Source organism: Flavimobilis soli (assembly GCF_002564025.1).
In the GTDB taxonomy this organism is placed as follows: domain Bacteria; phylum Actinomycetota; class Actinomycetes; order Actinomycetales; family Cellulomonadaceae; genus Flavimobilis; species Flavimobilis soli.
Genome location: NZ_PDJH01000001.1, coordinates 2,740,560 through 2,797,411, shown reverse-complemented (window position 1 = coordinate 2,797,411; position 56,852 = coordinate 2,740,560). Strand labels below are relative to the sequence as shown.

Here is a 56,852-nt window from a genome sequence, read left to right as displayed (position 1 = left end):
AGTCAGCCGCGACGAGACCGGCCGCGTGCAGGTACGGCACGAGGCGGGCACGGAAGTCGTCGGGCGCAAGCATGCGCAGGTGCGTCGCGTTGATCGCCTCGGCCTTCTTGAGGTCGAAGCGCGCCGGGTTCGGGTTCACGTCGGCGATGTCGAACGCCGCGACGAGCTCGTCGACCGAGAAGATGTCGCGGTCGGCGGCGATCGACCAGCCGAGCAGCGCCAGGTAGTTGAGCAGGCCCTCGGGCGTGAAGCCGCGCTCGCGGTGCAGGAAGAGGTTGGACTCCGGGTCGCGCTTCGAGAGCTTCTTGTTGCCCTCGCCCATGACGTACGGCAGGTGGCCGAACTGCGGCATGACCTTCGCGACGCCGAGCTCGAGCAGCGCGCGGTACAGGACCGCCTGGCGCGGCGTCGACGAGAGCAGGTCCTCGCCGCGCAGCACGTGCGTGATGTCCATGAGCGCGTCGTCGACCGGGTTGACGAGCGTGTAGAGCGGCTGGCCGTTGGCCCGCACGATCACGTAGTCCGGGACCGAGCCCGCCTTGAACGTGACCTCGCCGCGGACGAGGTCCGTGAACGACACGTCCTCGTCGGGCATGCGCAGGCGCAGCACAGGCTCGCGACCCTCCGCGCGGTACGCGGCCTTCTGCTCCTCCGTCAGGTCGCGGTCGAAGCCGTCGTAGCCCATCGCCTCGGGGCGCCCGGCCGCGAGGTTGCGCTCCTTGATCTCCTCGGGAGTCGAGAACGACTCGTACGCGTAGCCACCCTCGAGCAGCTTCTGCGCGACGTCGCGGTACAGGTCGCCACGCTGCGACTGGCGGTACGGCTCGTGCGGCCCGCCCACCTCGACACCTTCGTCCCAGTCGAGGCCGAGCCAGCGCAGGGCCTCGAGGACCTGCTGGTAGCTCTCCTCGGAGTCGCGCGCAGCGTCGGTGTCCTCGATGCGGAACACGAACGTGCCGCCGACGTGTCGGGCGTACGCCCAGTTGAACAGCGCGGTACGGATCAGGCCCACGTGCGGCGTCCCGGTCGGGGACGGGCAGAAGCGGACGCGGATGTCCGAGCCGGACGGGATCGGCGAGACGGTGTCAGTGGTCAAGACGCACCTGGGTTTCGGGTCGTTCGGGTGGGGTTCGGCTGGTGGGGCCGGCTCAGTCGCGGCGGATGACGGGGTTGCGCAGGACGCCGACCCCTTCGACCTCGCACTCGACGATGTCCGCGTGGACGATCTCGCCGACGCCGGCAGGCGTGCCGGTGAGGATCACGTCGCCCGGCAGGAGGGTGAACGCCTCCGAGATGTAGGAGATCAGGTAGGCGGTGTCGAAGATCATCTGCGACGTCCGGCCGTCCTGGCGGGTCTCGCCGTTGACGCGCGAGGAGACGGCGAGGTCCTCGGGGTCGAGCCCGGTCGTGATCCACGGGCCGATCGGGCACGAGGAGTCGAAGCCCTTGGCACGTGCCCACTGGTCCTCGGCCCGCTGCACGTCGCGCGCGGTGACATCGTTGGCGACCGTGTAGCCGAAGACCTTGCCGAGCGCCTGCTCGGGGCTGACGTTGCGCGTCACCTTGCCGATGACGACGGCGAGCTCGGCCTCGTAGGACACCTCGTTCGAGAACGACGGCAGGACGATCGGGTCGTCCGGGCCGATGACGGCCGTGTTCGGCTTGAAGAAGAGCAGCGGGGTCGTGGGCAGGTCGTTGCCCATCTCCTTGACGTGGTCCGCGTAGTTGCGGCCGACCGCCACGATCTTCGAGCGCGGGATCACCGGCGCGAGCAGCCGGACATCGTCCGTGATCGGGACGACCTCGCCGGTCTCCTGGACCGGCATGTAGATCGGGTCGCCCGTGATGACACGGAGCACCTCGTGGCCCGGCTCGCCGTCGACGACGGCATAGCGAGGATCGTTGCCCTGGGAGAATCTCGCGATACGCACGAGTCCCAGCCTACTTCCGCGCGAGGACCTCGCCGTGCGTGATGGCGAACCAGCCGTCGGGCTCACGGGCCCAGTCGCGCCAGCCGGCGGCGATCTCCTCGAGCGCGACGTCGTCGGCGAGACCCGTCGAGCGGGCCTGGATGCCGAACTGCGAGGAGAGGCAGCGGTCTGCCCAGAGGTTGCCCCACCAGGTGCGGTCGGCCTCGGTCGCGTAGCACCACACGCCGGCGGACGGCGTGATGCCCTCGGCCGGGAAGCCCGCCTCGCGGACCCACGAGAGCAGGCGACGCCCGGCGTCCGCCTGCGCCCCGTTCGCGGTCGTGACCTCGTGGTAGAGCGCGTTCCACTCGGTGAGCGCTTCGTTTTCCGGGTACCACGCCATCGCCGCGTAGTCGGCGTCGCGGACGGCGACGATGCCGCCGGGCTTCGTCACGCGCTTGATCTCGCGCAGCGCCGAGACCGGGTCGCTGAGGTGCTGGAGCACCTGGTGCGCGTGCACGATGTCGAACGCGTCGTCCTCGAAGGGGAGCTCGTAGACGTCGGCCTCGACGAACGTCACGTTGCGCACGCCCTGGTCGGCGGCGAACTGCGTCGCCTGCTCGAGCACCTTGGCAGAGGTGTCGATCCCCGTCACCACGCCCGGCGCGACGGTCCGAGCGAGGTCGACCGTGATCGTGCCGGGGCCGCAACCCACGTCGAGGACGCTCAGGCCGCTCGCGAGGTGCGGCAGGAGGTAGGCGGCGGAGTTCTCGGCGGTGCGCCAGCGGTGCGAGCGCAGGACCGAGTCGTGGTGCCCGTGGGTGTAGGCGTCACGCGGGTGCGTCGTCGCCTCTGCGACGTCGTCGGTGCTCGAGGTCATGGGCCAGGATGCTAGCCGCGGCGCGCCCCGCGCACCCTTGTCGACCACATGGTGGGCCCGCACGGCCGTACCCTCGAGCCATGACTCTCAGCGCTCCCCCGGCCGACGCCGCCGACGATCCCCGCAGCGAGCACGACAAGATGGTCGCGGGCGACTGGTACCGCTACCGCCTCGACCCGGCGCTCGCGGAGATGACGACATCGACCCAGCGCACGTGCCGCAGCATCACCGAGCTGTACGACACGGACCGCCCTGCCGCCGAGCAGATGTTCCGCGACATGCTCGGCTCGGTCGGCGAGGGTGTCGACTTCCGCCCCCCGCTGTACCTCGACTACGGCACGCGCCTGCACGTCGGCGACGGTACCTTCATCAACGCGGACTTCCTGGCGCTCGGCGGCGGCCGCGTGACGATCGGCCGCAACGTGCTGATCGGTCCGTCCGCGCGCATCTACACGCCCCAGCACGCGATGGACGTCGAGGCGCGGCGCGCCGGGTGGGAGCGCGTCGAGCCCGTGACGATCGAGGACGACGTGTGGCTCGGCGGGAACGTCGTCGTGCTTCCGGGCGTGACGATCGGCGCGCGGAGCGTCGTCGGTGCCGGGTCGGTCGTCGTGCGCGACGTCCCGAGCGACGTCGTCGTCGTGGGCAACCCCGCGCGGGTGGTGCGCTCGCTCGCCTGAGCCCGGCGCGGTTACCTTGGCCCCATGACGACGCCGCAGACCGCCTCCGCGACCACGCCCGCCACCGAGTCCTCGCCCGAGGTGAGGCCGGGGCTGCGGCGTCTGGGCCGCTCGGGTCTCGTCGTGTCCGTCGTCGGACTGGGCTGCAACAACCTGGGGCGTGCGGGCACGGTGACGCGCGACGCCGACGGCGCGAACGCCGTCGTGCGCGCGGCGCTCGACGCGGGGATCACGTTCTTCGACACCGCGGACTGCTACGGCGCCGAGCCGGGCCTGAGCGAGACGCTGCTGGGCGCGGCGCTCGGCCGCGAGCGTGACGACGTCGTCGTCGCGACGAAGTTCGGCATGGACGTCGGCGGCCTCAACGGGCCGGACAGGGGTGCCCGCGGGTCGCGTCGTTACATCGTGCGCGCGGTCGAGGGGTCCCTGCGTCGGCTCGGGACCGACCGGATCGACCTGCTGCAGCTGCACACTCCCGACCTGGGCACGCCGATCGAGGAGACGCTGCGGGCGCTCGACGACCTCGTGCACGCGGGCAAGGTCCTCTACATCGGGCACTCGAACCGCGCGGGCTGGCAGATCGCCGACGCCGAGCACGTGGCTCGGGCGATCGGCACCGAGCGGTTCGTGTCGGCGCAGAACCACCTGAACCTGCTCGACCGACGTGCCGAGCTCGAGGTCCTTCCGGCCGCCGAGGAGTACGGCCTCGGGGTCCTCCCGTACTTCCCGCTCGCGAACGGCCTGCTCAGCGGCAAGTACCGCAGGGGCGAGGCCCCTGCGGGCTCGCGCCTGACCCACTCGCGGCGCTACCTGCTCGAGACGGCCGACTGGGACCAGCTCGAGAGGTTCGCCGCGTTCGCGTCGGAGCGCGGGATGACCGAGATCGAGGTGGCGTTCTCGTGGCTCGCGTCGCACCCTCAGGTGTCGTCGGTCATCGCTGGGGCGACGCGCCCGGAGCAGGTCGCGCAGAACGCGCGTGCCGTGCGCCGTCTCTCCTCCGAGGATCTCGCGGCGCTCGACGAGATCTTCCCCCCGGCGCCGAAGGTGGCGCTCTTCTAGCCCCGCGCCGTCGACCCGGCGGACGGTCCCACGGGGAGGGCTCGGCGCCCGGAACTGCCCGCGCCAACGGCCAGAGGCACGGCCGTCTTGCGGCGCTGTGCCCTAGCCTGGACGGATGAGCATGACCGCCCCGGACCGCACCACCGCGCGCCGCCGCCCCCTCGAGGCCGCGCAGTGGCGCGAGGCCCTGGCGACGCACGCCGGACGCGCCGACCAGCTCACCGCCGTCTTCCGGGAGCGCCGCGAGCACGGCGAGAAGCACGCGGTCGAGGACTTCCTGTTCACGTACTACGCAGCACGACCGGCGCGCCTTCGCCGCTGGCACCCAGGCGTCGGCGAGACGCTACTGCCGGGCTCGGCAGCCGACGACGTCACAGAGGTCCGCGAGCGCCTCACCTGGCGCTGGCACGCGCCCGACGGCGACGGCGTGACGCTCGACGTCGCGGCGTTCCTCGCCGATCGCGGCGACACGGTGCGCTACGTGCGCAACCTGCTCGCCCGCACCTCGAGCCGCCCCGCGAACGTCGGCTGCTTCGGCCTGCACGAGTGGGCGATGGTCTACCGCCAGGGTGACGCGACCCGGCACCCCCTCCCCCTGCGCCTCGGCGCCCGCGGCACCGACGAGGTCGTCGAGACCCACCCCGTGCGGTGCTCGCACTTCGACGCGTTCCGCTTCTTCACGCCCGAGGCAGCGCCGCTCAACCGGCTGCAGCCGACGCGTGAGAACCAGCCCGAGCTCGAGCAGCCCGGCTGCCTGCACGCCAACATGGACCTGTTCAAGTGGGCCGAGAAGCTCGGCCCCGCCGTACCGGGCACGCTCCTGCTCGACTGCTTCGAGCTGGCACGGGACGTGCGCTACCTCGACATGCAGGCCTCCCCGTACGACGTCTCGTCGTACGGCCTGCCTGCCGTCGCCATCGAGACGCCCGAGGGCAAGGCCGAGTACTCCGACCGCCAGCGCGGCTTCGCGGACCGCGCGAGCGCGCTGCGCGAACGTCTCGTCGCAGTGTGCAACGACGTGCTCAGCACCATCCGGTAGGCCGCCGCGCCCACCAGGTCAGCGCACGTCCACGCCGTCGGCTGCCGAGCGCTCGACGGCGAGCGCAGGCACCGTGTCGAACGTCAGACCGACCGCGTCGCCAGGGCGCAGCGAGGCGGCGTCGTCGACCCGGAGCTGCGCGACGACGTCGAGCCGCCCTGGGAGCGCGACCCGCACCTGGGCGTGCGTGCCCAGGAAGGTCACGTCCGCGACGCGCGCATCTCGGGAGTCCGCGGCACCGACACGCACGTGCTCAGGGCGCACGAGGAGCGTCACCTCGCCCTGTGCCGAGCCAGGCAGGAGCGGCACGGGCCCCCACCCTTCGACGAGCGCGATCCCGTCCGACGCGAGGGCACGCACGCGGTTCGTCGCGCCGATGAACGTCGCGACGAACTCGTCGCGCGGCCGCTGGTAGAGCCCTCGCGGCGTGTCGACCTGCACGACCGCGCCTGCGCGCATCACCGCGACCTGGTCGGCGACGACGAGAGCCTCCTCCTGGTCGTGCGTCACGAACAGCGTCGTGATGCCGGTCTGCGACTGGATGCGCCGGATCTCGTCACGCAGCGACACACGCACCTTGGCGTCGAGAGCGGACAACGGCTCGTCGAGCAGGAGCACAGAAGGCCGCACCGCGAGCGCGCGTGCCAGGGCGACGCGCTGCTGCTGCCCTCCCGAGAGCTGGTGGGCGTACCGGTCGCGGTGCGAGCCCAGCCCGACGAGCTCGAGGTGCTCGTCGACGATCGCGGCCCGCGCCCGGCGCGGGACGCCGCGCAGCTCGAGCGCGAAGGCGACGTTCTCGCCTGCCGTCATGTGCGGCATGAGGGAGAACGCCTGGAAGACCATCGCGTTGTCACGACGGTGCGCCGGGACGTGGGAGACGTCCCTGCCCGCGACCCGGACCGCGCCGGCGTCGAGGTCCTCGAGCCCGGCGAGCACGCGCAGGGCCGTCGTCTTGCCGCAGCCGCTCGGGCCGAGCAGCGCGACGAGCGTCCCGGCCGGGACCGTCAGGCTCATGCCGGCGAGAGCCTGGACGTCGCCGAGACGACGCCACAGGCCGTCGAGCACGACGTCGGACGCGTCGCCGTCACCTGCACGACGCCGAGCGGTAGCTGCGTCCAGCGCCTCGGGCCGAGGATCGGCGTCGGCGGAGGTGCGCATGGTCGGGGCGGGCTGGGTGATCATCGACGGGCTCCTCGAGGTTCGCGCCCGACGCCGGGCCGAGACGGCTCGGCGCTGCGCGGACGGGCGGTGCGGGCGGTGCGTGTGGCGAGCAGCTCGAGCGTGACGAGCAGCGCCGTCGTGCCGGTCAGGAGCACGAACGCCATCGCGGCGGCGACCTGGCTGTCGGACAGGTTCACCTGGAACAGGGCGGTCTGGAGGTTCTCGCGCGCGAGCAGCCGAGCGACCGTGAACTCCCCGAGCACGACGGCGACCGTCACGAACGACGAGGACACGATCGCCGGGCGGAGGTTCGGCACGACGACCCGCAGCAGGATCCGGGACCAGCCGCCGCCGAGCGTGCGGGCGGCCTCCGCGAGCGTGACGAGGTCGATCGCCCGCAGGCCCGCGTCGAGCGCCCGGAATGCGAACGGCAGGACGAGGATCACGTAGGCGAACGACAGCCAGACGGTAGACGAGCCGAGCGGCGTCCCTGCGATGAAGCGGTACACGGGCGCGAGGCCGACGACGAGCACGACGGCGGGGATGGACAGCGGCAGCAGGCACACGAGCTCGAGCGTGCGAGCCGCCCGGGGCGCACGCAGCCGCACCCACACCATGGTCGGCAGCAGTAGGCCGAGCATGATCGCGACCGTCAGCGCGCACATGACCAGCGAGCTCGTCAGGCCGGACCACAGCGGCGCAAGCGACTGGTACTCGGTCGTGCGGCCCGCGACGATCTTCCGCCATGCCGAGAGGTCGACGGCTCCTGTGAGCGGGAACCGCACGGAGTACTCGAGCAGCGCGACGACCGGGACGAGCATCGCGACCGTCCCGACGCTGAGGACGGTGCGGCGCAGCACGGCCTGACGTCGCCTGGCACGGCCAGCGTGCGAGGTGCCACCTGTGAGCGTGGGGGCGGTCATCGTGCGTCTTTCGTCCAGCGGGCGGCTCGGCGCAGCAGGAGGGCGTGCGCGCCCATGACCAGGGCGACGACCACGACCATGCCGAGCGCGAGCACCTGGGCGTACGAGTCCATGCCCGTGTTGTTCTCGTTGCGGATCGCCGACTCGATCGCCATCGGCACGAGGACCGTCTGCTGCGAGATCAGGGCAGCCGCGGTCGCGAACGCCGAGAACGCGTTAGCGAACAGCAGCAGGAACGCCCCGAGGACCTGGGGCAGGAGGATCGGCCCGGCGACGCGGCGCCAGAACTGCGCGGTGGTCCCGCCCATGACGGCGGTCGCCTCGCGCCACTGCGGGCGCAGCCGGTCGAGCGCCGGCAGGAAGACGATGATCATGAGCGGCACCTGGAAGTAGGCGTACACGACGACGAGGCCTGTCATGCTCGACAGCAGGTCGGGCGGGACCTGTAGTCCGAGCTGCTCGTACACGAGCCGCGTCACCATGCCGTTGGTGCCGAGCGTCGCGATGAACGCGAACGCGAGCATCACCCCGCCGAACTGCGCGAGGACCGAGGAGAAGCCCGTGAGCACCTTCCGCGGGACGCTCGTGACCGGCGCCGTGGACAGCGCGTAGGCGAGCACCCCGCCGACGACGGTACCGATCGCCGCCGTGACGGCGGACAGCCACGTGGAGGTCCAGAACACCTGCGCGGTGCGGGCCGTCGCAGCGTCCCGCAGCCCGTCGAGCGTGAGCGCGCCGTCGGCTCCTCGGAAGGCGCCGTCGACCACGATGAGCGTCGGCAGCAGCAGGAACACGGCCGTGTACCCGAAGAAGGGGGCGAGGCCCGCTCCCGCTCGCAGCCGGGCGACGGCCCGGCCGCGAGCGGGAGCTGCGGGGCGCGCGGTGTGCGCGCGCCCGACGGGCACGGTGGCAGTCACCATCAGGAGACCGTGGATTCCCAGCTCTGCGCGAGGACGGCGTTGGCCTTCTCGGCCTGCTCGATCGTCGGCGTCTGCGGAGTACCGGACACCTCGGGGAGCGAGCCGGCCGCGGCCGCGTCGAGAGTTCCGTCAGCCTCGAGCGCGTCGAACAGCACGGGGCGGGCGCCCCCGGCGAGCCACAGGTTCTGGGCCTCAGGCGAGAACAGGTACTCCTGCCACAGGCGTGCGGCCGCCGGGTGCGGCGCGTCCTTGTTGATGGCCTGGTTGTAGAACGATGCGATCTCGCCGCCCTCGGGGACGAACACCTTCCACTCGACGCCCTTCTCGGCGAGGCGCGCCTGCGTCGAGAGCTGGTTGTAGGACCAATCCATGACGACGCCGTGCTCGCCTGCGTCGACGGTGCCGGCCGTCACGTCCTTGACGTTGAGCGTGCCCGCCTCGGCGAGGCTCGCGAAGAAGTCGAGCCCCGGCTGCAGGTCGTCGAACGTGCCGCCCTTCGCAGCATTGGCCATGAGGAAGCCGTTGAACGCGGCCCCCGCCTCTGCAGGCTTGCCGTTGAGCGCGACCGCTCCGCGGAACTTCTCGTCGGTCAGCTGGTCGAGCGAGGTGATCTCGCCGTACTTCGTCGCGTTGTAGCCGACGCTCATGATGCCGGTGTAGTCGTTGACCCACAGGCCCGAGGCGTCCTTGTTCTCGGCGGGGATCTTCTCCCACGCCTCGACCTTGTAGGGCGCGAAGTAGGCGGTCGACTCGAGTGCGACGTTCGTACCCAAGTCGAAGACGTCAGGCGCCTGGTCGGTGCCCTTGTTCGCCTCGGCAGCCGCGATCTCCTCCTTTGAGGAGGCGTCCGGGAGGATCGAGTTGACCGTGATCCCGTACTTCTTCTGGAAGCCGGCCTTGACGGCGCCGTAGTTGGCCCAGTCGTCCGGGAGCGCGATCACGTTGATCTGCCCCTCGGCCTTCGCTGCCGCGACGAGTGCGTCGAGGCCGCCGAGGTCGGCGGCGGTCTGGGCGGTCGCGGCCTTCGACGCGCCACCTGACGCGGACGTGGCAGGGCTGTCTGCAGCGGCGCCGGTGCCGCACGCGGCGAGGGCGAGAGTCATCGTGGCGGCGAGAGCGGTGGCCGTCCAGCGGCTGTGCACTGACATGGGATCGTCGTCCTTCAAGGCTCGGGAGGGGTCCGTCCGGACCGTCACCGAGACCTTGACCTGGGCAGATGTCTGCAGATCGTCTGCGGGGCGTCCCCCGGATGAACCGGTCGGGACATCCTGGCTCCGCTCAGGCAGGCCCGTCCCAGACGACCCCGCCGCGGTCGAGCCGTGCGCCTTCCGCAGGGACGTGGTCGACGAGGCGGCCGTCGTGCATCAGGTGGCGCACCTCCACCCCGCGGGCGAGCACGGCGACGTCCGAGATGACGCGCCGGTGGCAGCGCCACCAGACCGACTCGCTGCACATGATCACGACCGTGCGCGCGGCCGCGTCGTCAAGCAGCTCGGTGAGCGCCTCGCCGAACTCGGGAGTGCGCGTCCAGGCGGAGTAGGCGCGGAACGCCTCGACACGCCACCACGTGTCGCGCCGCTCCTCCCCCGGCGGGATGCGGCGGCGACCGCCGAGGCGCTCGTCCCACCGATACGACACCCCTTCGTCGGGAAGCCACGCCGGCAGCACGTCCCGCGCCACGTCGAGGCTGCGTCGCGAACCCGGGAAGCGCCGGACGTCGACGAGCCCGGCCACACCGGCCGCACGAAGCAGCTCGCCGAGCCCCGCCCGGTCGAGCGTGCCGTGGCCGACCGTCAAGAGCTGCACCATGCGTCCTTGCTAGCACCGTCCGGCAGGCCCCGCGACCTGGTGGTCTGCTCAGGCATGATGGTGCCTTCGTCCCGACCCCGGAGGACAGATGAGCACTCACGCCACCACCCGTTCCCCGTCCGACGACGACGCCCGGATCCCTGATCACTCGACGATCGAGCTGCGCGTGCGGCCACGTCCTGACGGCCCGGTGCGCATCGACGAGGTCGTCGACGTCCTGCGCGGGGGACGTGTCGTCGCGGCCGTCGTCGACGGCTCCGCCAGCGGGGACGGCTGCGTGGTCGCGGTGCTCGCCGCCGGGGAGGACGAGCGAGTCCTGATCAGCTCGGCTGGGGACCTGCAGCCGGGCCCGGCGTTCGAGGACGTCGCGCGCCAGGTCCGGTGGTATGACCGTCGGCGCCTCGCCCCGGTCACTGGCCAGGTGGGCGTGGGCCCGCGCACGACGTCGGTCCTCGACGATCCCGCGGGCACGCCCGCGTCACGTCTCGCCGCCGAGCTGGGCAGCACCGGGTACCGGGACGTCCCCGAGACGGGACGCGTCGATGCTGCCAGCCGCGCGGCGCTCGAGAGCCTGCCGCTCGTCCCCGAGACTCTCCTCGCCGACGCCGCTGCCGCCCTCGGTATTCCGGCGGGGCTCGCCGAGCTGGTCGAGGACGTGGACCAGGAGCCGTCTGCGGCGCCGGGCCGCTGGCTCACCGCGCCGGGTGCGGAGCAGGTCGAGCCCGAGAGCAGCGCGGGCGGTGCGATCTCGCGCGGCATCTACGCGATCCTGACCGAGGAACCGCAGGGCGACGGCAGGTACGCGCGCTACCGCAGGTGGCTGTGGCACCGTCCGGGTGTGCTCGTCGCCGTTTCCGCGGCGGAGGCTGCGGTCGGCGCCGCGCTGTGCGTCGCGGCAGCGTCCGGCGTCTCGATCGGCGGCGTCGTGTGGCCGCTGTGGGCGGCCGGCGCGCTCGTGCTGCTCGACGCCGTCCCCGACCTCGCCAACGGCGTCCTCCTGCTGCGTCTGCGGGCGAAGGCGCGTCCGCGCCCGGCGGCCTGACCGGGGACCCGTGAGCGCGAGGGTGCTCATGCCTGAGACGATGGAGCCACGATGAGCATCCACACCGCGAGCCTGACCGCTGCCCTCCCCGACTCGACCGACGCTGACGACCTGTTCGAGGCGTTCGAGGAGTGGACGGCCGGACGAGGGCTCGCGCTGTACCCGGCGCAGTCCGAGGCGCTCATGGAGCTTGTCTCGGGATCGCACGTGATCCTGTCGACGCCGACCGGGTCGGGCAAGTCGCTCGTCGCGATGGGCGCGCACTTCGCGGCCCTCGCCGCGTTCCGCGCGGGCACGGGCGGGCGGACCTACTACACGGCGCCGCTCAAGGCGCTCGTGAGCGAGAAGTTCTTCGCGCTCGTCGACGTGTTCGGCTCCGAGAACGTCGGCATGATGACGGGCGACTCTGCGGTGAACCCGGAGGCGCCGATCATCTGCTGCACGGCGGAGATCCTCGCGAACATCGCGCTGCGCGACGGCGGCACGCGCTCCGGCCAGGACGCGATCTCCCAGGTCGTCATGGACGAGTTCCACTTCTACGCCGACCCGCAGCGCGGCTGGGCGTGGCAGGTGCCGCTCCTCGAGCTGCCCGACACCCAGTTCCTGCTGATGAGCGCGACGCTCGGTGACACGTCGTTCTTCGTCGAGGACATCGAGAAGCGCACGCGTCGTCCGGTCGCGCTCGTCACGGGTGCCGAGCGTCCCGTGCCGCTCAGCTTCGAGTACGTCGTCGAGCCGCTCGGCGACGTCATCGAGGAGCTCGTGCAGACCCACCGCGCGCCCGTCTACATCGTGCACTTCACGCAGAAGGACGCCGTCGACCGAGCGCAGGCCCTGCTCTCCATGAATGTCGCGACGCGCGCGGAGCGCGACGCGATCGCCACGGAGCTCGGAGACTTCCGGTTCTCGTCCGGCTTCGGCCGGGTGCTCAGCAAGTTCTTGCGTGCCGGCATCGGCGTGCACCACGCGGGAATGCTGCCGAAGTACCGCCGCGTCGTCGAGCGCCTCACGCAGCAGGGCCTGCTCAAGGTCGTGTGCGGGACGGACACGCTCGGCGTCGGCATCAACGTGCCGATCCGCACCGTGCTTTTCACCTCCCTCGTGAAGTACGACGGCGAGCGCATGCGCCACCTCACGGCGCGCGAGTTCCACCAGATCGCCGGGCGTGCCGGGCGTGCCGGCTTCGACACCGTCGGCGACGTGCTGGTCATGGCGCCCGAGCACGTCATCGAGAACCGCAAGCTGCTCGCCAAGGCGGGCGACGACCCGAAGAAGCTCAAGAAGATCGTCCGCAAGAAGGCCCCGGAAGGGTCGGTCAACTGGACCGACAAGACGTTCGAGCGCTTGCGCGACGCCGATCCGGAGCCGCTCACGAGCCACTTCACGGTCAACCACGCGATGGTCCTCAACGTGCTGGCCCGCGCCGAGCGGGACGACGACGGGACCGCCGCGATCACGGCGATGCGCCACCTGCTCACCGCCAACCACGACGCGGAGGCAGCGAAGGCGCGGCACGTGCGCCAGGTGTTCCGCATCTACCGTTCCCTGCGGCAGGCGGGCATCGTCGAGAAGTCCCGCGTGACGGGGCCCGATGGCGTCACGCGCCCGACGGTGCGCCTCACGGTCGACCTGCCGCGGGACTTTGCGCTCAACCAGCCGCTGTCTCCGTTCGCGCTCGCCGCTCAGGAGCTGCTCGACGTCGACTCCCCGACTCACGCGCTCGACGTCGTCTCGATCGTCGAGGCGACGCTCTCGGACCCGCGGCAGGTACTGTACGCGCAGGAGCGGGCGGCCCGGGGCGAGGCGATCGGCGCGCTCAAGGCAGAGGGCTACGAGTACGAGGAGCGGATGGCGATGCTCGAGGAGGTCTCGTGGCCCAAGCCGCTCGAGGACCTGCTCGTGCCCGCGTTCGCGGCGTACAAGAAGGGCAACCCGTGGGTCGCGGACCAGGAGCTGAGCCCGAAGTCGGTCGTGCGGGACATGATCGAGCGGGCGCAGACGTTCTCGGAGTTCGTGTCGCGCTACCAGCTGGACCGCACCGAGGGCGTGCTCCTGCGCTACCTCGCTGACGCGTACCGCACGCTGCGGCAGACGGTCGCCGCCGAGCACCGCACCGAGGAGGTCGAGGAGCTCGTCGAGTGGCTCGGCGAGGTCGTGCACGGCACGGACTCGAGCCTGCTCGACGAGTGGGAGCGGCTCGCCAACCCGGTCGACGACGACGCGGACACGCTCACCGGCGATGGCCCCCTCTCGGGCACCGGCGCGGAGGCGCCCGCGCGTCCCGTCACGGGCAACGTCCGCTCGTTCCGCGTGCTCGTCCGCAACGCCATGTTCCGCCGCGTCGAGCTGGCGTCGCGCGAGGCGTACTCGACGCTCGGCGCGCTCGACGCCGCAGCCGGCTGGGACGCCGACGCGTGGGCGGACGCGCTCGACCCGATGTTCGAGGAGTACGGCGACGACGCGATCGGCATCACCGGCGCGGCACGGTCGCCGAAGCTCGTGGAGATCACCGAGCAGGTCGACGGAGACCCGCGCCGCTGGGCTGTCCGGCAGGTCCTCGACGACCCGGACGGCGACCGGGCGTGGCACATCCGCGCCGTCGTCGACCTCGACGCGTCGGACGAAGCCGGTGAGGTCGTGCTCCAGGTGACCGAGGTGGGCACGCTCTGACGGTGCACGCCCGCGCATGCGTCGCTGGGATCAGGCCGACTGGCCCGAGCCGTCGTCCCACGGGCCTCGTGGCCCGGCCGGGTCGTCGCGGTGCCGCGTCGCGACCCACGCGTCGGTCGTCTCGCCGCGGTGGTCGAGCCATGCGTGCATCGTGCCGCCGAACGTGAAGCCGCTCTTCCAGGCGACACGGCGCGAGCCGACGTTGCCGACGTTCGCGTACCAGACGAGGACACGCAGGCCGAGCGTGTCGAACGCGTAGCGCATCAGCAGGTCGACGGCGGTCGTCATGACACCGCGCCCGCGGACGTCGGGGTGCGCGCCGAACGCGATCTCGCCGCGCCCCGGGCCGGCGTCGCGCAGCGAGACCGTGCCGGAGAAGCGGCGCACGCCGTCGGGGTGCGTCGTCTCGATCGCGAACGCGTGCTCGCTCCCCGACTCCCAACCGCCCGGGACGACCTGCCCGAGCCAGCCCTTCGCCATCTCGAGGTCGTACGGGTGCGGCACGGTGGTCCACCGGACCGAGACGGGGTCCGTGCACTGCACGACGGCGTCCGGTGCGTCCTCCGCGCGGTGCACGCGGAGCGTCACGTCCCCGGCGGTGAGGGTCGGGACGTCGTCGGGGAATCGGGGGGTTCCAGGCAGCGGCATCTCGCCATGAAACCACGTCCGGCACCGGAGCCTCGAACGGTTATCGTCGGCCGCATGGCGAAGAAGTCGGCCGCGGCGCGCGGCGGGACCCCGGCGATCGCGGCCCTCGAGGCGGCGGGGATCGCGCACACGGTGCACGTCTACGAGCACGACCCGCGCAGCGACCTCGGCTACGGGCTCGAGGCGGCGAACGCGATCGGCGTCGACCCTGCGCGGGTCTTCAAGACGCTCCTCGCGGTGGCCGACGGCGCGCTCGTCGTCGGCGTCGTCCCCGTCTCGGGGCAGCTCAACCTCAAGGCGCTCGCGCACGCGGTCGGCGCGAAGAAGGCCGTCATGGCTGAACCCGCTGCGGCAGAGCGCGCGACGGGCTACGTCGTCGGCGGGATCTCCCCGCTCGGGCAGCGGCAGAAGCTGCGCACGGTCGTCGACGAGAGCGCGCTGGAGCACGAGACGGTGCTCGTCTCGGGCGGCCGACGCGGGCTCGACCTCAGCCTCGCGCCCGGCGACCTCGTCACGCTGACGGGCGCCGCCGTGGCGCCGATAGGCCAGGAGGCGCGCCGTTAGGCCTGCCGCGCCAGCTCAGAACCCGGCGCGGCCCGTCGGCACGATGTCCTTGCCGAGCGGGACGAGCGACACGGGGATCAGCTTGAAGCAGGCGATGCCCATCGGGATGCCGATGATCGTCAGGCACAGCGTGATGCCGGTGACGAGATGCTCGAGCGCGAGCCACCACCCGGCGACGACGAACCAGATCACGTTCCCGATCGTCGCGCCCACACGTACGCCCGGCTTGGGCACGACCGTCCGGCCGAACGGCCACAGGACATAGGTGGCGATACGGAACGAGGCGATGCCGAACGGGATCGTGACGATCAGCAGGCAGCAGATCACCCCGGCGACGAGGTAGCCGACCGCGAGCCAGAAGCCCGCGAAGACGAGCCAGACGACATTGAGGATCGTGCGCACGAGTGTCCTCTCGATGGGAACGGGAGCTAGGAGGTGCGGCGGGCGACGAGGTAGCCACCGTCGTCGAACACCGTCTCGTACGTGTGGCCCGGATACAGCAGCTCGGCGTACGCGGCCGCGTCGGTCGGCGCGTCCGCGCCCCAACCGTAGTCGGTGCGGATCGCGACGTAGTCGGTCGCGGGGTTGCCCTCCGTGCCCACCCAGTACGCCCGGTGCTCGGTCGCGAGCCGCACGATCAGGCCGAGGTCCGTCGTCACGGACGCGCCCGCCGGGATCGAGTCGAGGGCTGCCTGGCCGGCGGCCGCGTGCTCCGGCACCTCGTAGGTCTTCGGGTCCGCGAGGTCGCCGAACGGGAAGGAGGGCACGAGCGCGGCGCTCACGAGCACCATGACCGCCGGCGCGGCGCGGCCGTACCCGCGCAGGGCGCGGGACCGCGACGCGCGCAACCGCTCGCAGCCGTCGATCGCCGCGACGAACACGATCGGCATGAGGATGAGCGAGTAGTGCCAGGTCGGGCCCCAGTAGAACTCGGTCGAGCCGGCGTACCGCCACACCATCGTGGGCACGATCATCAGCAGGAGCGGCGAGCGCAGCGCGACGAGTCCCGAGATCGCGACGATCAGCAGGAGCGTCGTGATCTTCTGCCCCGGCACGAAGAAGTGCGTGGCGATCCGCCACATGCCCGCGAGGAGCGAGCCCGCCGTCGCGGCCGTCTCGCCGCCGTCCTCGCCGAGCTTGCCCCAGTAGTCGTAGCGGTGGTGGGGGTTGAACAGCGGGATGACCACGCCGAGGACGAGCGCCATGCCGCCGAGCCCGATCGCGACCATCTGCCACGCGCGCCGCCGCTCGCCCCAGAGCCACAGCACCGCCCCGAAGCCGGCGACCGTCAGGCCCATGTCCTCCTTGACGAGCAGCAGCAGGCCGATCCAGACGCACGCGGGCGTCCACCGCTTCTCGAGCGCGGCCTTGAGGCCGAACGCGAGGATCGGCGCGGCGAACGCGTACTCGTGGAACTGCACGTCGATCGCGGACTGCACGCCCCACGAGGACGCGTAGGCGGCACCGAGGGCCAGCCCGGGCACGGCCCCGAGCCGACGGCGCGCGAGCACCGTCACCGGCACGACCGAGATCGCGACGAGCACGCACTGGGCGACGAGCAGCGTCACAGGCGACGGGAACACCCGGTAGAACGGCGCGACGAGCGCGATGATCGGCGAGAAGTGGTCGCCGAGCTGGTTGAACTCGTGGCCCTTGATGTCGACGATCGGCCAACCCGGACGGGACCACCCGCGGATGCCCTGCTCGAAGATCGCGTTGTCCCAGCTCGGGGTGTCCCAGCGGAACCACCGCGCGAGGCTGAGCGTCAGGTAGGCGCCGAGCGCGACGACCGCGAGCGCGACCGCTGGCCACGCGGCGGGGCGCGCGGACGGTTCATCGACGCCCTCGGTGCCCTGGGCGCGCGCTGCCGTCTGTGTCATGGGCCCCATCATGGCGCATGCGCCCGCGCGACTATCATGGAGCATCATGAGCACCGAAGCGATCTCCGCCGCGATCGCGCAGGTCACGGCCCGCATCGAGGCAGCGTGCACGGCCGCTGGGCGCGACCCGCAGGAGGTCACCCTCGTCGTCGCGACGAAGACGGTGCCGCTCGACCGGACGATCGACGCGGTCCGCGCCGGCGCCGTGCTCCTGGGCGAGAGCCGGGTCCAGGACATCGCCGCCAAGGCCGGGACGCTCACTGCCCTTCCCGAGCGGCCGCGCGTGCACATGATCGGTCGGCTGCAGTCCAACAAGATCAACGCCCTGCTGCGCGCGGGCGACGTCGTCACGTGCGTCGAGACCGTCGACTCCCACGCGCTCGCGGAGGCGCTCGGGTCCCGCGCCGCGGCGGCAGGGCGCACGATCGACGTCCTCGTGCAGGTCAACGTCTCCGGCGAGGAGACCAAGGCCGGCGCGGCACCCGACGACGCGGTCGCGCTCGCGACGGCCGTCGCCGTCGTGCCGGGGCTACGCCTGCGCGGCCTCATGACGATCGGCCTCAACTCCCCCGACGCAGACCGTGTCCGCGCGGGCTACGCGCTGCTGCGCGAGCTGCGCGACGCCCTGCTCGCGTCCCGCGCCCCCGGCACCTCGCAGGCGACGGAGCTGAGCATGGGCATGAGCGGCGACCTCGAGCTCGCGATCGCCGAGGGCGCGACGATCGTGCGCGTCGGGACGGCGATCCTCGGGGCTCGGCCGGCTGGGGGCTGACACCTCGGCCCGCGAGGCCAGCGCAGCCGACCCCCTCCTGCCTGGGTCCGTGCAGCACATCGTGTCAAGGATGCTTGACAAGCCCCGCAACGTCAAGCATCCTTGACACATCAAGCGTCCTTGACACCGGAGGTCCCCGATGAACCGCAAGCACCTCGCCCTCGCTGCGCCCCTGCTCTTCGGGGCGCTGTGCCTCGTCCGCCAGATCGAGGCCGGCACCCTGCTGACCGCCCCCACCATCGCGGGCATCGTCACGGGCGTCACGGCCGGCATCGTCGCCCTCCTCCTGGGCCGTCGCCGCGAGGCGCGCACCCAGCCCGTGGCAAGGGCTACCGAGGGCGCCTGATGCGCAACGACGTCCGCGCGCTCCGCGAGGCAGAAGGGCTCTCCCAAGCAGCCCTCGGCGCCGAGCTCGGCGTCTCCCGGCAGACCGTCAACTCGATCGAGACCGGGAAGTACGACCCCTCACTCCCCCTCGCCTTCGCCATCGCCCGTCGCTTCGGCACCACCATCGAGGAGATCTTCCATGTCGACTGACAAGCGCAACCTCGTCCTGAAGGCGAGCGCCGGCCTGATCTCGGGCGCCGCCGTCCTCGTCCCGCTCGTGATCGTCCTGAACCGGTACGGCCCCGGCGACATGGGCCGCGGTGCCGCCGTCGGTGGCGGCCTCGCGCTCGCCGGCTTCGCCGTCGCGGCGTGGCGCGCCATGCGCCGCCCCGGGTCGACGACGTCGCTCGACCGCGCCTTCACCCGCACGGGCGACGAGCGTGACGACGCCGTCCTCACGGCTGCGCTCGCCGTCGTCGGCATGGTGTCGCTGCCCGCTGCCGCCATCGCGACGGCCACCGTCGCCGTCGGCGCCCCCGCGCTCCCGACGCTCGTGATCCTGCTCTACGCGCTCCTCGCCGTCGCGATCGTCTCGTACGTCGTCCAGTCCCGACGACACTGACTCCGTCGATCAGACGACGAAGCGGCGGTCGCGCGCACCGCGCACGCCCGCCGCTTCGTCAGTCGCCGCGAGAGCGCGTCACGGAACGCGCGCGGTCCACTCCTGGGTCGCGAACTTCGTCTCGACGAGCTCCTCGGCGCGGGCGCGCTCAGCGTCCGTCACCGTTCCGTCGACCGCGTCGTAGCGCGACCGGAAGTGCGCCTTGAACGCCTCGATCACGTCGGCGCGCGACATACCTGACTGCGAGCGCAGCGGGTCGACCCGCTTGTTCGCGCTCTTCGTGCCCTTGTCGCTCATCTTCTCGCGGCCGATGCGCAGCACCTCGAGCATCTTGTCCGCGTCGATGTCATAGGCCATCGTCACGTGGTGCAGCACGGCACCGCCGACGAGGCGCTTCTGCGCCGCGCCCGCGATCTTGCCTGCGGGCGACGCGATGTCGTTGAGCGGCTGGTACGTCGCCTTGATACCGAGCTCGCCGAGCGCTCCGAGCACCCAGTCGTCCAGGAACGCGTACGACTGCTCGAAGCTCAGGCCCTCGACGAGAGAGCCCGGGACGGTGAGCGAGTACGTGATCGTGTTGCCGGGCTCGATGAACATCGCGCCACCGCCCGAGATCCGGCGGACGACCGTGATGCCGTGCTTCTCCGCGCCCTCCGGGTCGACCTCGTTCTTGAGGGACTGGAACGAGCCGATCACGACGGCCGGGGCGCCCCACTCCCAGATGCGCAGCGTGGGCCGACGCTCGCCGGCGTCGACCGCCTCCGCGAGAGCCTGGTCGAGCGCCATGTGCATCGCGGGCGACTGCGCGGGCTCGTGCACGATCTCGAACGTGTGGTCGTGCCACCCGGTCGCGTGGCCCAGCGCGCGACGCACGGCGATCGCGACAGCCTCGGCGGTGAAGCCGATCATCGTCACGTCGTCACCGAGAGCGCCCTCGATCGCGCTCGCGAGCTGCGTCACGCCGGCGGTGACCGGCATCCCGAGCAGCGCGGCGTCGATGTCTTCGAGCGCCGTGTCGGGCTCGAGGAAGAAATCGCCCGAGATCGCGACGTGCGTCAGCCGCGCGGGACCTGCCTCACCTTCGCCGGTCGTCTCGACGTCGACCGCGACGAGCTTGCCACCTGGGACCTTGTATTCGCCTCTCACGGTCACCAAGCCTATGCCCGCCCAGGCGGACGGCCACCGTGTCGTCGGTCACGGGCACAAGCCCCTCAGCGCGGGCTGACGCCAGCCTTGAGCAGGCCGAAGATCGCCGAGTCCGTGAGGGCCTCCCACGACGCCTCGAGCAGGTTCGGGCCGACGCCGACGGTCGACCAGGACTGCTCCCCGTCGGTCGTCTCGATGAGGACGCGCGTGATGGCGTCGGTGCCGTGCGTCTGGTCCAGGATGCGCACCTTGAAGTCGATCAGCTCGAACTTCTCGATCTCGGGGTAGACACGACCGAGCGCCTGACGCAGCGCCTGGTCGAGCGCGTTCACCGGACCGTTTCCTTCGCCCGTCGAGACGATGCGCTCCCCTCCGGCACGGAGCTTGACGGTCGCCTCGGACGCGGTCTCGGAGCCGCGGCTGCCGGTGCGCTCGACGATCGAGCGCCACGACTCGACCGTGAAGTACGCGGGACGCTCGCCGGTGACCTCCTCGCGGAGGATGAGCTCGAACGACGCGTCCGCCGCGTCGTACGTGTAGCCGTTCGCCTCGGCGTCCTTGATGCGGTTGGTCACGCGGGACAGCACGTCGCCCTGGCCCGCGAGGTCGAAGCCGAGCTCACGCCCCTTGAGCTCGATCGACGCGCGCCCGGCCATGTCGGAGATGAGCATGCGCATGTCGTTGCCGACGGCTCGCGGGTCGATGTGCTGGTAGAGGTCCGGGTCGACCTTGATCGCGCTCGCATGCAGGCCCGCCTTGTGGGCGAAGGCGCTCGCCCCGACGTACGGCTGGCGCGCGTACGGGGAGATGTTCGTGAGCTCGGAGATCGCGTGCGCGATGCGGCTCGCCTCGGCGAGGCCGCGCCCGGCGAGCAGGGCCCGCCCGTGCTTGAGCTCGAGGTTCGCGACGACCGTGATGAGATCGGCGTTGCCCGTGCGCTCGCCGTAGCCGTTGACCGTGCCCTGGACGTGGCTCGCGCCCGCCTCGACGGCCGCGAGGGAGTTCGCGACGGCGCAGCCCGTGTCGTTGTGGGCGTGCACGCCGAGCAGCCGGTCCGGCCCGACGGCGTCTCGCACCTCCGCGACGATGTCGCCGACCCAGCCGGGGAGCATCCCGCCGTTCGTGTCGCACAGCGCGACGACCTCGGCGCCCGCGTCGAAGGCGGCCTCGACGGCTGCGAGCGACGCTGCTCGATCGAAGCGGTAGCCGTCGAAGAAGTGCTCGGCGTCGACGAAGACGCGGCGTCCCTCGCCCGCGAGGAAGCGGACCGTGTCCGCGATCATCGCGAGGTTCTCCTCGGCGGTGGTGCGCAGGGCGCGCTCCACGTGCCGGACGTCGGACTTGGCGACGAGGGTGACGACCGGGGCCTGCGAGTCGAGCAGCGCGCGGACCTGCGGATCCTCCTCGACCTTGACGCCGACCTTGCGCGTCGCGCCGAAGGCGGCGAGGACGGCGTTCTTGAGCGTGAGCTCCGAGCGCGCGCGCGCGAAGAACTCCGTGTCCTTCGGGACGGCGCCGGGCCAGCCGCCCTCGATGAAGCCGACGCCCAGCTCGTCGAGCAGGGGCGCGATCGCGAGCTTGTCCGTGACGGACAGGTTCATGCCTTCCTGCTGCGCGCCGTCGCGCAGGGTGGTGTCGTACACGTGGAAGCTCATCGGTCGCTCTCTTCACATCGAGACCGGTGCCGCGCGAGGCACCGACCGCGGTTCAACAAAAAAACCCCCCGGGGACGGAGGGTCAGCGCGTTCGGCAGAGGTGGTGCCGGACGCACTAGTCGATAATCACGGTGAGGTCGATCACACGGCCATGATGCCACACGCAGGGGCGCGTTCCACACCCCGGCCGCATCACGGACGCGCGCCGGGCGGCCGCGCAGGTCTTGAATCCTGAGACCTGAGCACGAGTTCGGAACCCGCTGCCCGTTTTGCCGGTTCTCGACGCGCGCATCGTGCCCCAGGTCACTATCTTCACCCTGGGGCAGGGGCTGCTCCTGCCACGCACGACAACGCCGCGGAGCCAGGGGCTCCGCTGAACGACAGGGACAGGATGAAGACACTCACTAGACGCGCCCTTGCGCTCGGGACCACGCTCGCGCTCGCCGCAGGCACCACCCTCGTGACCACCGCACCCGCGCAGGCAGCCTCCACCGGCACGCACGCGGTGAGGATCGCGAGCAACCCGGGCAAGGTCACGACCTCCTCGACATACGGCGGCAAGACGTTCAAGATCATCGCGACGCTGTCGGGCCCGGCGAGCGACGGCGGTTACACCGACAAGACCGGCGACGGCATCGGCCTGTGGTACTCCACGCAGTACCCGGACGTGCAGCTCGTGCACTCGCGCGAGGCCTCGCCCTCCAAGCCCTACATCGCCAACTGGGACCGGCCCTCGAGCCCCGTCCCTGGTTCGAAGCTGACCGCGACGATCCGGGTCACGGCGGCGACGTCCCCCGGCGTCTACAAGATCACGTTCCCGGTCAAGCAGTTCGCCAAGGTCGGCACCGAGTACGTGGAGTCCGTCAAGACCGCCACCGCGAAGTTCACCGTCACCGCGAACAAGAAGGTCTCCCTCTCCGAGACCGGTCTCGCGTCGTCCTCCTGGCGCGCGGGCGCGACGGCGAAGCTCACGCTCCGCGCTCCCGAGTACCAGCAGGGCGCGAAGGCGACCCTCTACGTGAAGAAGAAGGGCAAGAAGAAGTACGTCAAGCACTCGACCAAGAAGCTCCGCGAGGACGGCTACCGCTCGTCCGCGAAGTTCAAGGTCAAGAACCTGCGCAAGGGCGACAAGCTCTACTTCAAGATCGCGAAGGCGAAGTACGCCCCGGCGTACAAGTCCAAGGTCGCGAAGGTCAGATGACGATCTTCACCACGAGATGACCGAGCGCCCGGGTCCGTCCGCGCGGACGGGCCCGGGCGCGTCCGCGCGCGGGCCCACCAGACCCGTGCGATCCGCACGAACCAGGGGAACAAGAACACCATGAACCTCCGCACGAAGAGCGCCGCCGCCGTGCTGTCGGCCTGCGTCGCGCTCGGCCTCGCCACCGCCGCCCCCGCGTCGGCCGCGAGCGACAAGAGCGCCACCGGGACCGAGACGTCCGCCGAGGGCCTGCGCACGAAGGTCCGCGTCACGACGAAGGACGTCAAGATCAAGAAGGGTAAGTTCACGACCAAGGACTGGATGGTCATCGCGGTGGACGTCCCGGAGCCGTACCGCCACTCCGACGGCAGCGTCGTGGCGTCGGAGTGGACCGTGACCATCACGCCGCGCTACACGGCCACGTCGACGTGCGCGAAGGGCGGCACCCTGCCCGGCGGCCTGGAGCGTATCTCCGGGGACCTGAAGCTCACGTTGCCCGCGCTCAAGAGCCGCGGCCTCGAGAAGAAGTCCTCGCTCATGTACCTGTACCACGGCGCCGGCCGGTGCACCTTCGACATCACCGTCTACGTGACCAGGGACGGCGACTACACGCAGGGCATCCCCGCGTACTACGACACGGTCAAGGTCAGCGGCGTGACCGTCGACAACGTCGCCCCGTCGAAGTCGACGATCTCGTCGCCCACGAAGGTCAAGAAGAACAAGTCGTTCACCGTCTCCGGCAAGGCAACCTTCCAGAACCCGAAGGACCGCTTCAAGGCCGTCTCCGTGAAGAAGGGCGCCAGGGTCCAGGTCCAGTTCCGCAAGAACGGCAAGGGTCCCTGGAAGACGATCAAGACCACGAAGGTCGGCAGCAAGGGCGTGTGGAAGGCGAAGGTGAAGCTCCCCGCGAAGGGCAAGATCCGCGCCGTCGTCAGCCAGACGAAGACGAGCCAGGCGGCGACCACCAAGGCCCGCAGCATCAGCGTGACCAAGAAGTAGCCACGGCTCTCCGCCGCTGACGACAGAGCGCCCGGGTCCGTCCGTGAGGACGGGCCCGGGCGCTTCGTCTGTGCTCTGCTCGCCGGTCAGGCGAGGCGGTACATCCAGCCGTGCGTGTCGGGACGCTTGCCGTTCTGGATGTCGGTCAGCTCCCCGCGCACCGACATCGTCAGCTCGCCCGAGGCGCCGTCACCGACCGTGAGGTCGAAGCCCTCGCCCGCGAGGCGGCCGATCGGGGTCAGGACTGCCGCGGTGCCGCACGCGAACAGCTCGACGATCGAGCCGTCCTCGAGGCCCTGACGGACCTCAGCGAGCGTGATCGTGCGCTCCTGGACGTCGTAGCCGCGAGCGGTCACGAGCTCGAGGATCGAGCCGCGCGTCACCCCTTCGAGGATCGACCCCGTCAGCGCGGGCGTCGACACCGTGCGGTCTGCACCCACGACGAAGAGGTTCATGCCACCGAGCTCCTCGAACGCGGTGTTGGTTGACGCGTCGAGGAAGGCGACCTGGTCGCAGCCCTTGTCCGCCGCCTCCTGCTGCGGCAGGAGGCTCGCGGCGTAGTTGCCGCCGCACTTCGCGGCGCCCGTGCCGCCGGCACCGGCGCGGTGGAAGTCCTGGGCGACCCAGATCGAGACCGGGTTGACGCCCTTCGAGAAGTACGGGCCCGTCGGCGACGCGATCACGAGGTACTCGACCGCCTGCGAGGCGCGCACCCCGAGGAAGACCTCCGAGGCGTACATGAACGGGCGCAGGTACAGGCTCATCTCCTCACCCGACGGCACCCAGTCGAGGTCCGTGCGGACGAGCGCCTCGAGCGACCCGAGGAAGTCCTCGGTCGAGAGCTGCGGAAGAGCGAGCCGGTGAGCCGACGCGGCGAAGCGTGCAGCGTTCTTCTCCGGTCGGAACGTCCAGACCGAACCGTCTGCGTGACGGTACGCCTTGAGGCCCTCGAAGACCTCCTGGCCGTAGTGCAGGACGGCGGCCGCGGGGTCGAGCTGCAGCGGGCCGTACTTCTCGACGCGCCGGTCGCTCCACCCACCCTCGGCGGTCCACGAGATGCGGGCCATGTGGTCCGTGAAGACCGTGCCGAACTTCGGCGCGGCGAGGAGCGCCTCGCGCTGCTCGACGGGCGTCGGCGCGTCGGTGGGACGGACGTCGAATGCCGCCGCGGCGTCGGAGAGCGGTGCGGTGGTGGTGGTGCTGGTGTTGCTCATCGTTATGGCCTTTCACCCGGCGGGCACGCACGGCGCGCAGCCCGCCACAACGGACGTTACCTGGTGAAGACGGCCGAGGGCACTGCCCGAAGGGTCAGTCGGCCACGCGCTGCGCGAGGTCGGTGCCGATCTCGGCCGTCGACCGTACTCGTCCGGCCCGCTCGGCCAGGTCGGCCGCGACGGCCGCCTCGACCTTCGCCGACTCGGCGTCGTAGCCCAGGTGGGCGAGCAGCATCGCGACCGAGAGGACCGTGGCGGTCGGGTCCGCCTTGCCCTGCCCTGCGATGTCGGGCGCCGAGCCGTGGACCGGCTCGAACATGGAGGGGGCGGTGCGGTCCGGGTTGATGTTCGCGGACGCTGCGAGCCCGATGCCGCCGGTAATGGCCGCGGCCTGGTCGGTGAGGATGTCGCCGAAGAGGTTGTCCGTGACGATCACGTCGAAGCGCGACGGGTTGGTCGTCAGGAAGATGGTGGCGGCGTCGACGTGGAGGTAGTCCGTCGTGACCTCGGGGAACTCGGCGTTGACGGCCTCGACCGTGCGGCGCCACAGGTGGCCCGCGTGCACGAGGACGTTGTGCTTGTGCACGAGCGTGAGGTGCTTGCGGGGACGCGCCTGCGCCCGGGCGAAGGCGTCGCGGACGACGCGCTCGACGCCGAACGCGGTGTTCACGGAGACCTCGTTCGCGACCTCGTGCGGCGTACCGGTGCGGATCGAGCCGCCGTTGCCGACGTACGGACCCTCGGTGCCCTCGCGGACGACGACGAAGTCGATCTCGCCCGGGTTGGCGAGCGGGGACTGCACGCCCGGGTAGAGCTTGCCGGGGCGGAGGTTGACGTAGTGGTCCAGGCTGAAGCGCAGCTTGAGCAGGAGCCCGCGCTCGAGCACGCCCGACGGGACGGTCGGGTCGCCGATGGCCCCGAGCAGGATCGCGTCGTGCGTGCGGATCGCGGCGAGGTCCTCGTCGGTGAGGGTCTCCCCGGTCGCGTGCCAGCGCTTGGCACCAAGGTTGAAGGCGGTCTGGTCGACCTTCACGTCGGAGGAGGCGAGGGCCGCCTCGAGGACCTTGAGGCCCTGCTCGACGACCTCGATACCGATGCCGTCCCCAGCGACGACTGCGAGATTGATGTTGCGCGTCATGCACGCATGCTACGCCGCCGGAGTGCAACGACGGACGGCCGTCTCACCAAAATATGAGACGGATCGTCCTGAGGTCCGGATGGTCAGACGCTGACGGGCTCGAGCACGAACACAGGGATCAGCCGCTCCGTGCGCGTCGCGTAGTCGGCGTAGGGCGGGAACGCCTCGACCGCGCGCTGCCACCACAGCTCGCGCTCCTCCCCCTCGACCGCGCGCGCGACCATGTCCTGGCGGACCGGTCCGTCCCGCAGCTCCACCAAGGGGTGCGCAACGACGTTGTGGTACCAGACCGGGTGCTTGGGAGCGCCGCCGTCGGACGCCACGACGGCGTACGCGCCGTCGTGCTCGACCCGCATGAGCGGGATCTTTCGCAGCGCGCACCTGTCCGCGCAAGAACGCCACCTCTCGAGACAGAGAAGAGACATGCCCCGCTATGCTCCTCGCCCGGCCCGCCGCACGCCACGCCTCGTGCCGGCGGTCTCCCTGCTCGTGCTCCTCGGCGCCTGCGCGGACCCGTCGACGCTCCCCGGCTCGGGGCCGGGCTCGAGCTCGCCCGCACCGTCCGGCTCGGACCTCTCCGTCGCGGCCCGGCTCGTCGGCTCGTGGACCGTGCAGGACTCGACGTCGTCGCACGACGGCGCCGTCCTCCAGTTCAACGGGACGTACGGGACTGTCTGGCGTGAGTGCGGCACCGCCGACTACGCGGTCATCGTCGGCCCGAGCGGCTCCGTCCGCGCCCACCTGCAGGGCGGCGCTGGCGAGTGCGACCTCGACGAGGGGGTGCCTTGGCTCGCGGCGGCGGCGCGCGTCGTCCCCGAGGCGGACTCGATGCTCGTCGAGGACGCCGCAGGCACACGCCTCGCCACCCTCCGCCCGGGTGGGGAGCCTATGAAGCACGACGACATCGACCCGTCGCTCGCCGCAGACCCCGAGCTCACCGACGAGCTCGAGGCGATGCTCTCGGCCCGTGTCATGGACCTGCCCGACGGTCTCCGCCCCGCGACCATCTCGCAGGTGACCGCGGGACGCTGGTACCCGGACCGGCACGCACCCTCGGCTCCGGAAGGCTCGTGGCTCGAGCTCGACGCGGACGGCACCTGGTCCGGCAGCGACGGCTGCAACGGCCAGGGCAGCGTGTGGCTGCTCGAGGCGAGCGGTTGGTTCCGCACCGGCTCGTGGGCGCAGACGGCGATCGGCTGCTCCGGCGTCGACGTCGGGGGCGCGCTGTCCGAGGGGGTCGCGCTCGCCGTCGACGAGGAGGGCGCGCTCGTCGCGCTCGACGAGACGGGTACCCCCGCCGCACGCTTCGTCCGCGACCTCGCGGACTCGGTGCCCGACGCGACGCTCGAGCTCTAGCCGCCCGGGCTGCCCGCTCCGGGAACGACGACGGCCCGTCCGCACCGAGGTGCGGACGGGCCGTCGGCCGTGCAGAGGATCAGCGCGCGGCCGAGCCCTCGACGTAGTCGGCGTCCTGCTGCTTCCACGCGAAGAGCGAGCGAAGCTCACGACCGACGGTCTCGATCGGGTGCTGGGCCGCCTTCTCGCGCAGCTGCTTGAACTCGGGAGCACCCGCGTCCTGGTCGTTGATGAAGCGCTCCGCGAAGGCACCCGACTGGATGTCCGCGAGGACGGCCTTCATGTTCTCCTTCACCTCGGGGGTGATGACGCGCGGGCCGGAGACGTAGTCGCCGTACTCAGCGGTGTCGGAGACGGACCAGCGCTGCTTGGCGATGCCGCCCTCCCACATGAGGTCGACGATGAGCTTGAGCTCGTGCAGCACCTCGAAGTAGGCGATCTGCGGCTGGTAGCCGGCCTCGGTGAGAACCTCGAAGCCGTACTGGACGAGCTGCGACGTGCCACCGCACAGGACGGCCTGCTCGCCGAACAGGTCGGTCTCCGTCTCCTCGGTGAAGGTCGTCTTGATGACGCCGGCGCGCGTGCCACCGATCGCCTTCGCATAGGAGAGGGCCGTCGCCCAGGCGTTGCCCGAGGCGTCCTTCTCGACCGCGATGATGTCGGGGATGCCGCGGCCCGCGACGTACTCGCGGCGCACGGTGTGACCCGGGGCCTTCGGCGCGACGAGGATGACGTCGACGCCCTCGGGAGCGTCGATGTAGCCGAAGCGGATGTTGAAGCCGTGCGCGAAGGCCAGCGTCTTGCCCTCGGTGAGGTGCTGCTGGATCTCGTTCGCGTAGATCGAGCGCTGGTGCTGGTCCGGAGCCAGGATCATGATGAGGTCGGCCCACGCGGCGGCGTCGGACACCGTCTTGACCTCGAAGCCCTCGTCGGTCGCCTTGGCGATCGACTTCGACCCCTCCTTGAGCGCGATGACGACCTCGACGCCCGAGTCACGCAGGTTCTGCGCGTGGGCGTGACCCTGCGAGCCGTAGCCGACGATCGCGACCTTCTTGCCCTGGATGATGGACAGGTCGGCGTCGTCGTCGTAGAAAAGCTCAGCCACCGTAGTTCTCCTTGTTGTCGTGACTCGTTGTACGGGAAGTTCGTGCGTCACCGTCGGTACCAGTCTTACCGGACCGTGACCGACGGCGGGGTGATCATGCGAGGCGTGAGACGCGCTCGAGGGCCCGGTCGGTGATCGAGCGGGAGCCGCGGCCGATGCCGACGGTGCCGGACTTGACGATCTCGCGGACGCCGAACGGCTCGAGCGCCGCGAGGAGCGCCCGCAGCTTGTCGGGGTTGCCGGTCGCCTCGATCGTCACGGCGTCCGTGACGACGTCGACGACGTGCGCGCGGAACAGCTCGACGACCTGGAGCACCTGGCCGCGGGTCGCGGCGTCGGCCTTGACCTTGACGAGCAGCAGCTCGCGCTGGACGGAGGCGCCGGGGTCGAGCTCGACGATCTTGATGACGTTGATGAGCTTGTTGAGCTGCTTCGTCACCTGCTCGAGCGGGAGCTCGTCGACGTCGACGACGACCGTGATGCGCGAGATCTCCTCGTGCTCGGTCGGGCCGACGGCGAGGGAGTGGATGTTGAACGAGCGTCGCGCGAACAGGGCTGCGACGCGCGTGAGCACGCCGGGCTTGTTCTCGACGAGGACGGAGAGGGTGTGCCGGGTCATCGTGGGGTTCCCTTCTCAGTCTTCACGGTCCCACGCGGGCGAGATGCCGCGTGCGTACTGGATGTCGTCGTTGCTCACGCCCGCGGCGACCATCGGCCACACCATCGCGTCGCGCGAGACGTTGAAGTCGATGAGCACCGGCTGGTCGTCGATCTCCCGGGCGCGCTTGATCGCGGCCTCGACCTCGGAGGCGTGCTCGACACGGATGCCGACGCAGCCGTAGGCGTCGGCGAGCTTGACGAAGTCGGGCACGCGCGCGGTCCCCGACCCGGTGTGCAGGTCGGTGTTCGAGTAGCGCTTCTCGTAGAAGAGCGTCTGCCACTGGCGGACCATGCCGAGCGACGAGTTGTTGATCAGCGCCACCTTGATCGGGATCTCGTTGATCGTGCAGGTGGCCAGCTCCTGGTTGGTCATCTGGAAGCAGCCGTCGCCGTCGATGGCCCACACCTCGCGGTCGGGGTCGCCGACCTTGGCGCCCATCGCCGCAGGGATGGAGAAACCCATGGTGCCGAGGCCGCCCGAGTTGAGCCACGCGTTGGGGCGCTCGTAGCGGATGAACTGCGCGGCCCACATCTGGTGCTGACCGACGCCCGCGACGTAGACGGCCTCGGGTCCGGCCATCTCGCCGAGCTTCGTGATGACGGACTGCGGGGCGAGGGCGCCGTCGTCGGTCGGCGTGTAGCCGAGGGGGTACGTCTCGCGCCAGTCGTCGAGCTGGCGCCACCACGCCTCGAGGTCGGGCTTGCCGTGCTTCTCGTGCTCGGCGGCCAGCTCGGGGACGAGGTCCGCGATGATCTCCTTGAGGTCACCGACGATCGGGACGTCGACGGCGCGGTTCTTGCCGATCTCGGCGGGGTCGATGTCCGCGTGGATGATCTGGGCGTTCGGCGCGAAGGACGAGAGCTTGCCCGTCACGCGGTCGTCGAAGCGGGCGCCGAGCGCGACGATCAGGTCGGCGCGCTGGAGCGCGGCGACGGCGGGCACGGTGCCGTGCATGCCGGGCATGCCGAGGTGCTGCGGGTGCGAGTCGGGGACGGCCCCGCGCGCCATGAGGGTCGTGACGACGGCCGCGCCGGACAGGTCGACGAGCTTGCGCAGCTCGGCGGACGCACCCGAGCGGATCGCGCCACCGCCGACGTACAGGACGGGGCGACGCGCGGACGCGATCAGCTTCGCGGCCTCGCGGATCTGCTTCGTGTGGGGCTTCGTCACCGGGTGGTAGCCGGGAAGGGAGAGCTCGGTCGGCCACTCGAAGACGGTCCGGGACTGCATCGCGGACTTGGCGATGTCGACGAGGACGGGCCCCGGACGGCCGGTGCGCGCGATGTGGAACGCCTCGGCGATCGTGCGCGGGATGTCGTCGGGGTTGGTCACGAGGAAGTTGTGCTTCGAGACGGGCATCGTGATGCCGACGATGTCGGCCTCCTGGAACGCGTCCGTCCCGATGAAGCTCGCGCCGACCTGCCCCGTGATCGCGACGAGCGGCACGGAGTCCATGTTGGCGTCGGCGATCGGGGTGACGAGGTTGGTCGCGCCGGGGCCCGAGGTCGCCATGCAGACGCCGACCTTGCCCGAGGTGTACGCGTAGCCCTGCGCCGCGTGGCCGCCGCCCTGCTCGTGCCGCACGAGGATGTGGCGCAGCTTGGTGGAGTCCATGAGCGGGTCGTACGTCGGGAGGATGGCGCCGCCCGGGATCCCGAACACGGTGTCCGCGCCGGCGGCCTCGAGCGACCGGACGATCGCCTCGGCACCGGTCATCTCCTCGCGCGCGGGGACGCTCGTCCTCGAGCGTTCGTGCGCGCGGGCGGCCTGCGTCGGTGAGGGCGCGGGCTTCGGGACTGCTCCCGGCGTCGGCGACGTCGGGTGGGAACCCTGGACCATCGGTTACTCCCTGGCTGTGGTGCTGTGACTTTCGAGGACACCCCGGGGCCCTGCCTGGTGGGGCAGGTCGTCCGAGGCATAAAAAAGCCCCTCGTGCCCGTGTGGGGCCGATCGAGGGGTGAGCGCGCGGCTGCGACCGGTGGTGTCCGGTGTCAGGCTGCGCGCCCGGGAAGTACTACGAGGATCGTCTGCACGGTCGACACACTACGCCTCCCCCTCGCCGATGTCACACATCAGGCGGGCAGGTCTCACGCCCTAAGACGTGCTGGTCCGTCCGCCTCGGGCGCGGCACGGGGAGGATCGGATCATGACGACGACAGCCGCCGCGTCATCGCCGGCTACGAGCCGGGCGTCGTCACCGTCGGCTGACGTCAGGCGAGAACGGCCCCTGCGGACGCCGACTGCACGAGCTTCGCGTAGCGCGCGAGTACACCGCGCGTGAAGCGCGGGGGCAACGGTGCCCAGCCTTCCTTGCGTGCGGCGAGCTCGGCGTCGTCCACGAGCAGGTCGAGCCGCGCGTTCTCGACGTCGAGACGGATCCGGTCGCCGTCGCGGACGAACGCGATCGGGCCCGCGTCGACGGCCTCGGGCGCGACGTGCCCGACGCACAGACCGGTCGTGCCGCCGGAGAACCTGCCGTCGGTGAGCAGCAGGACGTCCTTGCCGAGGCCCGCCCCCTTGATCGCCCCGGTGATCGCGAGCATCTCGCGCATGCCGGGCCCGCCCTTCGGGCCCTCGTAGCGGATGACGACGACGTCGCCCGCCTGGATCGTGCCGTCCTCGAGGGCGTCGAGCGCAGCGCGCTCCCGCTCGAAGACACGGGCCGTGCCCTCGAACACGTCCGTGTCGAAGCCCGCGGACTTCACGACGGCCCCCTCCGGGGCGAGCGAGCCCTCGAGGATCGTGATGCCACCCGTGCGGTGGATCGGGTTGTCGAGCGCGCGCAGGATCTTGCCGTCCGGGTCGGGTGGCGCGACGTCGGCGAGGTTCTCCGCGACGGTGCGGCCCGTGACGGTGAGGCAGTCGCCGTGGACGAGCCCGGCGTCGAGCAGCGCCTTCATGACGACCGGCACTCCCCCGATGCGGTCGACGTCCGCCATGACGTAGCGGCCGAACGGCTTGAGGTCGCCGAGGTGCGGAACCTTCGCGGCGACGCGGCGGAAGTCGTCCAGGGTCAGGTCGACCTCGGCCTCGTGCGCGATCGCAAGCAGGTGCAGCACGGCGTTCGTCGATCCGCCGAACGCCATGACGACGGCGATCGCGTTCTCGAACGCTTCCTTCGTCATGATCTGCCGCGCGGTGATGCCGCGCCGCAGCAGCTCGACGACGGCCTCGCCGGAGCGCTGCGCGAACGAGTCGCGGCGTCGGTCCGCGGACGGCGGCGCAGCGGAGCCGGGCAGGGACATGCCCATCGCCTCGGCGACGGATGCCATCGTGTTGGCGGTGTACATGCCGCCGCACGCTCCCTCACCCGGGCAGATCGCCCGCTCGATGCGGCCGAGGTCCTCGGTGCTCATGAGGCCGCGGGCACACGCGCCGACCGCCTCGAACGCGTCGATGAGGGTCACGTCCTTCTCGGTGCCGTCCTCGAGCTTGACCCAGCCGGGTGCGATCGTGCCGGCGTAGAGGAACACGGATGCGAGGTCGAGGCGCGCTGCGGCCATGAGCATGCCGGGCAGCGACTTGTCACAGCCTGCGAGGAGGACGGAACCGTCGAGACGCTCGGCCATCATCACGGTCTCGACGGAGTCGGCGATGACGTCGCGCGAGACCAGTGAGAAGTGCATGCCCTCGTGGCCCATCGAGATGCCGTCGGAGACGGAGATCGTCCCGAACTCCAGCGGATAGCCACCGCCCGCGTGGACGCCGTTCTTCACGGCCTTCGCGAGGCGGTCGAGCGACAGGTTGCACGGCGTGATCTCGTTCCACGAGCTCGCGACGCCGATCTGGGGCTTGTCCCAGTCGTCGTCGCCCATGCCGACGGCGCGGAGCATGCCGCGCGAGGCCGTCGCCTCGATGCCGTCGGTGACCTGCCGGGACCTGGGCTTGATGTCGATCGCGTCGTCGCTCGCCATACCGCGAGTATCACCCCGGGCTGCGACGGGGGCCACAGGGGCGGCGCCGCGATCCCTGCCCGCACCGCCCGGGACGCTCGCACGCCACCGGCTCCTCACGTCAGCCGACGGGAGAGCCGCGGCCAGCCCGGGAACGCCGACGGGCCCGGACCGCCGAAGCGGACCGGGCCCGTCGAGGAGAGCGTCAGCGGCGGCGCAGCAGCGACACGTCGCGCACGGCGCCACGGTCGGCGGAGGTCGCCATCGCGGCGTACGCCTGGAGGGCCGGCGACACGTAGCGGTCGCGGTCCTTCGGCTGCCACGGGTTCTCGGACGCCTCCATCTTGGCGCGGCGCTCGGCGAGCACCTGGTCGGGGACGTTGAGACGGATGAGGCGCGTGTTCACGTCGATCTCGATCTCGTCGCCGTCCTCGACGAGGCCGATCGTGCCGCCCGCGGCAGCCTCGGGCGAGACGTGCCCGATCGAGATGCCCGACGAGCCACCGGAGAAGCGGCCGTCGGTGATCAGGGCGCACACCTTGCCCAGGCCGCGACCCTTGATGAACGACGTCGGGTAGAGCATCTCCTGCATGCCGGGGCCGCCTGCAGGGCCCTCGTAGCGCACGACGACGACGTGGCCCGGCTCGACCTGCTTGGTGAGGATCTTCTCGACGGCCTCGTCCTGCGACTCGCAGACGAGCGCACGCCCGACGAAGTGGAACACGTCCGGGTCGACGCCCGCCGTCTTGAAGACGGCGCCGTCCTCGGCGAGGTTGCCGCGCAGGACCGCGAGCCCGCCCTCGACCGTGTAGGCGTGCTCGATGTCGCGGATGCAGCCGTTCGCGGCGTCGGTGTCGAGGGACTCCCAGCGGTTCGACGTCGAGAACGCCTGCGTCGTGCGGACGCCGCCGGGGGCGGCGTGGAACAGCTCGACGGCGCGCTCGGTGGCCTTGCCGCCGCGGACGTCCCAGTCGTCGAGCCACTCGCGCAGCGTCGGCGTGTGCACGGACGTGACGTCGTGGTCGAGCAGGCCGGCGCGGTCGAGCTCGCCGAGGAGCGCGGGGATGCCACCGGCGCGGTGCACGTCCTCCATGTGGTACGCCGGGTGGTTCGGCGCGACCTTGGACAGGCACGGCACGCGGCGCGAGATGTCCTCGATGTCGGCGAGCGTGAAGTCGACCTCCGCCTCCTGGGCGGCCGCGAGGATGTGCAGGACCGTGTTGGTCGAGCCGCCCATCGCGACGTCGAGCGCCATCGCGTTCGAGAACGCCGCCTTGGTCGCGATCGAGCGCGGAGCGGCCGAGTCGTCCTCGTCGTCGTAGTACCGCTTGGCGAGGTCGACGATCGTGCGGCCGGCCTCGAGGAACAGCTCCTTGCGGGCGGCGTGCGTCGCGAGCGTCGAGCCGTTGCCCGGCAGCGAGAGGCCGAGGGCCTCGGTCAGGCAGTTCATCGAGTTGGCGGTGAACATGCCGGAGCACGAGCCGCACGTGGGGCACGCGTTCTCCTCGACCTTGGCGAGCGCCTCGTCGGAGACGTCGTCGTCGGCCGAGTAGTTGATCGCGTTGATGAGGTTGAGCGGGGTCTTCGCGACGCCGTCGGCCACGATCGCCTTGCCGGCCTCCATCGGTCCGCCGGACACGAAGATGACGGGGATGTTGAGGCGCAGCGCGGCGTTGAGCATGCCGGGCGTGATCTTGTCGCAGTTGGAGATGCAGACGAGCGCGTCGGCGCAGTGCGCGTTGACCATGTACTCGACCGAGTCGGCGATCAGGTCGCGGCTCGGCAGGGAGTAGAGCATGCCGCCGTGGCCCATCGCGATGCCGTCGTCGACGGCGATCGTGTTGAACTCCTTGGCGACGCCGCCGGCCTCCACGATCGCGCTCGCGACGAGGTCACCCATGTCCTTGAGGTGGACGTGACCGGGTACGAACTGCGTGTAGGAGTTCGCGATCGCGATGATCGGCTTGCCGAAGTCCTCCGAGCCCATGCCGGTCGCGCGCCAGAGCGCGCGGGCGCCGGACATGTTGCGGCCGTGGGTAGAGGTCCGGGAACGCAGCGGACGGCTCATGCAGGTCAGCTCCTCGTGTTGCTCGGCACTCACGTCGACATGCCGATCGGGCCAAGCCTACGGCGGCCGTGGCCCACGTGAGGTCGGCGTCCGGAGCGTGGTCCTCCGGGCCCTGCCCTGCGTCGCTGTCCTACCCCTGGTCAGCCGCCTCGCCCGCATCAGGCTTCGGCTGCCACGTGCAGAGGCACGCCTCGTTCCCCTCGGTGTCGGCGACGACCCACCACGACGGCGCGAAGCGGTCGGTCACGAGAGTTCCGCCCGCAGCGAGCGCGGCCTCGAGCCGCGCCTGCACGACGTCGTGGGGAACGTAGACGTCGAGGTGGAGCCGGTTGCGCTGCGGCCGTGGCTCATCCATCTGCTGGAACCACACGCCCGGCATCGCACCGTGCGGGTCGGCGAGGTCCTCGTCGTCGCCCTCGTACCCGAGGACGGCGCGCCAGAACGGCGCGAGGTCGCTGCTGACCATGGCGTCGATGCCGATCTCGACGACGCTCGGAACCTCGGCCGTCCCGATGCCGAGCTGCTGAGCGACCTGGGAGATCTCGAGCGCGAGGTCGACGTCGGCGGACGTGATCGCCCCGACGTCGTGCGTCGTCAGGGCGACGTCGACGTGGGTGTAGCGCAGCGCGACGTCGGGATGGTGCTGCTGCGCCTCCGCGACGGAGGTGAGGCGTTCGACGAGCTCGACGCCGCGGACGAACGTGCCGGTCGTGAACCGGGCGCGGATCGCTCCCGCGACGACGCGCCAGCCGGCGTCGTAGACGGCTTCCTGGGCATGGGCGTTGTCGAGAGGTTCCATCTCCCCAGCGTCGCACCGCACGTGCGGTCCCGACACCCGGGCAGGCCATACGACCCGAAGGACGCCGCGACCCGGTGGGTCGCGGCGTCCTTCGCGGTGCGGGGCCGACGTCAGATCGCGACGTCGTCCTGCGGGGCGGGAGGCTCGTGCTCGTCAGCGAGGATGCCCATGACCACGAGGTCGGCCCACCCGTCGCCGTCGCGCACCGCCTCGCGGAGCGTGCCCTCGACGGTGAAGCCGAGCGACTCGTAGAGCATGCGCGCCCGCGGGTTGATGCTCAGCACGCGCAACGAGACCCGGTGCAGCCCGAGACCGTCCGGGGCGAACGCGTACGTCAGGACGTGCGCGATCGCCTCGCGCCCGTAGCCCCGCCCCCGGTAGTTGGGCAGGAGGTTGAGACGCAGGTTGGCGGACGCGTTCTCGGTGTCGATCTCGTCGAGGACGATCTCGCCGAACATCTCGTCGGCGACGAACGTGCCGTCGCGCTGCACCGCCGAGGTGATCGCCCAGTCGTAGCGGCCCTCGAGGGTCGGCGCGGTGGCGAGCCACTGCTCGATCTCCTCGGGCGTGTACGTCCGGGTGGACCCGGTGAGCCGCATGGCCTCGGGGTCCTGGAGCAGCTCACCCAGGCGTTGGGCGTCTGTGGGCCGCATCGGCCGCAGACGCACCATCTCGCCGAGACGCTCGGGTCCCGCGGCCATGGCTCAGCCGATCCTCTCGAGCACAAGCTCGCGGACGCGGCCGGCGTCGGCCTGCCCGCGGGTCGCCTTCATGACCGCACCGATGACGGCGCCGACCGGGCCGAGGTTTCCGCTCTTGATCTTCTCGACGATGTCGGGCTGAGCAGCGAGGACCTCGTCGATGACCGCGAGGAGCGGGCCGTCGTCGGACACGACCTCGAGGCCGCGGTCCGCGACGATCTGCGCGGCGCTGCCCTCGCCCGCGAGGATGCCCTCGAGCACCTGGCGCGCGATCTTGTCGTTGATCTTGCCCTCGTCGACGAGCTGCTGGAGCTCGACGATCTGCTGCGGGGTGACGGGCAGCTGCTCGAGCTCGACCTCGTCGGTCTTGGCGCGTCGGGCGAGCTCGCCCATCCACCACTTGCGGGCGGCTGCGGCGCTCGTGCCGGCGGCGACGGTGGCCTCGATGAGGTCGAGGGCTCCGGCGTTGACGACGTCTCGCATCTCGGGGTCGGAGTAGCCCCACTCGGCCTGGAGCCGGTTGCGGCGCGCGACGGGCATCTCGGGGAGGCTCGCGCGGATCTCCTCGACCCACTCGCGGCTGGGCGCGACGGGCACCAGGTCAGGCTCCGGGAAGTACCGGTAGTCCTCGGCGTCGGACTTCACGCGGCCCGACGTCGTGATGCCGGTGTCCTCGTGCCAGTGCCGGGTCTCCTGGATGACCGTCTCCCCCGCGTCGAGGACCGCGGCCTGACGCGAGACCTCGTAGCGCACGGCGCGCTCGATCGAGCGGAACGAGTTGACGTTCTTGGTCTCGGTTCGCGTCCCGAGCGGCGACTGGGGCGTCGCTCGGAGCGAGAGGTTGACATCGGCGCGGACGTTGCCGCGCTCCATGCGCGCCTCGGAGACGTCGAGAGCACGGAAGATGTCGCGCAGCGTCTGGACGTAGGCGCGCGCGACCTCGGGGGCACGCTCGCCGGCGCCGACGATCGGGCGCGTCACGATCTCGACGAGCGGGATGCCTGCGCGGTTGTAGTCGACGAGCGAGTACTCGGCGCCGTGGATGCGTCCGGTGGAGCCTCCGACGTGCGTGTTCTTGCCGGCGTCCTCCTCCATGTGCGCGCGCTCGATCTCGACGCGGAACACGGAGCCGTCGTCGAGCTCGACGTCGAGGTAGCCGTCGTACGCGATGGGCTCGTCGTACTGGGACGTCTGGAAGTTCTTCGGCACGTCCGGGTAGAAGTAGTTCTTCCGCGCGAAGCGGCAGGACTCCGCGATCTCGCAGTTGAGCGCGAGGCCGATGCGGATCGCGTACTCGACCGCCGTGCGGTTGACGACCGGCAGCGCGCCCGGGAGGCCGAGCGAGACCGGCGTGGTCTGGCTGTTCGGCTCGCCGCCGAACTCGACCTCTGCGGGGCAGAACATCTTGGTGCGGGTGCCGAGCTCGACGTGCACCTCGATGCCGATGACGGGGTCGTAGCGGCGGACCGCGTCGTCGTAGGCGACGAGGTCGACGGTGGTGGCGCTCATCGTGCGGTCTCCAGTTCCGGGGCCTGCGCGAGCAGCGGCGCACCCCACGTGTTCTCGAGTGCGGCCTCGAGGGCCGCGCCGACGCGGTACAGACGGTCGTCGGCCTTCGCCGGGGCGAGGATCTGGAAGCCGACCGGCAGGCCGTCGTCGGACAGGCCGTTGGGGACGGAGATCCCGGGGATGCCCGCGAGGTTCGCGGGGATCGTCGCGACGTCGTTGAGGTACATCGCGAGCGGGTCGTCGAGCTTCTCCCCCAGCTTGAAGGCCGTGGTGGGGGCGGTCGGCGAGACGAGCACGTCGGCGGCCTCGAACGCGGCGTCGAAGTCGCGCTGGATGAGGGTGCGGACCTTCTGCGCGCTGCCGTAGTACGCGTCGTAGTAGCCGGCGGACAGTGCGTACGTGCCGAGGATGACGCGGCGCTTGACCTCGTCGCCGAAGCCGGCGCCGCGGGTGGCGGACATGACGCGCTCAGCGGTGACGGGGCCCTCGGTGGGCTCGACGCGCAGGCCGAAGCGCATGCCGTCGAACTTGGCGAGGTTGCTCGATGCCTCGGACGGCATGATCAGGTAGTACGCGGCGAGCGCGTACTCGAAGTGCGGGCAGGAGACCTCGACGACGGTCGCGCCGGCCTTCTCGAGAAGAGCGACCGACTCGTTGAACCGGGCGCTCACGCCCTCCTGGTAGCCCTCGCCCGAGAGCTCCTTGACGATGCCGATGCGCAGCCCGGTCAGGTCGCCGAGCGCGCCCTCGCGGGCGGCCTCGACGAGCCCGGGGAGCGGCTCGTCGATCGAGGTCGAGTCGCGCGGGTCGTGACCACCGATGAGCTCGTGGAGCAGGGCGGAGTCGAGGACGGTCCGTGTGACGGGGCCAGCCTGGTCGAGGGACGACGCCATGGCGATGAGGCCGTAGCGGGAGACGGAGCCGTATGTCGGCTTGACACCGACCGTGCCGGTGACGGCGCCGGGCTGACGGATCGAGCCGCCGGTGTCCGTGCCGATCGCGAGGGGCGCCTCGAAGGCGGCGACCGCGGCTGCGGAGCCACCGCCTGAGCCGCCGGGGATCCGCTCGAGGTCCCACGGGTTGTGCGTGTTGCCGTAGGCGGAGTGCTCGGTGGAGGACCCCATGGCGAACTCGTCCATGTTGGTCTTGCCGAGGATCGGGAGGCCGGCCTCCTTGATGCGCTCGATGAGCGTCGCGTCGTACGGCGGGATCCAGCCTTCGAGGATCTTCGACCCCGCCGTGGTGGGAAGGCCCTCGGTGACGACGACGTCCTTGATGGCGATGGGGACGCCCGCGAGGGGGTGGAGCTTCTCGCCCGCGGCGCGGCGTGCGTCGACGTCGGCGGCGGTCTTGAGCGCCTCGGCGTCGGAGATGTGCAGGAAGGCGTGCACCTTGTCGTCGACGGCGTCGATCCGGTCGAGGTGAGCCTGCGTGACCTCGACGGAGGTCACCGTGCCCGCGGCGAGGAGCTCGGCCAGCTTGGCTGCCGAGAGTCTGGTGAGGTCCATGGTCACTCTTCTCCGAGGATCTGGGGGACGAGGAAGCGGCCGTCCTCCTGGGCGGGCGCTCCGGAGAGCGCGGCTTCCTGGGTCAGCGGCGCGACGGGCACGTCTTCGCGGAAGACGTTCGTCAGCGGCAGCGGGTGGCTGGTCGCGGGCACGTCGGCCGTCGCGACCGTGCTGACCTTCTCGATCGCGGTCACGATGACGGCGAGCTCACCGGCCAGCTTGTCGACGTGTTCTGGGCTGAGGTCGATGCGCGCCAGCTCGGCGACGCGCGCCACCTCGTCACGGGAGAGTGAGGACATGCGACCAGTCTAGTTGGTGGCGCGGCGCCGCCCGGCACGCTGCCACGGTGGTGTGCGAGATCCGGGCGGTCTGTGGGAACGCGTGTGATCCGAGCCATCTGTGGGAGCGACTTCCGGGTACGCCAAAGGCCCACCCCGTGCGGGGTGGGCCTTTGGTGAATGGTTGTCCGGCGGCGTCCTACTCTCCCACCCCGTCTCCAGGGCAGTACCATCGGCGCTGAGAGGCTTAGCTTCCGGGTTCGGAATGGGACCGGGCGTTTCCCTCTCGCTATGACCGCCGTAACTCTATGGAGATATCCGTCGCTGGTATCTCGGGAACCGCACAGTGGACGCGTAGCACAAATTTGTTGTTATCAAGTTGTCGGCTCATTAGTACCGGTCAGCTCCATGAGTCTTTGGTCCTCACTTCCACATCCGGCCTATCAACCCAGTGGTCTACTGGGAGCCTCTCACCCGCAAGGGGCGTGGAAACCTCATCTTGAAGCGAGCTTCCCGCTTAGATGCTTTCAGCGGTTATCTCTTCCCAACGTAGCCAACCAGCCATGCTCCTGGCGGAACAACTGGCACACCAGAGGTTAGTCCGTCCCGGTCCTCTCGTACTAGGGACAGGTCTTCTCAAGTTTCCTGCGCGCGCAGCGGATAGGGACCGAACTGTCTCACGACGTTCTAAACCCAGCTCGCGTACCGCTTTAATGGGCGAACAGCCCAACCCTTGGGACCTACTCCAGCCCCAGGATGCGACGAGCCGACATCGAGGTGCCAAACCATGCCGTCGATATGGACTCTTGGGCAAGATCAGCCTGTTATCCCCGGGGTACCTTTTATCCGTTGAGCGACGGCGCTTCCACAAGCCACCGCCGGATCACTAGTTCCGACTTTCGTCCCTGCTCGACCTGTCAGTCTCACAGTCAAGCTCCCTTGTGCACTTGCACTCGACACCTGATTGCCAACCAGGCTGAGGGAACCTTTGAGCGCCTCCGTTACATTTTAGGAGGCAACCGCCCCAGTTAAACTACCCACCAGGCACTGTCCCTGGTCCGGATCACGGACCGAAGTTAGGTATCCAGAGCGACCAGAGTGGTATTTCAACGATGACTCCACCGACACTGGCGTGCCGGCTTCACAGTCTCCCACCTATCCTACACAAGCCGCACCGAACACCAATACCAAGCTATAGTAAAGGTCCCGGGGTCTTTCCGTCCTGCTGCGCGTAACGAGCATCTTTACTCGTAGTGCAATTTCGCCGAGTTCACGGTTGAGACAGCGGGGAAGTCGTTACGCCATTCGTGCAGGTCGGAACTTACCCGACAAGGAATTTCGCTACCTTAGGATGGTTATAGTTACCACCGCCGTTTACTGGGGCTTAAATTCTCAGCTTCGCTCCGAAGAGCTGACCAGTCCTCTTAACCTTCCAGCACCGGGCAGGCGTCAGTCCGTATACATCGTCTTGCGACTTCGCACGGACCTGTGTTTTTAGTAAACAGTCGCTTCCCCCTGGTCTCTGCGGCCTTCAAACGCTTCCCGGGCAAGCCGGTACACGCCTCAGGCCCCCCTTCTCCCGAAGTTACGGGGGCATTTTGCCGAGTTCCTTAACCATGATTATCTCGTCGCCTTAGTATTCTCTACCTGACCACCTGAGTCGGTTTAGGGTACGGGCGGCTAGAACCATCGCGTCGAGGTTTTTCTAGGCAGCATAGGATCACCGAATCATCCCCCATACGGGGTCACCGTCAGTTCTCAGGCTATGTGAGCAGCGGATTTGCCTACTGCTCGCCCTACAACCTTGGACGTGGTCAACCATCGCCACGCTCGGCTACCTTCCTGCGTCACCCCTGTTAATACGCTCACCTACTACCAGCTCGGGTCGCGGCCTCGCCGCACACCAAGACCCCGAAGGGTCAACAGGTGACGGTCCGGGCGCTTAGCATCACCGGGTTCGGTCTGGGCGGTTCTTCGCCGGTACGGGAATATCAACCCGTTGTCCATCGACTACGCCTGTCGGCCTCGCCTTAGGTCCCGACTTACCCAGGGCGGATTAGCCTGGCCCTGGAACCCTTGGTCATTCGGCGGACGGGTTTCTCACCCGTCATTCGCTACTCATGCCTGCATTCTCACTCGTGTAGGCTCCACCACTGGGTTACCCCGCAGCTTCACTGCCCACACGACGCTCCCCTACCCATCCACATGCCTGGACCACGAAGGCCTAGCGAAAATGTGAATGCCACAGCTTCGGCGGTGTACTTGAGCCCCGCTACATTGTCGGCGCGGAATCACTTGACCAGTGAGCTATTACGCACTCTTTCAAGGGTGGCTGCTTCTAAGCCAACCTCCTGGTTGTCTGTGCAACTCCACATCCTTTCCCACTTAGCACACGCTTAGGGGCCTTAGCTGGTGGTCTGGGCTGTTTCCCTCTCGACTACGGAGCTTATCCCCCGCAGTCTCACTGCCACGCTCTGTCTTACCGGCATTCGGAGTTTGGCTGACGTCAGTAACCTTGTAGGGCCCATCGGCCATCCAGTAGCTCTACCTCCGGCAAGAAACACGTGACGCTGCACCTAAATGCATTTCGGGGAGAACCAGCTATCACGGAGTTTGATTGGCCTTTCACCCCTACCCACAGCTCATCCCCCCAGTTTTCAACCTAGGTGGGTTCGGTCCTCCACGCGGTCTTACCCGCGCTTCAACCTGGCCATGGGTAGATCACTCCGCTTCGGGTCTAGACCCAGCGACTATGATCGCCCTGTTCGGACTCGCTTTCGCTACGGCTTCCCCACACGGGTTAACCTCGCCACTGAGCACTAACTCGCAGGCTCATTCTTCAAAAGGCACGCTGTCACCCCTGCTAAGGAGGCTCCAACGGATTGTAGGCACACGGTTTCAGGTACTATTTCACTCCCCTCCCGGGGTACTTTTCACCTTTCCCTCACGGTACTTGTCCGCTATCGGTCACTAGGTAGTATTTAGGCTTATCGAGTGGTCTCGACAGATTCACACGGGATTTCTCGGGCCCCGTGCTACTTGGGAACACTCTCGGGAGGCTACGCCATTTCGTCTACGGGGGTGTCACCCTCTGTGCCGGCCCTTCCCAAGGCCTTCGACTATGACGAAGCTTTCTGACTCCCTGACCATCCGGCAGAATGATCCAAGAGGTCCCACAACCCCGATGACGCAACCCCTGCCGGGTATCACACGCCATCGGTTTGGCCTGATCCGCTTTCGCTCGCCACTACTCACGGAATATCTCTTCCTGTCGGTACTGAGATGTTTCACTTCCCGACGTTCCCTCCACACACCCTATATATTCAGGTGCGGGTACCTGGACATGACTCCAGGTGGGTTTCCCCATTCGGACATCCTCGGATCACGGTTCGTTTGCCAACTCCCCGAGGCTTATCGCAGGCTACAACGTCCTTCTTCGGCTCCTAGTGCCAAGGCATCCACCCTGTGCCCTTAAAAACTTGACAACAGCTAAATTGCAGATACCAAAGATAAATCTTTGATGTTACAAAGATGCTCGCGTCCACTGTGCAGTTCTCAAGCTACCAACGACCCCACCCCCTACCAGCGCCGCGCCTACCGGCGACCCGAAGATCACCAGCGGTTCACCCGCCAGGGGCAGTCCGTGAAGGAAACCAGTCCACCCGACGCCGTCACCGGCACCGAGAGGCCTGTTCCCTCAGGACCCAACAGTGTGCTTGAACTCCCCCAGGCCGCCGGCACGTGGCGTTCCCACCCCACAAGGAGGCGTACTGACCGGTGCACCAGCACCCGAGCTCGCAAGAAGTCAATGTTCCACCCATGAGCGTCCCACCCCAGGCGCGTTCGGCCCGAGCGTGGCACTTGACCGACCGGCACCGCCACCCGCAAGGCAGGTGAACCAGTGGTAGATCCGATCGGTTGTGGCTCCTTAGAAAGGAGGTGATCCAGCCGCACCTTCCGGTACGGCTACCTTGTTACGACTTAGTCCCAATCGCCAATCCCACCTTCGACGGCTCCCTCCACAAGGGTTGGGCCACCGGCTTCGGGTGTTACCGACTTTCGTGACTTGACGGGCGGTGTGTACAAGGCCCGGGAACGTATTCACCGCAGCGTTGCTGATCTGCGATTACTAGCGACTCCGACTTCATGGGGTCGAGTTGCAGACCCCAATCCGAACTGAGACCGGCTTTTTGGGATTCGCTCCACCTCGCGGTATCGCAGCCCTTTGTACCGGCCATTGTAGCATGCGTGAAGCCCAAGACATAAGGGGCATGATGATTTGACGTCATCCCCACCTTCCTCCGAGTTGACCCCGGCAGTATCCTATGAGTCCCCACCCGAAGTGCTGGCAACATAGGACGAGGGTTGCGCTCGTTGCGGGACTTAACCCAACATCTCACGACACGAGCTGACGACAACCATGCACCACCTGTACACCAGTCCGAAGACGCACACATCTCTGCATGATTCCGGTGTATGTCAAGCCTTGGTAAGGTTCTTCGCGTTGCATCGAATTAATCCGCATGCTCCGCCGCTTGTGCGGGCCCCCGTCAATTCCTTTGAGTTTTAGCCTTGCGGCCGTACTCCCCAGGCGGGGCACTTAATGCGTTTGCTGCGGCACGGAACTCGTGGAATGAGCCCCACACCTAGTGCCCAACGTTTACGGCATGGACTACCAGGGTATCTAATCCTGTTCGCTCCCCATGCTTTCGCTCCTCAGCGTCAGTTGCGGCCCAGTGACCTGCCTTCGCCATCGGTGTTCCTCCTGATATCTGCGCATTCCACCGCTACACCAGGAATTCCAGTCACCCCTACCGCACTCTAGTCTGCCCGTACCCGGTGCAAGCTCAAGGTTGAGCCTTGAGTTTTCACACCAGACGCGACAAACCGCCTACGAGCTCTTTACGCCCAATAATTCCGGACAACGCTTGCGCCCTACGTATTACCGCGGCTGCTGGCACGTAGTTAGCCGGCGCTTCTTCTGCAGGTACCGTCACTTTCGCTTCTTCCCTGCTGAAAGGGGTTTACAACCCGAAGGCCTTCATCCCCCACGCGGCGTCGCTGCATCAGGCTTGCGCCCATTGTGCAATATTCCCCACTGCTGCCTCCCGTAGGAGTCTGGGCCGTATCTCAGTCCCAGTGTGGCCGGTCGCCCTCTCAGGCCGGCTACCCGTCGTCGCCTTGGTAGGCCATTACCCCACCAACAAGCTGATAGGCCGCGAGTCCATCCCCCACCGATAAATCTTTCCAGGCACACCCCATGCGAAGGTGCCTCGTATCCGGTATTAGCCACGATTTCCCGAGGTTATCCCGAAGTGAGGGGCAGGTTACTCACGTGTTACTCACCCGTTCGCCACTGATCCAGCAGAGCAAGCTCCACCTTCACCGTTCGACTTGCATGTGTTAAGCACGCCGCCAGCGTTCGTCCTGAGCCAGGATCAAACTCTCCGTAAATGTTTGACGCCAACCAGGCGAACCTGGTTAACAACCATACGAAGCAGACCACCCCGAAGGACAGCCTGAATAAAACTGGCATCAAGATCGAAAACTTGCGTTTTCAATCCATTATCCAAAGGAATCCTCTACGAGCAACCCGACCCAGCCAGGAAGGACCAGACCAAGCCACCCGACAGGGATATTTGGCATTGACTATCAAGCACACTGTTGAGTTCTCAAGGAACAGACGCGCATCCCCACCAACCCTTCCGGGCGGCTCGGAGGCAACCGTTCAAACTTACCTCAGGAAGCTCCGCAGTTCAACTCGCCTTCCGGTGAGTGGCTGCTGCCCCTGGGGCGCACCCCAGCAACCTGATCTCTCAGGTCTTCGGAGTGGGTGGCCTTCCTGGCGGGACGCCCTCTTGCGAGTCCGTCGCCCTGCCAGGCTGGCTCGAAGAACATTACACACCCTCGGCGCGCAACACCAAATCGGCAGGATCCCGCGGCTCCGGTGGCCGCGGGATCCCCGGCCGGGGAGCACATGTCCCCCACCTCGCGACGGCCCGGCCTCATTCCCGGACGCTGAACGCCGAGTCGAACGACGCCTCCGGCGCCTCGAACGCGAGCCGCCGGACGAGCTCGAGCGCCTCGGGCGCCCCCACGAGCCGGTCCATCCCGGCGTCCTCCCACTCGACCGAGATCGGGCCGCTGTACCCGATCGTGTTGAGCATCCGGAACGCGTCCTCCCACGGCACGTCTCCGTGCCCGGTCGACACGAAGTCCCACCCCCGCCGCATGTCAGCCCACGGGAGGTGCGACGAGAGCCGACCGTTGCGGCCGTTCCCCATCCTCTTCTTCGTGTCCTTGCAGTCGACGTGGTAGATCCGGTCGCGGAAGTCCCAGAGGAAGCTCACGGGGTCGATGTCCTGCCACACCATGTGGCTCGGGTCCCAGTTCAACCCGAAGGCCTCGCGATGCTCGACCGCCTCCAGCGCCGCGTGCGTCGTCCAGTAGTCGTACGCGATCTCGCTCGGGTGCACCTCGTGCGCGAAGCGCACACCCTCGGCGTCGAACACGTCGAGGATCGGGTTCCACCGATCGGCGAAGTCGCGGTAGCCAGCCTCCACGAGCCCGTCCGGGACGGGCGGGAACATCGCGACGTACTTCCAGATGGACGAGCCCGTGAAGCCGACGACCGTGTCGACCCCCAGCCGCGCGGCGAGGCGCGCCGTCAGCTTCATCTCCTCGGCGGCACGGCTCCGGACCCCTTCCGGGTCACCGTCGCCCCACACGACGTCAGGGAGCATCGCGCGGTGGCGCTCGTCGATCGGGTCGTCGCACACCGCCTGCCCCTTGAGGTGGTTCGAGATGGCCCACACCTTGAGCCCGTGCCGCTCGAGGATCTCGAGGCGCCCGTCGACGTACCCGGGCTCGTCGACGCGCCACGGGTCGAGATGGTCGCCCCAGCAGGCGATCTCCAGGCCGTCGTAGCCCCATCCGGCCGCGAGCCTCGCTACCTCCTCGAACGGGAGGTCGGCCCACTGCCCGGTGAACAACGTGATCGGTCGTGCCACGGTGCTTCTCCTCACTCGTGCGCGCCGACGGTCGCCGCCGGCGTCTCCTGGATCGGGACCCAGCGGTTCCCGGAGGTGCTCGACTCCTCGACGGCCGCCAGCACGCGCTGGACCTGCAGGCCGTCGGCGAACGTCGGACGGGGCGCCTCGCCCGAGGCGATGCCCCCGAGCAGGTCGACCACCTGGTGCGTGAACCCGTGCTCGTACCCGAGCCCGTGACCCGCGGGCCACCACGCGGCCACGAACGGGTGCTCGGGCTCGGTCACGACGATTCGCCTGAACCCGGCCGTCCGGGTGTCCTCGGTCGCGTCGAACAGGTGCAGGACGTTCATGTCCTCGAAATCGAACGCGAGCGAGCCGGCGGAGCCGTTGACCTCCACCCGGATCGCGTTCTTGCGGCCCCACGCGAAACGCGTCGCCTCGAACGTCGCGAGCCCGCCGCCGGACAGCCGCCCGTAGAAGATCGCGGCGTCGTCGACCGTCACCTGCGCCGTCCCCTGCCCCGCCGTGCCGTGGAGCCCCGAGTGCTCCGCAGCCACGGGACGCTCGTGGACGAACGTCTCGAGCATCCCGGAGACCCCGGTGAGGTTCTCCCCCGTGATGAACTGCGCCAGGTCGACGACGTGCGCCCCGATGTCACCGAGGGCGCCCGAGCCCGCGCGCGACCGGTCGAGACGCCACGACATCGGAGCCGCCGGGTCCGCGATCCAGTCCTGCAGGTACTGCGCGCGCACGTGGCGCACCTGCCCGAGCCGCCCCTCGGCCACGAGCTGCCGTGCGAGCTGGATCGCCGGGACGCGCCGGTAGGTGAAGCCCACCATCGCGACGACGCCGTGCGCGGCGGCCGCCGCCTCGGCCGCGGCGACCATCCGCTCGGCTTCTGCCACCGAGTTCGCGAGCGGCTTCTCGCACAGCACGTGCTTGCCCGCCTCGAGCGCCGCGACGGCGATCTCAGCGTGCGTGTCGCCCGGCGTGCAGACGTCGACGAGGTCGACGTCGTCCCGGGCGACGAGCGCACGCCAGTCCGTCTCGACGTCGTGCCACGCCAGCCTCGCCGCGGCGTCGCGGACACGGCCCTCGTCGCGTCCGCACAGCACCGCCATGTCCACGTCGAACGGGAGCGGGAAGAAGCGTGGCGCCGTGCGCCACGCCTGGGAGTGCGCAGCTCCCATGAACGCGTAGCCGATCATGCCCACGCCCAGGCGCGGCAAGCTCGAGCTGCTCATTCGGTCACCTCCTCGGTGTGGGTGCGGCCGGGTGAGGGCGTCCCTGACGGCCTCACCCGGCCTGGCACGGTCAGGACTCGAAGGCCGAGCCGATGAACTCGTCGACGTTGTCCTTCGTCACGACCGGCGCGTACAGCTGGATCTTGCGCGGCACCGACGTCTCGACAAGGTCGCCCATCGAGCGGCCCTGGGCGACGAGCCGCGCCAGCTTGATGCCGTCGGCAGCCTGCGTCGACGGGTAGATGACGGTCGCCTCGACGACCGAGTCACCGCTCTTGATGAGGTCCATGACGTTCTTGGAGCCCGCCCCGCCGACCATGAAGAACTCGTCGCGCCCCGCCGTCTCGATCGCAGCGAGGACACCGACGCCCTGGTCGTCGTCGTGGTTCCAGATCGCGTCGATCTTCGGCGCAGCCGAGAGGAGCTGCGCCGTCGCAGACTCGCCGCCCTGGATCGTGAAGTCGGCCGCGACCCGGTTGGAGACCGACAGGCCGCAGCCCTTGAGCGCATCCTCGAACCCGCGCGAGCGGTCCTGCGTCAGCGGGAGCGAGTCGATGCCCGCGATCTCCGCGACGACGGCGTCGGACTGCCCGCCGAGACGCTCGCAGATGTACGTGCCCGCCGAGACGCCCATGCCGTAGTTGTCACCGAGCACGGTCACGCGGGCCGCGAACGTCGAGGAGAACTCGCGGTCGACGTTGACGACCGGGATCCCCGCCTCCATCGCCTTGATCGCGACATCGGTCAGCGCGGCGCCGTCCGTCGGGAGCAGCACGATCGCGTCGACCTTGTCGTTGATGAAGGTCTCGACGTGGCTGATCTGGAGGTTGGCGTCGTTCGTGCCCTCCGAGACCTTGAGCTCGACGTCGCTGTACTTCTCCGCCTCGGCGATCGCCGCCTTGTTGATCGCGCCGAGCCAGCCGTGGTCGGCAGCCGGGCCCGAGAACCCGATGACGATCTTGTCGCCGGGCTCGTCGTTGCCACCCGCGGCAGGGGCGGGTGCCGACGCGGCGGGAGCCGTCGTCGCCGGTGGTTCCTCGTTGGACGTGCAGGCAGTCAGCCCGAGCGTGAGAGCCGCAGTCGCGCCCAGGCCCACGGCCAGTCGGCGGCGCAGCGACAGTGATGCGTGCATGACGTTCTCCTCGTGTGTGCACCCGGCGACCCGGGTCTGCGATGGACGGTGCGGTGAGCGGTGCGACGGAGGGTCGCCGGGACGCGCGCCCCGAGGGCACCCCGGCGCGGACGGTCAGGTCGAGGACCTGGAGCGCGCCGCGAGACGCTGCTGGAGCAGCACGGCGACGACGATGATGACGCCCTTGGCGACGGCCTGGGCCGACGTCGAGAGGTTGTTCTGGGTGAAGACGTTCGTGAGCGTCGTGAAGATGAGGACGCCGAGGACCGTGCCGACGATCGTGCCGCGCCCGCCCGCGAGCAGGGTCCCGCCGACGACGACGGCCGCGATCGCGTCGAGCTCGTAGAGCTGGCCGTGCGTCGAGGTACCCGCGGTCGTACGGACGAGCATCATGACGGCCCCGATACCGGCGGTGAGGCCGGCGAGACCGTAGACGAGCACCGTGTGCCGTCGGATGTTGATGCCGGCGAGGCGTGACGCCTCGGGGTTGCCGCCGACGGCGACGGTGCGCCGCCCGAAGGTGGTGCGGTTGAGCAGCACCCATCCGGCAGCCGCGACGACGAGGAACACCCAGACGAGCACGGGTACGCCGAGCAGGTCGCCGCGGAACGCGTCGAGGAACTCGTTGACGCGCACGCGTTGCGTCTGGCGGTTGGAGATCATCTCGGCGAGGCCGCGGGCGGCGGCCATCATGGCGAGCGTCGCGATGAACGCGACGACCTTGCCGTACGCGACGAGCACGCCGTTGACGAGGCCCGCGACGAGGCCGACCGCGAGCGCGACGAACACCATGAGCGACCAGTGCGTGTCCGTCGCCATGGTCTGGGTCGCGATCGTCGTCGCCCAGACCGACGCGAGGCCCATGACAGCGCCGATCGACAGGTCGATCCCCCCTGCCGTGATGACGAACGTCATGCCGATCGAGAGGACCCCGATGACGGACGCGAGGCGCAGGATCGTCATGACGTTGTCGACGTTCGCGAAGCGATCCCCGGCCGTCACCACGCCGACGACGCACAGGAGCACGAGGGCCAGCACGAGACCGGTGTTGCGCCCGGCCGTCCCGAGGACGCGGCTGCGCCGGGCGGGTGCCTTCGCCTCGGTATCGGGCGTCGCGGTGCGAGAGCTCACGCTGCACTTCCTTCCATGACGAGGTCGAGCACCCGGTGCTCGTCGATGTCTGCGGCAGGGCCGGTGTGGACGACGCGGCCGTCGGCGACGACGACGACGCGGTCCGCGAGCCCGAGGACCTCGTCGATCTCGCTCGAGACCACGAGGACGGCGGCTCCTTGCGCCGTGAGGCGCCTCACGAGCGCGTAGATCTCGGCGCGTGCGCCGACGTCGACCCCGCGCGTGGGCTCGTCGAGCAGGAGGACCTTGCAGCCGTGGACGAGCCACCGCCCGAGCAGGATCTTCTGCTGGTTGCCGCCCGAGAGCGTCCTGGTCACCCGGTCCGGGTCTGCCGGTCGGACGCCGAGGCCGTCGATCTGCGCACGTGCCTCTGCACGCTCGGCCTGCTCGTCGAGCAGCCCGGCGCGTGCGGTCCGCGCGAACGTCGAGAGCGTGATGTTGCGGTAGACCGGTTCCTCGAGGAGGAGACCCTGGGACTTGCGCTCCTCGGGGCACAGCCCGACGCCTGCGGCGACCGCGGCGCCGACCGAGCCGGCCCGCAGCGCCCGGCCGTCGACCCTGACCGTCCCTGACGTCGCGCGCCTGGCGCCGAAGATCGTCTCGAGGATCTCCGAGCGGCCCGAGCCGACCAGCCCGGCGATGCCGACGACCTCGCCGGGCCGCACCGCGAGGGTGACCGAGTCGAAGACGCCCGCGAGGCTGAGGGAGTCGACCTCGAGGACCGGTGCCGCGTCGGGCGCGACGTCGGACCGGTCGGGGAACACGTTCTCGACGGACCGCCCTGTCATGAGGCGGATGAGCTCGGCGGTCGGCGTCTGCGCGGCCGGGAGGGCGGTCGCGACCGTGCGGCCGTCCTTGAGGACGGTGATGCGGTCGCCGATCCGCCGGATCTCCTCGAGGCGGTGGGAGATGTAGATCACGGCGACGCCGGAGGCCGTGAGCTCGTGGACCACGCGGAAGAGGTTGTCGACCTCTTCGGAGTCGAGGACGGCCGACGGCTCGTCCATCACGATGACGCGCGCGCCGCGCGAGAGGGCCCTCGCCATCGAGACGATCTGCTTGCCTGCTGCGGAGAGCCGCCCGACCTCGCGGCCCGGGGGGATCTCCGCGTGGCCGAGTCGGGTGAGGGTCTCGCGCGTGCGGCGGTGCAGCTCCCCGCGTCGCGTGAGGCCCGCGCTCGCGAGCTCGTGACCGAGGAACACGTTCTCGGCGACGGTCAGGCCGTCGACCACGTCGAGCTCCTGGTACATCGTCGCGATGCCGGCCCGCAGCGCCGACACCGGGGTGGGCAGCGCGACCGGCTCGCCGTCCATCGTGATCTCGCCCGCGTCGGGCTGGTGGACCCCCGCGAGGACCTTGATGAGGGTGGACTTGCCCGCACCGTTCTGGCCGAGCAGGCAGTGCACCTCGCCTGCCCGGACGTCGAGGTCGACGCCGTCGAGCGCTCGGGCGCCTGGGAAGGTCTTGACGATGCCGCGCATCGAGAGGAACGCGGGCGGTTCGCCCGGCTTGTCAGGGTCTGCGTTGACCATGCGGCCGACACTACGCACACTTATGTCGACGGTCAATCAAAAGTTGTCGGATGTGTGACAGTGTTACGCCAACGTGACCGACGGAAGCGAGGGTGGTTCACTGTGCGCATGGCCGCTGACATCGTCAAAGCACCGTCCCGCCCCTCCGGTGCGGGTGAGATGTTCCAGCTGCTCCGGGACGGTGCGCCGCGCACGCGTGCCGAGCTCGCCCAGATCACCGGCCAGGCCAGGTCGACGATCGCTGCTCGCGTCGAGCAGCTGCTCGCCTCAGGGCTCGTGGCCCCCACCGGCGAGGCCGCGTCCACCGGCGGCCGACCGCCCGCGACCTTCGCCTTCAATCCCGCTGCGCGCATCGTGCTCGGCGTCGACCTCGGCGCGACCCACGCGACTCTCGCGCTCACCGACCTCGCGTCTGACGTGCTCGCCGAGCACTCCGAGCCCCTCGACATCGCCCTCGGGCCCGGCCCGGTGCTCGAGCGCGTCGTCGCCATCGCGCACGAGCTCCTTGCCGCTGCCGGGCGAGCTCGTCACGAGATCGCGAGCGTCGGCGTCGGGGTCCCCGGACCGGTCGACCACGAGACGGGCCGGCCGAAGAGCCCGCCGATCATGCCCGGCTGGGACGACGCCGACGTCCCGGCGATCCTGCACGAGGCGCTCGGCGCCCCCGTCCTGGTCGACAACGACGTCAACATCATGGCGCTCGGCGAGCACGCGACGAGCTGGCCCGACGTCGACCACCTGCTCTTCGTCAAGATCGCGACCGGCATCGGCGCGGGGATCATCTCCGACGGCGAGATCCGCCGCGGCGCCCAGGGCGCCGCGGGCGACCTCGGGCACGTCGCCGTACCCGACCGCACAGACGTCGTGTGCCGCTGCGGCAACACGGGCTGTCTCGAGGCGGTCGCCGGTGGCGCCGCGCTCGTCGAGCGGCTGCGCACGTCAGGTCGGGTCGTCACGTCCACCGCCGACCTCGTCGCGCTGCTCCGGGCTGGCGACACCGAGGCCGTCCAGGCGGTGCGCCAAGCAGGGCGCGACGTCGGCGCGGTCCTCGCGACGTGCGTGAACATGCTCAACCCGTCGATGGTCGTGATCGGCGGGGTCGTCGGCATCGCCGCGGAGCAGCTCATCGCCGGCATCCGCGAGGTCGTCTACCGGCGCTCGCTCCCCCTCGCGACCCAGCACCTCCGGATCGTCGCGTCACGCTCGCAGCAGCGCGCGGGCGTGCTCGGCGCGAGCGTCATGGCTGCCGAGCACGTGCTGTCCGCGCCCGCGGTCGAGGCGCTTCTCCTGTAGCGCCCGGCGTCGCGGGCCGTCAGCCCTCGAGAGCCGCCGGACCGCCCTCGAGGAGCCGGACGAACTGGTCCTCGTCGAGGATCGTCAGGCCGAGCTCGCGCGCCTTCGTCTCCTTCGAGCCTGCGTTCTCCCCGACGACCACGTAGTCCGTCTTCTTCGAGACCGACCCGGCCGACTTGCCCCCGGCGGCGATGATCGCCTCCTTCGCGCCGTCGCGCGTGAAGCCCTCGAGGCCGCCGGTCACGACGACCGTCAGTCCGTCGAGGACGCCCGTCGGAGTCTCGCGGACGGCCCCCGGGCCCGGGTGGCCCGGCGTCTCCATCACGACGCCGGCCTTGCGCCAGCGGTCGACGATCTCGACGTGCCAGTCGACCGTGAACCACTCGACCAGCTCCGCGGCGATGACCGGCCCGACCCCCTCGACCGCGCTCAGGTCCTCCTGGGAGGCCGAGCGGATCGCGTCGAGCGAGCCGAAGTGGTCCGCGAGCGCACGCGCAGCGACCGGGCCCACGTGCCGGATGTTGAGCGAGACGAGGATGCGCCACAGGTCCTTCGTCCGAGCCCTGACGAGCTCTTCGACGAGCTTTTCCGCAGCCTTGCCGGGGACGAGCGTCGGCGGCTCGAGGCCTGCCTCCTGGGCCGCGGCGAGCGTCGTGCCCTGAGCCTCGGCCCACGCCTCCTGGTCCTTGCGGGTCGCGCGCCGCGCGAACGGCGTGCGCTCCTTCGCACGGCCGTCGTCGTCGAGCTTCGGCAGTCCGGTCTCGGAGTCCTTGACCACGACGCGGATCGGCACGAGATCCTCGACCTGGAGGTCGAACAGCCCGGCCTCGGTGCGCAGCGGCGGCACCTCGGGGACGAGCGGCTGCGTGAGCGCCGCGGCGGTCACCTCGCCGAGCACCTCGATGTCGAGCCCCGAGCGCGAGCCGATGTGCTCGACGCGACCGCGCACCTGCGCAGGGCAGGACTCGGCGTTCGGGCAGCGCAGGTCGACGTCGCCCTCCTTCATCGGGCGTAGCGGCGTGCCGCACTCCGGGCACTCTGCCGGCATGACGAAGTCCCGGCGCGGGTAGCCGTCGCCCTCGGCAGCCGTCACCGGCCCAACGATCTCCGGGATGACGTCACCTGCCTTGCGGAGCACGACCATGTCGCCGATGCGCACGCCCTTGACCTTGACGACGTCCTGGTTGTGCAGCGTCGCCTGGCGCACGACAGAGCCCGCGACCCGCACGGGCTCCATGACCGCGTACGGCGTCGCGCGGCCCGTGCGGCCGACGCCGACGACGATGTCGAGGAGGCGAGTGTTGACCTCCTCGGGCGGGTACTTGTACGCGATCGCCCAGCGCGGAGCACGGCTCGTCGCGCCGAGTCGCTGCTGCAGCTCGACCTCGTCGACCTTGACGACGATGCCGTCCAGCTCGTGCTCGATCTCGTGACGGTGCTCGGCGAAGTGGTCGATCATCTCGCGCACGCCGTCCAGGTCGTCGACGATGCGGTTGTGCGGGGAGACCGGCACGCCCCAGCTGCGCAGCAGCTCGTAGACCTGGGACTGGCGCACGATCCCGGCGTCCGAGCCCTCCGCGCCCGGCTCGAGCCCCGGCACGGGCGGCGTCGCGCCACCCCACTCGAGCGCGCCGATGCCGTGCGCGTACATCGCCAGCGGGCGCGACGCCGTGATCCGCGGGTCCTTCTGGCGCAGCGAGCCGGCCGCGGCGTTGCGCGGGTTCGCGAAGGGCGGCTTGCCCGCAGCGACCTGCACCTCGTTGAGCGCCGCGAACTGGTCGACGAGCATGAAGACCTCGCCGCGCACCTCGATCAGCTCGGGATGCGTCGCCGGGTCCCCGCCCAGCGTCGCCGGGATGCTCGCGATCGTCCGGACGTTGAGCGTGACGTCCTCCCCCGTGCGGCCGTCACCACGAGTGACGCCGCGCACGAGGCGGCCACGCTCGTACACGAGCGCGACCGCGAGCCCGTCGATCTTCACCTCGGTCAGGTAGTGCAACGGGGCGTCGCCCACGTCCTTGCGGACGCGGTCGGCCCACGCACCGAGGTCCTCGAGCGAGAACGCGTTGTCGAGCGAGAGCATGCGCTCGATGTGATCGACGGACGCGAAGTCCGTCGAGAACGTCCCGCCGACCCGCTGCGTCGGGGACTCGGGCGTGCGCAGCTCGGGGTACCTCTCCTCGAGGTCCGACAGGGTGCGCAAGAGCTCGTCGTACTCGCCGTCGGAGATCGTCGGGGCGCTGCGCAGGTAGTAGGCCACCTGGTGCTCCTCGATCTGCTCGGCGAGCTCGGCCCACGCCTGACGCGCCTCGTCGTCGGCCACCGGCACGTCGCCCGCCGTCGCCTGTCCCTGCAGGTCGTCACGCTTCGTCTCGCTCACCGCCCCATCATGCCAAGCGCCTCCGACACCGGCTCACCGACGCTCGCGAGGCAGCCACACGTCGGAGGTTCCACCTAGGGTGAGGGCCATGTCGAGCACCCAGCCGCACCCTGCCGCCGCGACGGGCACCGTCGTCGACCCGACGAGCGACGACCCGTTCCTCTGGCTCGAGGACGTCGAGGGCGAGCGCGCTCTCGACTGGGTCCGCGAGCGCAACAGCAAGGCGCTCGAGCGGCTCGCGACGCCACGCGAGCGGGAGATCGAGCGCGCCGCGCTCGAGGTGCTCGACGACGACGCGAAGATCCCTTACGTCTCCCTCGCTGGCGGGTTGCTCTACAACTTCTGGCGCGACGCCGCGCACCCGCGCGGGATCTGGCGACGGACGACGCCGGAGTCCTACCGCACGGCGTCGCCCGGGTGGGAGGTGCTGCTCGACCTCGACGCGCTCAACGAGACCGAGGGCGAGGACTGGGTGTGGCACGGCGCGAGCGTGCTGCGCCCGACGTGCGACCGCGCTCTCGTCACGCTCTCGCACGGCGGCTCGGACGCCGACGTCACGCGCGAGCTCGACCTCACGACGCTCGCGTTCGTCCCCGAGACCGACGGCGGCTTCGTGCGTCCCGAGGCGAAGGGCGGGGTCGGCTGGATCGACCGGGACACAACCTTCGTCTACACGGACCTCGGCCCGGGCACGACGACGCCGTCGGGCTACCCGCGCACCGTGCGGCGCTGGCGACGCGGCACCCCGCTCGCCGAGGCCGAGCTCGTCTACGAGGGCGCCGCCGACGACCTGTACATCAGCGCGTACCACGACCGGACGCCGGGGTTCGAGCGCGACCTCGTCAGCCGCGCCGTGACCTTCTACGAGTCCGAGACGTACGTGCTCGAGGAGGACGGCACGACGACCCTCGTCCCGGTGCCGCGCTCGGCCGACGTCGACGTGCACCGCGAGTGGGTGGTCGTGCGGTTGCGCGACGCCTGGGAGACCGCGGGCGCGACCTACCCAGCGGG

47 protein-coding genes and 3 rRNA genes (2 of these 50 cut by a window edge) are annotated in these 56,852 nt (G+C 69.8%); 15 read left to right on the top strand and 35 right to left on the bottom strand.

Going from position 1 to position 56,852, the window contains the following annotated elements:
- The 3 genes in view from gltX to ATL41_RS12560 are tightly spaced (at most 52 nt apart) and all read right to left on the bottom strand, a layout consistent with a single transcriptional unit that may run on beyond the window.
- Positions 1-1,096 carry the 5' portion of a glutamate--tRNA ligase gene (gene gltX, locus ATL41_RS12570; RefSeq protein WP_098458775.1) on the bottom strand. It extends 539 nt beyond the left edge of the window, so 1,096 of the gene's 1,635 nt are visible here — the first part of the coding sequence; the start codon lies at positions 1,094-1,096; its stop codon lies beyond the left edge, outside the window.
- A 52-nt stretch (positions 1,097-1,148) separates the two neighbouring features.
- The gene (locus ATL41_RS12565; RefSeq protein ID WP_098458774.1) at positions 1,149-1,931 is read right to left on the bottom strand and encodes a fumarylacetoacetate hydrolase family protein; all 783 of its coding nucleotides are present in this window, start codon (positions 1,929-1,931) and stop codon (positions 1,149-1,151) included.
- A gap of 10 nt (positions 1,932-1,941) precedes the next feature.
- Positions 1,942-2,790 carry a class I SAM-dependent methyltransferase gene (locus ATL41_RS12560; RefSeq protein WP_098458773.1) on the bottom strand — a complete coding sequence of 283 codons (849 nt, stop codon included), beginning with the start codon at positions 2,788-2,790 and terminating at the stop codon, positions 1,942-1,944.
- An 80-nt stretch (positions 2,791-2,870) separates the two neighbouring features.
- Between ATL41_RS12560 and ATL41_RS12555 the strand changes: the two genes are divergently transcribed.
- The 3 genes from ATL41_RS12555 to ATL41_RS12545 all read left to right on the top strand — a co-directional run bounded on the left by ATL41_RS12555 (position 2,871) and on the right by ATL41_RS12545 (position 5,568).
- Complete coding sequence (locus tag ATL41_RS12555; protein ID WP_245854836.1) at positions 2,871-3,470, top strand: sugar O-acetyltransferase; 600 nt, start codon at positions 2,871-2,873, stop codon at positions 3,468-3,470.
- 24 nt (positions 3,471-3,494) lie between these two features.
- A complete protein-coding gene (locus ATL41_RS12550; RefSeq protein ID WP_098458772.1) occupies positions 3,495-4,529 on the top strand; it encodes an aldo/keto reductase in 1,035 nt (344 codons plus the stop codon).
- Between the two features lie 121 nt (positions 4,530-4,650).
- Positions 4,651-5,568, top strand: coding sequence for a 3-methyladenine DNA glycosylase (locus tag ATL41_RS12545; RefSeq protein ID WP_098459101.1), 918 nt, complete (start codon positions 4,651-4,653; stop codon positions 5,566-5,568).
- 18 nt (positions 5,569-5,586) lie between these two features.
- Here the strand turns inward: ATL41_RS12545 and ATL41_RS12540 are convergent, their stop codons facing one another.
- From ATL41_RS12540 to ATL41_RS12520, 5 genes are all read right to left on the bottom strand, one after another.
- The gene (locus ATL41_RS12540; RefSeq protein WP_169924566.1) at positions 5,587-6,750 is read right to left on the bottom strand and encodes an ABC transporter ATP-binding protein; all 1,164 of its coding nucleotides are present in this window, start codon (positions 6,748-6,750) and stop codon (positions 5,587-5,589) included.
- Complete coding sequence (locus tag ATL41_RS12535; protein WP_098458771.1) at positions 6,747-7,652, bottom strand: ABC transporter permease; 906 nt, start codon at positions 7,650-7,652, stop codon at positions 6,747-6,749. The genes ATL41_RS12540 and ATL41_RS12535 overlap by 4 nt, the downstream gene beginning before the upstream one ends.
- The gene (locus ATL41_RS12530; protein ID WP_098458770.1) at positions 7,649-8,572 is read right to left on the bottom strand and encodes an ABC transporter permease; all 924 of its coding nucleotides are present in this window, start codon (positions 8,570-8,572) and stop codon (positions 7,649-7,651) included. The genes ATL41_RS12535 and ATL41_RS12530 overlap by 4 nt, the downstream gene beginning before the upstream one ends.
- Positions 8,572-9,720, bottom strand: a complete 1,149-nt coding sequence (locus tag ATL41_RS12525; RefSeq protein WP_098458769.1) for an ABC transporter substrate-binding protein — start codon at positions 9,718-9,720, stop codon at positions 8,572-8,574. Before ATL41_RS12525 ends, ATL41_RS12530 begins: the two co-directional genes overlap by 1 nt.
- Positions 9,721-9,850: 130 nt before the next feature.
- The gene (locus ATL41_RS12520) at positions 9,851-10,381 is read right to left on the bottom strand and encodes a DUF488 domain-containing protein (protein ID WP_098458768.1); all 531 of its coding nucleotides are present in this window, start codon (positions 10,379-10,381) and stop codon (positions 9,851-9,853) included.
- A gap of 88 nt (positions 10,382-10,469) precedes the next feature.
- On the opposite strand from ATL41_RS12520, the gene ATL41_RS12515 reads away from it, so the two are divergent.
- Both ATL41_RS12515 and ATL41_RS12510 read left to right on the top strand, forming a co-directional pair.
- Positions 10,470-11,423: a hypothetical protein gene (locus ATL41_RS12515; protein ID WP_098458767.1), complete on the top strand. Its 954-nt coding sequence runs from the start codon at positions 10,470-10,472 to the stop codon at positions 11,421-11,423.
- Positions 11,424-11,474: 51 nt separating this feature from the next.
- The gene (locus ATL41_RS12510) at positions 11,475-14,093 is read left to right on the top strand and encodes a DEAD/DEAH box helicase (RefSeq protein WP_098458766.1); all 2,619 of its coding nucleotides are present in this window, start codon (positions 11,475-11,477) and stop codon (positions 14,091-14,093) included.
- 30 nt (positions 14,094-14,123) lie between these two features.
- Here the strand turns inward: ATL41_RS12510 and ATL41_RS12505 are convergent, their stop codons facing one another.
- Positions 14,124-14,741 carry a GNAT family N-acetyltransferase gene (locus ATL41_RS12505; RefSeq protein ID WP_098458765.1) on the bottom strand — a complete coding sequence of 206 codons (618 nt, stop codon included), beginning with the start codon at positions 14,739-14,741 and terminating at the stop codon, positions 14,124-14,126.
- Between the two features lie 54 nt (positions 14,742-14,795).
- Between ATL41_RS12505 and ybaK the strand changes: the two genes are divergently transcribed.
- On the top strand, positions 14,796-15,305 hold the full coding sequence (ybaK, locus tag ATL41_RS12500; RefSeq protein ID WP_098458764.1) for a Cys-tRNA(Pro) deacylase: 510 nt from the start codon (positions 14,796-14,798) through the stop codon (positions 15,303-15,305).
- A 15-nt stretch (positions 15,306-15,320) separates the two neighbouring features.
- Here ybaK and ATL41_RS12495 read toward each other — a convergent pair whose 3' ends face one another.
- Positions 15,321-15,707, bottom strand: coding sequence for a YccF domain-containing protein (locus ATL41_RS12495; RefSeq protein ID WP_098458763.1), 387 nt, complete (start codon positions 15,705-15,707; stop codon positions 15,321-15,323).
- 26 nt (positions 15,708-15,733) lie between these two features.
- Entirely contained in the window at positions 15,734-17,185 is a 1,452-nt protein-coding gene (locus tag ATL41_RS12490) for a DUF2079 domain-containing protein (RefSeq protein WP_169924565.1), read from the bottom strand.
- Positions 17,186-17,231: 46 nt separating this feature from the next.
- Here ATL41_RS12490 and ATL41_RS12485 point away from each other — a divergent pair, with 46 nt between their 5' ends.
- From ATL41_RS12485 to ATL41_RS12470, 4 genes are all read left to right on the top strand, one after another.
- Positions 17,232-17,957 (top strand): YggS family pyridoxal phosphate-dependent enzyme, encoded by a 726-nt coding sequence (locus ATL41_RS12485; protein WP_245854835.1) that lies wholly within the window; start codon positions 17,232-17,234, stop codon positions 17,955-17,957.
- Between the two features lie 139 nt (positions 17,958-18,096).
- On the top strand, positions 18,097-18,303 hold the full coding sequence (locus ATL41_RS12480; protein ID WP_098458761.1) for a hypothetical protein: 207 nt from the start codon (positions 18,097-18,099) through the stop codon (positions 18,301-18,303).
- Entirely contained in the window at positions 18,303-18,494 is a 192-nt protein-coding gene (locus tag ATL41_RS12475) for a helix-turn-helix transcriptional regulator (protein ID WP_098458760.1), read from the top strand. Before ATL41_RS12480 ends, ATL41_RS12475 begins: the two co-directional genes overlap by 1 nt.
- Positions 18,484-18,906, top strand: coding sequence for a hypothetical protein (locus ATL41_RS12470; RefSeq protein WP_098458759.1), 423 nt, complete (start codon positions 18,484-18,486; stop codon positions 18,904-18,906). Before ATL41_RS12475 ends, ATL41_RS12470 begins: the two co-directional genes overlap by 11 nt.
- Positions 18,907-18,984: 78 nt before the next feature.
- Here the strand turns inward: ATL41_RS12470 and lplAB are convergent, their stop codons facing one another.
- Together lplAB and cimA are read right to left on the bottom strand one after the other, a co-directional pair.
- Positions 18,985-20,052 carry a lipoate-protein ligase LplAB gene (gene lplAB / locus ATL41_RS12465; protein WP_098459098.1) on the bottom strand — a complete coding sequence of 356 codons (1,068 nt, stop codon included), beginning with the start codon at positions 20,050-20,052 and terminating at the stop codon, positions 18,985-18,987.
- A 65-nt stretch (positions 20,053-20,117) separates the two neighbouring features.
- The gene (gene cimA, locus ATL41_RS12460; protein ID WP_098458758.1) at positions 20,118-21,707 is read right to left on the bottom strand and encodes a citramalate synthase; all 1,590 of its coding nucleotides are present in this window, start codon (positions 21,705-21,707) and stop codon (positions 20,118-20,120) included.
- Between the two features lie 391 nt (positions 21,708-22,098).
- Between cimA and ATL41_RS12455 the strand changes: the two genes are divergently transcribed.
- A complete protein-coding gene (locus ATL41_RS12455) occupies positions 22,099-22,908 on the top strand; it encodes a hypothetical protein (protein ID WP_098458757.1) in 810 nt (269 codons plus the stop codon).
- Positions 22,909-23,028: 120 nt separating this feature from the next.
- Entirely contained in the window at positions 23,029-23,907 is an 879-nt protein-coding gene (locus ATL41_RS12450; RefSeq protein WP_098458756.1) for a hypothetical protein, read from the top strand.
- Between the two features lie 86 nt (positions 23,908-23,993).
- On the opposite strand, the gene ATL41_RS12445 is transcribed toward ATL41_RS12450, so the two are convergent.
- The 3 genes from ATL41_RS12445 to ATL41_RS12435 all read right to left on the bottom strand — a co-directional run bounded on the left by ATL41_RS12445 (position 23,994) and on the right by ATL41_RS12435 (position 26,684).
- Entirely contained in the window at positions 23,994-25,121 is a 1,128-nt protein-coding gene (locus tag ATL41_RS12445) for a branched-chain amino acid aminotransferase (protein ID WP_098458755.1), read from the bottom strand.
- A 94-nt stretch (positions 25,122-25,215) separates the two neighbouring features.
- A complete protein-coding gene (locus ATL41_RS12440) occupies positions 25,216-26,259 on the bottom strand; it encodes a 3-isopropylmalate dehydrogenase (protein ID WP_098458754.1) in 1,044 nt (347 codons plus the stop codon).
- A gap of 83 nt (positions 26,260-26,342) precedes the next feature.
- Positions 26,343-26,684: a nitroreductase/quinone reductase family protein gene (locus ATL41_RS12435; RefSeq protein ID WP_098458753.1), complete on the bottom strand. Its 342-nt coding sequence runs from the start codon at positions 26,682-26,684 to the stop codon at positions 26,343-26,345.
- Here ATL41_RS12435 and ATL41_RS12430 point away from each other — a divergent pair.
- A complete protein-coding gene (locus tag ATL41_RS12430) occupies positions 26,683-27,615 on the top strand; it encodes an META domain-containing protein (RefSeq protein WP_098458752.1) in 933 nt (310 codons plus the stop codon). The genes ATL41_RS12435 and ATL41_RS12430 overlap by 2 nt on opposite strands.
- 79 nt (positions 27,616-27,694) lie before the next feature.
- Here the strand turns inward: ATL41_RS12430 and ilvC are convergent, their stop codons facing one another.
- From ilvC to ATL41_RS12340, 18 genes are all read right to left on the bottom strand, one after another.
- Complete coding sequence (gene ilvC, locus ATL41_RS12425; protein ID WP_098458751.1) at positions 27,695-28,720, bottom strand: ketol-acid reductoisomerase; 1,026 nt, start codon at positions 28,718-28,720, stop codon at positions 27,695-27,697.
- 94 nt (positions 28,721-28,814) lie between these two features.
- A complete protein-coding gene (gene ilvN, locus ATL41_RS12420; RefSeq protein ID WP_098458750.1) occupies positions 28,815-29,339 on the bottom strand; it encodes an acetolactate synthase small subunit in 525 nt (174 codons plus the stop codon).
- Positions 29,340-29,354: 15 nt separating this feature from the next.
- On the bottom strand, positions 29,355-31,220 hold the full coding sequence (locus ATL41_RS12415) for an acetolactate synthase large subunit (protein ID WP_098458749.1): 1,866 nt from the start codon (positions 31,218-31,220) through the stop codon (positions 29,355-29,357).
- Positions 31,221-31,591: 371 nt separating this feature from the next.
- The gene (gene ilvD / locus ATL41_RS12410) at positions 31,592-33,295 is read right to left on the bottom strand and encodes a dihydroxy-acid dehydratase (RefSeq protein ID WP_098458748.1); all 1,704 of its coding nucleotides are present in this window, start codon (positions 33,293-33,295) and stop codon (positions 31,592-31,594) included.
- A 184-nt stretch (positions 33,296-33,479) separates the two neighbouring features.
- On the bottom strand, positions 33,480-35,342 hold the full coding sequence (ilvD, locus tag ATL41_RS12405) for a dihydroxy-acid dehydratase (protein ID WP_098458747.1): 1,863 nt from the start codon (positions 35,340-35,342) through the stop codon (positions 33,480-33,482).
- 130 nt (positions 35,343-35,472) lie between these two features.
- Entirely contained in the window at positions 35,473-36,141 is a 669-nt protein-coding gene (locus tag ATL41_RS12400; protein WP_098458746.1) for a 4a-hydroxytetrahydrobiopterin dehydratase, read from the bottom strand.
- Positions 36,142-36,251: 110 nt separating this feature from the next.
- Positions 36,252-36,842 carry a GNAT family N-acetyltransferase gene (locus ATL41_RS12395; RefSeq protein ID WP_098458745.1) on the bottom strand — a complete coding sequence of 197 codons (591 nt, stop codon included), beginning with the start codon at positions 36,840-36,842 and terminating at the stop codon, positions 36,252-36,254.
- Between the two features lie 3 nt (positions 36,843-36,845).
- Positions 36,846-38,351 (bottom strand): Asp-tRNA(Asn)/Glu-tRNA(Gln) amidotransferase subunit GatB, encoded by a 1,506-nt coding sequence (gatB, locus tag ATL41_RS12390; protein ID WP_098458744.1) that lies wholly within the window; start codon positions 38,349-38,351, stop codon positions 36,846-36,848.
- Positions 38,348-39,859 carry an Asp-tRNA(Asn)/Glu-tRNA(Gln) amidotransferase subunit GatA gene (gatA, locus tag ATL41_RS12385; protein WP_098458743.1) on the bottom strand — a complete coding sequence of 504 codons (1,512 nt, stop codon included), beginning with the start codon at positions 39,857-39,859 and terminating at the stop codon, positions 38,348-38,350. Before gatA ends, gatB begins: the two co-directional genes overlap by 4 nt.
- A 2-nt stretch (positions 39,860-39,861) precedes the next feature.
- The gene (gene gatC, locus ATL41_RS12380) at positions 39,862-40,158 is read right to left on the bottom strand and encodes an Asp-tRNA(Asn)/Glu-tRNA(Gln) amidotransferase subunit GatC (protein ID WP_098458742.1); all 297 of its coding nucleotides are present in this window, start codon (positions 40,156-40,158) and stop codon (positions 39,862-39,864) included.
- A gap of 165 nt (positions 40,159-40,323) precedes the next feature.
- A 5S ribosomal RNA gene (gene rrf / locus ATL41_RS12375) occupies positions 40,324-40,440 on the bottom strand.
- 67 nt (positions 40,441-40,507) lie between these two features.
- A 23S ribosomal RNA gene (locus tag ATL41_RS12370) occupies positions 40,508-43,622 on the bottom strand.
- Positions 43,623-44,069: 447 nt separating this feature from the next.
- Positions 44,070-45,591, bottom strand: a 16S ribosomal RNA gene (locus tag ATL41_RS12365).
- The 16S, 23S and 5S rRNA genes sit together here, the layout of an rRNA operon.
- A gap of 551 nt (positions 45,592-46,142) precedes the next feature.
- Positions 46,143-47,147: a sugar phosphate isomerase/epimerase family protein gene (locus ATL41_RS12360; RefSeq protein ID WP_098458741.1), complete on the bottom strand. Its 1,005-nt coding sequence runs from the start codon at positions 47,145-47,147 to the stop codon at positions 46,143-46,145.
- A gap of 11 nt (positions 47,148-47,158) precedes the next feature.
- A complete protein-coding gene (locus ATL41_RS12355; RefSeq protein WP_245854833.1) occupies positions 47,159-48,373 on the bottom strand; it encodes a Gfo/Idh/MocA family protein in 1,215 nt (404 codons plus the stop codon).
- Positions 48,374-48,443: 70 nt separating this feature from the next.
- Positions 48,444-49,505 carry a substrate-binding domain-containing protein gene (locus ATL41_RS12350; RefSeq protein WP_098458740.1) on the bottom strand — a complete coding sequence of 354 codons (1,062 nt, stop codon included), beginning with the start codon at positions 49,503-49,505 and terminating at the stop codon, positions 48,444-48,446.
- Between the two features lie 114 nt (positions 49,506-49,619).
- Positions 49,620-50,636, bottom strand: a complete 1,017-nt coding sequence (locus ATL41_RS12345) for an ABC transporter permease (RefSeq protein ID WP_098458739.1) — start codon at positions 50,634-50,636, stop codon at positions 49,620-49,622.
- Positions 50,633-52,168, bottom strand: coding sequence for a sugar ABC transporter ATP-binding protein (locus ATL41_RS12340; RefSeq protein ID WP_098458738.1), 1,536 nt, complete (start codon positions 52,166-52,168; stop codon positions 50,633-50,635). Before ATL41_RS12340 ends, ATL41_RS12345 begins: the two co-directional genes overlap by 4 nt.
- Before the next feature lie 108 nt (positions 52,169-52,276).
- On the opposite strand from ATL41_RS12340, the gene ATL41_RS12335 reads away from it, so the two are divergent.
- Positions 52,277-53,461 carry an ROK family transcriptional regulator gene (locus tag ATL41_RS12335; protein WP_245854831.1) on the top strand — a complete coding sequence of 395 codons (1,185 nt, stop codon included), beginning with the start codon at positions 52,277-52,279 and terminating at the stop codon, positions 53,459-53,461.
- Between the two features lie 19 nt (positions 53,462-53,480).
- Here the strand turns inward: ATL41_RS12335 and ligA are convergent, their stop codons facing one another.
- On the bottom strand, positions 53,481-55,841 hold the full coding sequence (ligA, locus tag ATL41_RS12330; RefSeq protein ID WP_098458737.1) for an NAD-dependent DNA ligase LigA: 2,361 nt from the start codon (positions 55,839-55,841) through the stop codon (positions 53,481-53,483).
- Positions 55,842-55,929: 88 nt separating this feature from the next.
- Between ligA and ATL41_RS12325 the strand changes: the two genes are divergently transcribed.
- A protein-coding gene (locus tag ATL41_RS12325) for a prolyl oligopeptidase family serine peptidase (protein ID WP_098458736.1) crosses the window boundary here: on the top strand, positions 55,930-56,852 show its 5' end (the start). The gene runs 1,171 nt beyond the window's last position; the window shows 923 of its 2,094 coding nt (coding positions 1-923); its start codon is at positions 55,930-55,932; its stop codon lies off the right edge, out of view.

What these genes read in the sequence shown, in the direction of transcription:
- ATL41_RS12560 (WP_098458773.1), bottom strand. Translation starts at nt 2,790, where the DNA reads ATGACCTCGAGCACCGACGACGTCGCAGAGGCGACGACGCACCCGCGT.
- ATL41_RS12555 (WP_245854836.1), top strand. Translation starts at nt 2,871, where the DNA reads ATGACTCTCAGCGCTCCCCCGGCCGACGCCGCCGACGATCCCCGCAGC.
- ATL41_RS12550 (WP_098458772.1), top strand. Translation starts at nt 3,495, where the DNA reads ATGACGACGCCGCAGACCGCCTCCGCGACCACGCCCGCCACCGAGTCC.
- ATL41_RS12545 (WP_098459101.1), top strand. Translation starts at nt 4,651, where the DNA reads ATGACCGCCCCGGACCGCACCACCGCGCGCCGCCGCCCCCTCGAGGCC.
- ATL41_RS12540 (WP_169924566.1), bottom strand. Translation starts at nt 6,750, where the DNA reads ATGATCACCCAGCCCGCCCCGACCATGCGCACCTCCGCCGACGCCGAT.
- ATL41_RS12535 (WP_098458771.1), bottom strand. Translation starts at nt 7,652, where the DNA reads ATGACCGCCCCCACGCTCACAGGTGGCACCTCGCACGCTGGCCGTGCC.
- ATL41_RS12530 (WP_098458770.1), bottom strand. Translation starts at nt 8,572, where the DNA reads ATGGTGACTGCCACCGTGCCCGTCGGGCGCGCGCACACCGCGCGCCCC.
- ATL41_RS12525 (WP_098458769.1), bottom strand. Translation starts at nt 9,720, where the DNA reads ATGTCAGTGCACAGCCGCTGGACGGCCACCGCTCTCGCCGCCACGATG.
- ATL41_RS12520 (WP_098458768.1), bottom strand. Translation starts at nt 10,381, where the DNA reads ATGGTGCAGCTCTTGACGGTCGGCCACGGCACGCTCGACCGGGCGGGG.
- ATL41_RS12515 (WP_098458767.1), top strand. Translation starts at nt 10,470, where the DNA reads ATGAGCACTCACGCCACCACCCGTTCCCCGTCCGACGACGACGCCCGG.
- ATL41_RS12510 (WP_098458766.1), top strand. Translation starts at nt 11,475, where the DNA reads ATGAGCATCCACACCGCGAGCCTGACCGCTGCCCTCCCCGACTCGACC.
- ATL41_RS12505 (WP_098458765.1), bottom strand. Translation starts at nt 14,741, where the DNA reads ATGCCGCTGCCTGGAACCCCCCGATTCCCCGACGACGTCCCGACCCTC.
- ybaK (WP_098458764.1), top strand. Translation starts at nt 14,796, where the DNA reads ATGGCGAAGAAGTCGGCCGCGGCGCGCGGCGGGACCCCGGCGATCGCG.
- ATL41_RS12490 (WP_169924565.1), bottom strand. Translation starts at nt 17,185, where the DNA reads ATGACACAGACGGCAGCGCGCGCCCAGGGCACCGAGGGCGTCGATGAA.
- ATL41_RS12485 (WP_245854835.1), top strand. Translation starts at nt 17,232, where the DNA reads ATGAGCACCGAAGCGATCTCCGCCGCGATCGCGCAGGTCACGGCCCGC.
- ATL41_RS12480 (WP_098458761.1), top strand. Translation starts at nt 18,097, where the DNA reads ATGAACCGCAAGCACCTCGCCCTCGCTGCGCCCCTGCTCTTCGGGGCG.
- ATL41_RS12475 (WP_098458760.1), top strand. Translation starts at nt 18,303, where the DNA reads ATGCGCAACGACGTCCGCGCGCTCCGCGAGGCAGAAGGGCTCTCCCAA.
- ATL41_RS12470 (WP_098458759.1), top strand. Translation starts at nt 18,484, where the DNA reads ATGTCGACTGACAAGCGCAACCTCGTCCTGAAGGCGAGCGCCGGCCTG.
- cimA (WP_098458758.1), bottom strand. Translation starts at nt 21,707, where the DNA reads ATGAGCTTCCACGTGTACGACACCACCCTGCGCGACGGCGCGCAGCAG.
- ATL41_RS12455 (WP_098458757.1), top strand. Translation starts at nt 22,099, where the DNA reads ATGAAGACACTCACTAGACGCGCCCTTGCGCTCGGGACCACGCTCGCG.
- ATL41_RS12450 (WP_098458756.1), top strand. Translation starts at nt 23,029, where the DNA reads ATGAACCTCCGCACGAAGAGCGCCGCCGCCGTGCTGTCGGCCTGCGTC.
- ATL41_RS12445 (WP_098458755.1), bottom strand. Translation starts at nt 25,121, where the DNA reads ATGAGCAACACCAGCACCACCACCACCGCACCGCTCTCCGACGCCGCG.
- ATL41_RS12440 (WP_098458754.1), bottom strand. Translation starts at nt 26,259, where the DNA reads ATGACGCGCAACATCAATCTCGCAGTCGTCGCTGGGGACGGCATCGGT.
- ATL41_RS12430 (WP_098458752.1), top strand. Translation starts at nt 26,683, where the DNA reads ATGCCCCGCTATGCTCCTCGCCCGGCCCGCCGCACGCCACGCCTCGTG.
- ATL41_RS12435 (WP_098458753.1), bottom strand. Translation starts at nt 26,684, where the DNA reads ATGTCTCTTCTCTGTCTCGAGAGGTGGCGTTCTTGCGCGGACAGGTGC.
- ilvN (WP_098458750.1), bottom strand. Translation starts at nt 29,339, where the DNA reads ATGACCCGGCACACCCTCTCCGTCCTCGTCGAGAACAAGCCCGGCGTG.
- ATL41_RS12415 (WP_098458749.1), bottom strand. Translation starts at nt 31,220, where the DNA reads ATGGTCCAGGGTTCCCACCCGACGTCGCCGACGCCGGGAGCAGTCCCG.
- ilvD (WP_098458748.1), bottom strand. Translation starts at nt 33,295, where the DNA reads ATGGCGAGCGACGACGCGATCGACATCAAGCCCAGGTCCCGGCAGGTC.
- ilvD (WP_098458747.1), bottom strand. Translation starts at nt 35,342, where the DNA reads ATGAGCCGTCCGCTGCGTTCCCGGACCTCTACCCACGGCCGCAACATG.
- ATL41_RS12400 (WP_098458746.1), bottom strand. Translation starts at nt 36,141, where the DNA reads ATGGAACCTCTCGACAACGCCCATGCCCAGGAAGCCGTCTACGACGCC.
- ATL41_RS12395 (WP_098458745.1), bottom strand. Translation starts at nt 36,842, where the DNA reads ATGGCCGCGGGACCCGAGCGTCTCGGCGAGATGGTGCGTCTGCGGCCG.
- gatB (WP_098458744.1), bottom strand. Translation starts at nt 38,351, where the DNA reads ATGAGCGCCACCACCGTCGACCTCGTCGCCTACGACGACGCGGTCCGC.
- gatA (WP_098458743.1), bottom strand. Translation starts at nt 39,859, where the DNA reads ATGGACCTCACCAGACTCTCGGCAGCCAAGCTGGCCGAGCTCCTCGCC.
- gatC (WP_098458742.1), bottom strand. Translation starts at nt 40,158, where the DNA reads ATGTCCTCACTCTCCCGTGACGAGGTGGCGCGCGTCGCCGAGCTGGCG.
- ATL41_RS12355 (WP_245854833.1), bottom strand. Translation starts at nt 48,373, where the DNA reads ATGAGCAGCTCGAGCTTGCCGCGCCTGGGCGTGGGCATGATCGGCTAC.
- ATL41_RS12350 (WP_098458740.1), bottom strand. Translation starts at nt 49,505, where the DNA reads ATGCACGCATCACTGTCGCTGCGCCGCCGACTGGCCGTGGGCCTGGGC.
- ATL41_RS12340 (WP_098458738.1), bottom strand. Translation starts at nt 52,168, where the DNA reads ATGGTCAACGCAGACCCTGACAAGCCGGGCGAACCGCCCGCGTTCCTC.
- ATL41_RS12335 (WP_245854831.1), top strand. Translation starts at nt 52,277, where the DNA reads ATGGCCGCTGACATCGTCAAAGCACCGTCCCGCCCCTCCGGTGCGGGT.